This window comes from Paenibacillus zeisoli, from assembly GCF_003994465.1.
Taxonomy (GTDB): domain Bacteria; phylum Bacillota; class Bacilli; order Paenibacillales; family Paenibacillaceae; genus Fontibacillus; species Fontibacillus zeisoli.
Map to the genome: position 1 here is coordinate 634,385 of NZ_RZNX01000001.1, position 57,671 is coordinate 692,055.

At 48.0% G+C, this 57,671-nt stretch carries 49 protein-coding genes and 1 tRNA gene (2 of these 50 running past the window's edge); 10 read left to right on the top strand and 40 right to left on the bottom strand.

Features of this window, described 5'->3' with window-relative positions; genetic code table 11:
- The 10 genes from EJP77_RS02970 to EJP77_RS03015 all read right to left on the bottom strand — a co-directional run.
- A protein-coding gene (locus tag EJP77_RS02970) for a class I SAM-dependent methyltransferase (protein WP_127197673.1) crosses the window boundary here: on the bottom strand, positions 1-272 show its 5' portion. The gene continues 511 nt to the left of window position 1, outside the view; the window shows 272 of its 783 coding nt (coding positions 1-272); the start codon lies at positions 270-272; the stop codon falls past the left edge of the window.
- Between the two features lie 14 nt (positions 273-286).
- Positions 287-2,407 carry a DNA mismatch repair endonuclease MutL gene (mutL, locus tag EJP77_RS02975; protein ID WP_127197674.1) on the bottom strand — a complete coding sequence of 707 codons (2,121 nt, stop codon included), beginning with the start codon at positions 2,405-2,407 and terminating at the stop codon, positions 287-289.
- 28 nt (positions 2,408-2,435) lie between these two features.
- Positions 2,436-5,225 (bottom strand): DNA mismatch repair protein MutS, encoded by a 2,790-nt coding sequence (mutS, locus tag EJP77_RS02980; RefSeq protein WP_127197675.1) that lies wholly within the window; start codon positions 5,223-5,225, stop codon positions 2,436-2,438.
- Between the two features lie 59 nt (positions 5,226-5,284).
- Complete coding sequence (locus EJP77_RS02985) at positions 5,285-6,661, bottom strand: putative amidoligase domain-containing protein (protein ID WP_127197676.1); 1,377 nt, start codon at positions 6,659-6,661, stop codon at positions 5,285-5,287.
- Between the two features lie 107 nt (positions 6,662-6,768).
- Positions 6,769-7,317 carry an outer spore coat protein CotE gene (gene cotE, locus EJP77_RS02990; protein WP_127197677.1) on the bottom strand — a complete coding sequence of 183 codons (549 nt, stop codon included), beginning with the start codon at positions 7,315-7,317 and terminating at the stop codon, positions 6,769-6,771.
- Between the two features lie 134 nt (positions 7,318-7,451).
- Positions 7,452-8,423 carry an aromatic acid exporter family protein gene (locus EJP77_RS02995; protein ID WP_127197678.1) on the bottom strand — a complete coding sequence of 324 codons (972 nt, stop codon included), beginning with the start codon at positions 8,421-8,423 and terminating at the stop codon, positions 7,452-7,454.
- Positions 8,424-8,555: 132 nt separating this feature from the next.
- Complete coding sequence (locus EJP77_RS03000; RefSeq protein ID WP_127197679.1) at positions 8,556-9,410, bottom strand: ABC transporter permease; 855 nt, start codon at positions 9,408-9,410, stop codon at positions 8,556-8,558.
- Complete coding sequence (locus EJP77_RS03005; RefSeq protein ID WP_127197680.1) at positions 9,411-10,193, bottom strand: ABC transporter ATP-binding protein; 783 nt, start codon at positions 10,191-10,193, stop codon at positions 9,411-9,413. It lies immediately after the preceding gene.
- Positions 10,194-10,212: 19 nt separating this feature from the next.
- Positions 10,213-11,217: an ABC transporter substrate-binding protein gene (locus tag EJP77_RS03010; RefSeq protein ID WP_127197681.1), complete on the bottom strand. Its 1,005-nt coding sequence runs from the start codon at positions 11,215-11,217 to the stop codon at positions 10,213-10,215.
- Between the two features lie 201 nt (positions 11,218-11,418).
- On the bottom strand, positions 11,419-12,936 hold the full coding sequence (locus EJP77_RS03015; protein ID WP_127197682.1) for a carboxypeptidase M32: 1,518 nt from the start codon (positions 12,934-12,936) through the stop codon (positions 11,419-11,421).
- A gap of 115 nt (positions 12,937-13,051) precedes the next feature.
- On the opposite strand from EJP77_RS03015, the gene EJP77_RS03020 reads away from it, so the two are divergent.
- A complete protein-coding gene (locus EJP77_RS03020) occupies positions 13,052-13,375 on the top strand; it encodes an iron-sulfur cluster biosynthesis family protein (protein ID WP_127197683.1) in 324 nt (107 codons plus the stop codon).
- Between the two features lie 30 nt (positions 13,376-13,405).
- The gene (locus tag EJP77_RS03025; RefSeq protein WP_127197684.1) at positions 13,406-13,972 is read left to right on the top strand and encodes a beta-class carbonic anhydrase; all 567 of its coding nucleotides are present in this window, start codon (positions 13,406-13,408) and stop codon (positions 13,970-13,972) included.
- Positions 13,973-14,177: 205 nt separating this feature from the next.
- Here EJP77_RS03025 and EJP77_RS03030 read toward each other — a convergent pair whose 3' ends face one another.
- From EJP77_RS03030 to EJP77_RS03060, 7 genes are all read right to left on the bottom strand, one after another.
- Complete coding sequence (locus EJP77_RS03030) at positions 14,178-16,259, bottom strand: thioredoxin domain-containing protein (protein WP_127197685.1); 2,082 nt, start codon at positions 16,257-16,259, stop codon at positions 14,178-14,180.
- Positions 16,260-16,406: 147 nt separating this feature from the next.
- Positions 16,407-16,709 (bottom strand): DUF4190 domain-containing protein, encoded by a 303-nt coding sequence (locus EJP77_RS03035; RefSeq protein ID WP_127197686.1) that lies wholly within the window; start codon positions 16,707-16,709, stop codon positions 16,407-16,409.
- A gap of 170 nt (positions 16,710-16,879) precedes the next feature.
- Positions 16,880-17,935: a CotH kinase family protein gene (locus EJP77_RS03040; protein ID WP_127197687.1), complete on the bottom strand. Its 1,056-nt coding sequence runs from the start codon at positions 17,933-17,935 to the stop codon at positions 16,880-16,882.
- 352 nt (positions 17,936-18,287) lie between these two features.
- Positions 18,288-18,986: an ABC transporter ATP-binding protein gene (locus EJP77_RS03045; RefSeq protein ID WP_127197688.1), complete on the bottom strand. Its 699-nt coding sequence runs from the start codon at positions 18,984-18,986 to the stop codon at positions 18,288-18,290.
- Entirely contained in the window at positions 18,983-20,101 is a 1,119-nt protein-coding gene (locus EJP77_RS03050) for an ABC transporter permease (RefSeq protein WP_127197689.1), read from the bottom strand. Before EJP77_RS03050 ends, EJP77_RS03045 begins: the two co-directional genes overlap by 4 nt.
- A gap of 64 nt (positions 20,102-20,165) precedes the next feature.
- Positions 20,166-21,542 carry a sensor histidine kinase gene (locus EJP77_RS03055; RefSeq protein WP_127197690.1) on the bottom strand — a complete coding sequence of 459 codons (1,377 nt, stop codon included), beginning with the start codon at positions 21,540-21,542 and terminating at the stop codon, positions 20,166-20,168.
- Positions 21,539-22,264 (bottom strand): response regulator transcription factor, encoded by a 726-nt coding sequence (locus tag EJP77_RS03060; protein WP_425464220.1) that lies wholly within the window; start codon positions 22,262-22,264, stop codon positions 21,539-21,541. Before EJP77_RS03060 ends, EJP77_RS03055 begins: the two co-directional genes overlap by 4 nt.
- Before the next feature lie 155 nt (positions 22,265-22,419).
- On the opposite strand from EJP77_RS03060, the gene EJP77_RS03065 reads away from it, so the two are divergent.
- Together EJP77_RS03065 and EJP77_RS03070 are read left to right on the top strand one after the other, a co-directional pair.
- Positions 22,420-22,734 (top strand): DUF485 domain-containing protein, encoded by a 315-nt coding sequence (locus EJP77_RS03065; protein WP_127197691.1) that lies wholly within the window; start codon positions 22,420-22,422, stop codon positions 22,732-22,734.
- Complete coding sequence (locus tag EJP77_RS03070) at positions 22,731-24,251, top strand: solute symporter family protein (RefSeq protein ID WP_127197692.1); 1,521 nt, start codon at positions 22,731-22,733, stop codon at positions 24,249-24,251. Before EJP77_RS03065 ends, EJP77_RS03070 begins: the two co-directional genes overlap by 4 nt.
- Positions 24,252-24,359: 108 nt before the next feature.
- Here the strand turns inward: EJP77_RS03070 and EJP77_RS03075 are convergent, their stop codons facing one another.
- Entirely contained in the window at positions 24,360-25,805 is a 1,446-nt protein-coding gene (locus EJP77_RS03075; RefSeq protein ID WP_127198288.1) for an MFS transporter, read from the bottom strand.
- 371 nt (positions 25,806-26,176) lie between these two features.
- Here EJP77_RS03075 and EJP77_RS03080 point away from each other — a divergent pair, with 371 nt between their 5' ends.
- Positions 26,177-26,500 carry a hypothetical protein gene (locus EJP77_RS03080; protein ID WP_127197693.1) on the top strand — a complete coding sequence of 108 codons (324 nt, stop codon included), beginning with the start codon at positions 26,177-26,179 and terminating at the stop codon, positions 26,498-26,500.
- A gap of 155 nt (positions 26,501-26,655) precedes the next feature.
- On the opposite strand, the gene EJP77_RS03085 is transcribed toward EJP77_RS03080, so the two are convergent.
- The 4 genes from EJP77_RS03085 to EJP77_RS03100 all read right to left on the bottom strand — a co-directional run bounded on the left by EJP77_RS03085 (position 26,656) and on the right by EJP77_RS03100 (position 30,670).
- A complete protein-coding gene (locus EJP77_RS03085) occupies positions 26,656-28,092 on the bottom strand; it encodes a M14 family zinc carboxypeptidase (RefSeq protein WP_127197694.1) in 1,437 nt (478 codons plus the stop codon).
- Between the two features lie 169 nt (positions 28,093-28,261).
- Entirely contained in the window at positions 28,262-28,750 is a 489-nt protein-coding gene (locus EJP77_RS03090; RefSeq protein WP_127197695.1) for a hypothetical protein, read from the bottom strand.
- Positions 28,751-28,947: 197 nt separating this feature from the next.
- Positions 28,948-29,784, bottom strand: coding sequence for a prohibitin family protein (locus EJP77_RS03095; RefSeq protein ID WP_127197696.1), 837 nt, complete (start codon positions 29,782-29,784; stop codon positions 28,948-28,950).
- A gap of 106 nt (positions 29,785-29,890) precedes the next feature.
- Positions 29,891-30,670 (bottom strand): ABC transporter ATP-binding protein, encoded by a 780-nt coding sequence (locus EJP77_RS03100; protein WP_127197697.1) that lies wholly within the window; start codon positions 30,668-30,670, stop codon positions 29,891-29,893.
- A 171-nt stretch (positions 30,671-30,841) separates the two neighbouring features.
- Here EJP77_RS03100 and EJP77_RS03105 point away from each other — a divergent pair, with 171 nt between their 5' ends.
- The 3 genes from EJP77_RS03105 to EJP77_RS03115 all read left to right on the top strand — a co-directional run bounded on the left by EJP77_RS03105 (position 30,842) and on the right by EJP77_RS03115 (position 33,362).
- A complete protein-coding gene (locus tag EJP77_RS03105; protein WP_127197698.1) occupies positions 30,842-31,696 on the top strand; it encodes a GNAT family N-acetyltransferase in 855 nt (284 codons plus the stop codon).
- 70 nt (positions 31,697-31,766) lie between these two features.
- Positions 31,767-32,630, top strand: a complete 864-nt coding sequence (locus tag EJP77_RS03110; RefSeq protein WP_127197699.1) for a class I SAM-dependent methyltransferase — start codon at positions 31,767-31,769, stop codon at positions 32,628-32,630.
- Between the two features lie 6 nt (positions 32,631-32,636).
- Positions 32,637-33,362 carry an RluA family pseudouridine synthase gene (locus EJP77_RS03115; RefSeq protein ID WP_127197700.1) on the top strand — a complete coding sequence of 242 codons (726 nt, stop codon included), beginning with the start codon at positions 32,637-32,639 and terminating at the stop codon, positions 33,360-33,362.
- 53 nt (positions 33,363-33,415) lie between these two features.
- Here EJP77_RS03115 and EJP77_RS03120 read toward each other — a convergent pair whose 3' ends face one another.
- The 6 genes from EJP77_RS03120 to EJP77_RS03145 form a co-directional block, all read right to left on the bottom strand.
- Complete coding sequence (locus EJP77_RS03120) at positions 33,416-33,853, bottom strand: MarR family winged helix-turn-helix transcriptional regulator (protein WP_127197701.1); 438 nt, start codon at positions 33,851-33,853, stop codon at positions 33,416-33,418.
- A 254-nt stretch (positions 33,854-34,107) separates the two neighbouring features.
- Positions 34,108-36,543, bottom strand: a complete 2,436-nt coding sequence (gyrA, locus tag EJP77_RS03125) for a DNA gyrase subunit A (protein WP_127197702.1) — start codon at positions 36,541-36,543, stop codon at positions 34,108-34,110.
- An 11-nt stretch (positions 36,544-36,554) separates the two neighbouring features.
- A complete protein-coding gene (gene parE / locus EJP77_RS03130; protein ID WP_127197703.1) occupies positions 36,555-38,534 on the bottom strand; it encodes a DNA topoisomerase IV subunit B in 1,980 nt (659 codons plus the stop codon).
- Between the two features lie 169 nt (positions 38,535-38,703).
- Positions 38,704-39,693 carry an ABC transporter permease gene (locus EJP77_RS03135; RefSeq protein ID WP_127197704.1) on the bottom strand — a complete coding sequence of 330 codons (990 nt, stop codon included), beginning with the start codon at positions 39,691-39,693 and terminating at the stop codon, positions 38,704-38,706.
- Positions 39,686-40,669 carry an ABC transporter ATP-binding protein gene (locus EJP77_RS03140; protein ID WP_185897129.1) on the bottom strand — a complete coding sequence of 328 codons (984 nt, stop codon included), beginning with the start codon at positions 40,667-40,669 and terminating at the stop codon, positions 39,686-39,688. Before EJP77_RS03140 ends, EJP77_RS03135 begins: the two co-directional genes overlap by 8 nt.
- A gap of 25 nt (positions 40,670-40,694) precedes the next feature.
- The gene (locus EJP77_RS03145) at positions 40,695-41,507 is read right to left on the bottom strand and encodes a GDSL-type esterase/lipase family protein (RefSeq protein ID WP_127197705.1); all 813 of its coding nucleotides are present in this window, start codon (positions 41,505-41,507) and stop codon (positions 40,695-40,697) included.
- Positions 41,508-41,674: 167 nt separating this feature from the next.
- Between EJP77_RS03145 and EJP77_RS03150 the strand changes: the two genes are divergently transcribed.
- A tRNA-Lys gene (locus EJP77_RS03150) sits at positions 41,675-41,747 on the top strand.
- 119 nt (positions 41,748-41,866) lie between these two features.
- On the opposite strand, the gene EJP77_RS03155 is transcribed toward EJP77_RS03150, so the two are convergent.
- The 8 genes from EJP77_RS03155 to EJP77_RS03190 form a co-directional block, all read right to left on the bottom strand.
- Positions 41,867-42,412: a CAP domain-containing protein gene (locus EJP77_RS03155; RefSeq protein WP_127197706.1), complete on the bottom strand. Its 546-nt coding sequence runs from the start codon at positions 42,410-42,412 to the stop codon at positions 41,867-41,869.
- A 174-nt stretch (positions 42,413-42,586) separates the two neighbouring features.
- Positions 42,587-43,597, bottom strand: coding sequence for a galactose/methyl galactoside ABC transporter permease MglC (mglC, locus tag EJP77_RS03160; protein WP_127197707.1), 1,011 nt, complete (start codon positions 43,595-43,597; stop codon positions 42,587-42,589).
- 26 nt (positions 43,598-43,623) lie between these two features.
- Entirely contained in the window at positions 43,624-45,135 is a 1,512-nt protein-coding gene (locus EJP77_RS03165) for a sugar ABC transporter ATP-binding protein (RefSeq protein ID WP_127197708.1), read from the bottom strand.
- A gap of 138 nt (positions 45,136-45,273) precedes the next feature.
- Entirely contained in the window at positions 45,274-46,296 is a 1,023-nt protein-coding gene (locus EJP77_RS03170) for a galactose ABC transporter substrate-binding protein (RefSeq protein ID WP_127197709.1), read from the bottom strand.
- 231 nt (positions 46,297-46,527) lie between these two features.
- Positions 46,528-47,349: an MBL fold metallo-hydrolase gene (locus EJP77_RS03175; RefSeq protein WP_127197710.1), complete on the bottom strand. Its 822-nt coding sequence runs from the start codon at positions 47,347-47,349 to the stop codon at positions 46,528-46,530.
- Positions 47,350-47,439: 90 nt separating this feature from the next.
- Positions 47,440-48,420, bottom strand: coding sequence for a substrate-binding domain-containing protein (locus EJP77_RS03180; protein ID WP_127197711.1), 981 nt, complete (start codon positions 48,418-48,420; stop codon positions 47,440-47,442).
- Positions 48,417-50,204, bottom strand: coding sequence for a cache domain-containing sensor histidine kinase (locus tag EJP77_RS03185; protein ID WP_127197712.1), 1,788 nt, complete (start codon positions 50,202-50,204; stop codon positions 48,417-48,419). Before EJP77_RS03185 ends, EJP77_RS03180 begins: the two co-directional genes overlap by 4 nt.
- Positions 50,201-51,859 carry a response regulator gene (locus EJP77_RS03190; protein ID WP_127197713.1) on the bottom strand — a complete coding sequence of 553 codons (1,659 nt, stop codon included), beginning with the start codon at positions 51,857-51,859 and terminating at the stop codon, positions 50,201-50,203. The genes EJP77_RS03185 and EJP77_RS03190 overlap by 4 nt, the downstream gene beginning before the upstream one ends.
- Positions 51,860-52,154: 295 nt before the next feature.
- On the opposite strand from EJP77_RS03190, the gene EJP77_RS20565 reads away from it, so the two are divergent.
- A complete protein-coding gene (locus tag EJP77_RS20565) occupies positions 52,155-52,853 on the top strand; it encodes an LpqN/LpqT family lipoprotein (protein WP_185897131.1) in 699 nt (232 codons plus the stop codon).
- A gap of 132 nt (positions 52,854-52,985) precedes the next feature.
- On the opposite strand, the gene EJP77_RS03200 is transcribed toward EJP77_RS20565, so the two are convergent.
- The 4 genes from EJP77_RS03200 to EJP77_RS03215 form a co-directional block, all read right to left on the bottom strand.
- The gene (locus EJP77_RS03200; protein ID WP_127197714.1) at positions 52,986-53,441 is read right to left on the bottom strand and encodes a GNAT family N-acetyltransferase; all 456 of its coding nucleotides are present in this window, start codon (positions 53,439-53,441) and stop codon (positions 52,986-52,988) included.
- Positions 53,438-54,619 carry a formate-dependent phosphoribosylglycinamide formyltransferase gene (gene purT / locus EJP77_RS03205; protein WP_127197715.1) on the bottom strand — a complete coding sequence of 394 codons (1,182 nt, stop codon included), beginning with the start codon at positions 54,617-54,619 and terminating at the stop codon, positions 53,438-53,440. Before purT ends, EJP77_RS03200 begins: the two co-directional genes overlap by 4 nt.
- A 161-nt stretch (positions 54,620-54,780) precedes the next feature.
- Positions 54,781-56,625, bottom strand: coding sequence for an ABC transporter ATP-binding protein (locus EJP77_RS03210; RefSeq protein ID WP_127197716.1), 1,845 nt, complete (start codon positions 56,623-56,625; stop codon positions 54,781-54,783).
- Positions 56,622-57,671: the 3' portion of an ABC transporter ATP-binding protein gene (locus EJP77_RS03215; protein ID WP_127197717.1), read on the bottom strand. 723 nt of this gene lie beyond the right edge of the window; 1,050 of the gene's 1,773 nt are visible here — the last part of the coding sequence; its start codon lies beyond the right edge, outside the window — the gene reads right to left on this strand; the stop codon is at positions 56,622-56,624. Before EJP77_RS03215 ends, EJP77_RS03210 begins: the two co-directional genes overlap by 4 nt.

Below are 57,671 nucleotides of genomic sequence, written 5' to 3' on the forward strand. Positions count from 1 at the left end.
ATTTCAAGCATATAATCTGGCTCTCCTTTCAAGAGCCTCTTGGCTCTAACGAAAGACATGCTCGGATGAAATTCCATAGGCTCTCCAGCAGCACTCACAATCCGGATTCCACTTTCCAGGATGACCAGCACGGCATCGGCCCGGTGGCGGGTTAGTAGTTTGGATAATGACGTGCGGCTGCGCCGTACATAAGGGACTCCGAGCTCGAGAGATAGCTCTTCTGCCTGACTTACCGTCCCCGGAGCTTCATTGTCTCCTGTTGTAATAATCAATCTGCTTCCTCCGTTCACATCACTCGTTTGAACATTTTCTCCAGATCATAGGTCGAAAAGGAGACCACAATGGGCCGGCCATGCGGACATGTATACGGCTGTTTGCAAGCAGCAAGCCTGTCCAGAAGGGTCTTTGCCTCTTCCGCCGTAATCTTCTGATTAGCCTTAATAGATGCCTTACAAGAACAAAGTATGGATGAGCGCTCGCGCAGCTTAGCCAGGTCAATAGCTCTCTCACTTAACACCCAATCAGCCATTTCTTCGATAATTGACGTCTCTTCCCCTTGTGGAAACCAGTATGGATGAGATATGACCCGAAAGGTTCCACCGCCGAAATGCTCCAGGATGACCCCGGCATTCTCGAACCACTGCAGACGGCTCTTCAGCTTCTCACTGTCTGCTGAAGTGAATTCCAAGGTAATCGGAATAAGAAGCTCTTGGGAAGCGTCAGCCGGATTACCAAATTTCTCGTAGTAATATTCGTAATTCACACGCTCATGGGCTGCATGCTGGTCAATCAGATATAAGCCATTCTCATTCTGGGCGATCAGATAGGTACCGTGGTGCTGCCCAATTAGGGTAAGCTCAGGAAAGGCTGGCATTTCCGGCCTGTCATCTCTAGAACCGTACAGCTTCTCAGTTGGCAGAGAATTCGTCGAAGTTCCTGAATAATTGCCGTCATTTCCGCCTGCTCTCCCAACACGTCCTGTGGCGGTCTGAGAAGGATAGCCTACCGAACTTTCTCTGTAGGGTGTATTACTCTTCGCGATGCTGTCAGGCATCGGACGTAATGGGTCTATACCCGTCCACGCCTCGTTCGATTGAGTGTACTGCCCAGGAGAAGAGTATTGCCCCGAACTGGTCTCCTTGACATTCCCACCTGTCGCAGACGAAGCAGCAGGATAGGCAGCGTCTTGCGGCCCCTTCACTAACGGCAAACTTACTGTGCCGTCCGTGGCTCTATTAACACGGGTAGACAAATCCGCGTCTTGCGGCCCCTTAGCTGGTGCAGAACCGTGTTCATTTATATTTGCCGGGCGACTATCCATGTCCGCCTTACCTGAGGAATGGAAATTGAATTGCTCCTGAATAATGGACTGGCTGTCTCCACGGGTAACCGTCTGCTTCACCACATGAGGGATAAGCACCTGTTGGGACAACACAGCCCGGATGCTTTCTTCCAGAAACGCATATAGCTCCTGCTCCTTGCTGAATCGCACCTCCAGCTTGGACGGATGAACGTTAACATCTACCAGGGAAGGGTGCATATGAAGCTGCAGTACAGCAATCGGATATCTGTTGATTGGCAGCAGAGTATGATAGGCTCTCATCATGGCAGCCTGAAGGCCCGGATTCCGGATATAACGCCCGTTCACCATTGTAGAAATCGCACCGCGATTCGATCGGGTCAAGTCTGGACGACCTACGAAACCTTCGACCTTGTAGTCTGCATTCTCAGCCTCGATCCCCAGCATGCCTTTGGCTGCCTGGGTACCATAAATAGAAGCAATCACCTGGAGCAAATCCCCGTTGCCAGGGCTTTGGAGCAGCTGGTTGCCATTATGCCGCAAAGTGAACGCAATTTCTGGATGGGCCAGGGCCTGTCTGTACATGACGTCCGAGATATGTCCTAGCTCAGTCTGGATTGTCTTCATATATTTCAGCCTTGCCGGAGTATTATAGAATAATTCCTTCACCGAAATATCCGTCCCCAGTGGAGTTGGAGTATCTTCGTTCTCTTTAAGTGAGCCGCCTTCGATGATAATGCGTCGTCCAAGCCCATGGTCCCCATTCGAAGAGACCAGTTCGACTTTGGATACAGCAGCTATACTTGGCAGTGCTTCTCCCCGAAAGCCCAGTGTCCGGATTTGGAACAAATCTCGGCCGAGAGAGAGCTTGCTGGTGGCATGCCGGTAAAAGGCGGTTTCACAGTCCTCAGGTTCTATGCCTGAGCCGTTATCCGTTATTCGAATAAGCGATAAACCGCCTTCTTCAACCGTGACATCGATTCGCCTCGCACCGGCATCAATGGCATTCTCGACCAGCTCCTTCACAACCGATGAAGGTCTTTCCACCACTTCACCTGCTGCAATCTGGTTCGCGATATGCTCGTCCAGGATTTGAATTTGTCCCATTTGGCCTCCCCCACTCTCTTCAAGGAATTTACATGTCTTTCACTTTCATCTTCAAATCATTTAACAGCTGCATGGCCTGAATTGGCGTCATATTCATCAGGTCGGCATTCTTGACCAGCTTAATAATCTGCTTGGCACCAGCATCCTCCTTAGGGGATTCTGGCTTGTCCGAAGTCCATTCATCCCCAAAAATAGAAAGCTGCTGCACCTGTCCAGTGCCTTTTGACTGGCCAGTAACTTCTTGACTTGTACTCTGTTCTGTATCGATCGGCTTGTTCGTCTCTAGCTTCAGAGATGCTTTAGACTCTTCTGTCAAGACTGCGGCTGCCGCCGGAGAGGATGTCATTACCGCGCTAGCTTCCCGGAGAGTCATCTGAGCGCTCTCCCTGGCTCCAGAATCCGAGGCTTTTGCGGCCGTAACCAATGGGGCTGCCTCTTCCAAGCCTTGCAGCAGACCATAGGCCCGTTCGATTATGCTGCCTGGGAGACCTGCAAGCCGGGCACAATAGATACCGTAGCTTGTGCTTGCTGCGCCGGGAATCAACTTGCGGAGGAAGTGAACCTTCTCCCCGCTCTCCTGAACAGCCATGGAGTAATTTTTCAGAGACTTCAAGCTAGTCTCCAGATAGGCCAGCTCATGGAAATGTGTAGACACAAGCGCTTTACAGCCGATATGATCATGCACATATTCAATGACAGCTTGGGCGATCGACATCCCTTCTGTCGTCGAGGTCCCCCGGCCCAACTCATCAATGATGATCAGGCTTCGCTTGGTAGCTTTCTCTGTCATTAGCTGAATATCAGCCATCTCTACCATAAAGGTACTCTGACCCCCGATCAGGTCATCTGCGGCACCGATACGGGTAAATATCCGGTCGATCATCGGAATTTCTGCTGTGACAGCAGGCACAAAACAACCAATCTGAGCCATAATGACGATCAGAGCCACTTGGCGCATGTAAGTACTTTTGCCAGCCATATTAGGTCCAGTAATCAATAGAATCCCGGCTTCATCCTTGCGCAGGTAGGTGCCGTTCGCAATGAAGCCAGTGCCGTCCATCACGCTCTCGACAACCGGATGGCGCCCCTGCTCAATAACGAGGTCATATCCGTCCGTAAGGACCGGCTTAACAAAGTTACCTTCACTGCTGATCTCAGCCATGGACCGGTACACATCGATCTCCGCCACCTTCTCAGCCAAGCGCTGAAGACGCGGTATCTCCTGGCTCAAGCGCTCACGCAGCTCGCTGAACAGGGCGAACTCCAGGTCGACCATCTTCTCTTCCGCTTCCAGGATTAATGCTTCCTTCTCCTTCAATTCGGGAGTGACATATCTTTCGGCATTGGCAAGCGTCTGCTTCCGTTCATAACGGCCTTCTGGCAGTGACGCCAGATTCGATTTGGTAATTTCGATATAATAGCCAAACACCTTGTTGTAACCGATCTTCAAGGACTTGATGCCCGTTGCTTGGCGTTCCGCACTTTCCAGCTCCGCGATCCATCGCTTGCCGTTCATTCCGGCTTCGCGCAGGGAGTCCAGATGCTCGTGATAGCCTGCCTTAATGAGTCCTCCATCTCTTACAGAGACAGGAGGCTCATCCGCGATGGCCGCATCGATCGCATCTGACAGATCTTCGCAGCGGTCCAGCTCCTCTGCGATCCGCTGCAGCGTGGCAGAAGAGGAACCCGAACACAGCTCTTTGAGCGCAGGAATTTGCCTAAGAGATTTCTTGAGCGCAATCATATCCCGGCCGTTGGCACTCGAGAAAGCAATTCGCCCAACCAATCGTTCCAGATCATATATTTCACTTAGCCGCTCGCGCAAATCTTCTCGCAGAATATACCCGGCGTGAAGATGCTCCACCGCTTCAAGCCGGTCTTCAATCCGGCTGCGCTGCAGCAGCGGCTTGTCGATCCATCTGCGCAGAAGTCTTGCTCCCATGGAGGTCTCGGTCCGATCAAGTAGCCAGAGTAAGGAACCCTTCTTCGATCTTTCCCGTACCGTCTCTACGAGCTCCAGATTTCTACGTGTGAATGGGTCCAGAATCATATAATGATTCGGTTCATAGGCTGTAATCCGGGTGAGTTGACCTAGAGAACGCTTCTGCGTCTCTGACAAATACGCAACAAGCAGGCCGACATTATGTCTGCGCTGCTCTTCCAGCCGGATCCAGACCGCCTCAGTGAACTGCTTGCGTGCCAGATCTTCCTTAGACTTATCCCATGGTGTGTACACAACCGGTCTTCCCACCGGATTAGCCGTAGATTGAACCCATTCCAGCAGGGAAGAATCGCCGATAATCTCGGCTGGGGTATACAGACCTATCTCATCTCTGAGCCATTCATAGCTTGAAGGGGCAGAGGTGACGTACAACTCCCCTGTTGACAAGTCACACGCCGAGACCCCCATAACCCCACTTAGCTCAGTGACGCAGAGCAGATAGTTATTGGCCTTATCCCCAATGGTCTTGCCTTCCATCACGGTGCCCGGAGTAATTACCCTGACAATTTCACGTCTGACAATGCCCTTGGCTTCAGCCGGATCTTCAACCTGCTCACAGATGGCCACCTTATAACCTTTCTCAATCAATCGATGTATATAGCTCTCAGCAGAATGATAGGGAACCCCGCACATCGGAATTTTGTCTTCTACTCCGCCATCACGCGCAGTTAACGTTATTTCAAGTTCCCGGGATGCTTGGATCGCATCTTCGAAGAACATCTCATAGAAATCACCTAGACGAAAAAATAGAAAAGCGTCTTTAGCGCCTTCCTTCACCTTCAAATATTGTTCAATCATCGGCGTATATTTAGCCATGATGTACCTCCAGCCCCTTCTTTCTACTGACTTCTATTATAGCAGAAAAGAAGGCGGGCTTACGAGGGGCGCTCTATTTTCCAGACAGTTCTAATATCCCTGCTCTCGTCCCATTTACGTCCCAGGCGAAGCGCCTCAAGGAAGGGATGTATATATTTCTCATAACGGTGATACCCCTCCATGCTCCGGATTTCGTTCTCAAGGGGCTCAAATGCTTTTCTCAGAATTGACTTGTCACCCAGATAGAATGCTTGATGGACATCCTCTCGCAGCAAGGGTCTGGATGGAAGCCGAGTATAGTCATCAGCAATTAGGGCCGCAAGGGCAACAATCCCTTTGGTCAGAAGGGAAGAGACAAGGAAGCTGGGCAGTGTACGGTATTCAAACCCTCCATAATCCTGAACTCTATGATCACCTAAATAACCGTATCTCGGCCTGCGAACCTTCGCTCTCTCATCTTCCAACACCGCAACGGGCAGAGCCAAATAGTTATCCAGGGTTCGGAGCAATTCAGCGGTTAGCGGCAGACCACTGAAATGAAGATGACCGCCCAGCGGAAGCCCTGGAATCGGCATTCCACCTGCAAGCCATAAGAGTGAAGAATCATGAATATGACTTGAAGCATACTGCAGCGCACCCATCAGGTTGCGGAGCAATTCGGCAGGCTCTGAACCCGGAGAGGGGCGCAGTTCAGCAATCGGATATAGGGTGCGATCTCCTGAGCGGACAGCATCACAACCTGCAATCCCTACCCGATCCAGGAACCTGGAGGCCGGGATGACCTTGTGTCCTATCCGGTCGTAGAGCAGAAATTCGGGATCCATACCAAGTCTCAACGATTCATGGTTCTGCAGCCCAAGCCGTGCTGACTCTTCTAAGATCGCCTCGGCGAACCTTAAAGATGAGGTCTCATCCTCCAAATCGGGAACGGCCCGAACAAGCTGAATGACCATGGACCCGCCCTCGCCAGCACTAATCTCTACTTCTCCGAAGTCAAGGCCAAGCGTATAGAGCGCTCTAACTGCTATTCTTTCCAGCCTCCGCTCAAGAGTAGTTAGCCCCGATTGCTGCTCTTGACTCCTCTGTGCCTTAGCAAGGTTAAACGCACGCTCGGCCCAGCCGCACGGAACAATCTCCACCACTCTCAGGTGAAAGATACGAACAAGAAATCGACGTAAATACGAAGCTGAACGCCCGTTTATATCAGACCCCAAATCAGTCCTCATCCCAGCTTGACGAAGCCGTCTCTCTAAGTCCAGTGAAGCTGCAGCCTGAAATGCCCTGACTCCCTTATTCATAACCAGAATGGATTGATCCAAAGTCTGTGTGAAGTCTTGCGGATCTTGAAGCACTAGGTTAGCATGGCCCAGCCGCTTCAGCACCGCTTGAAGTCTCCCGGAAGAACGGTCATTTCCCAGCATGATCTTGAATTCCATTCTCCCGCCTCCTCAATGGTCACCAGCCCCAAATCACGAAAAAACAAAAAAAAGAGGGCTCCCGCCCTCGTCGCTGCTCAGGCAGCTGCATACACTAGAGTATTCAGTTACAGATCATCATCCAGGAGATCCGGATCTAGATCCTCATAATCTCCGCCATCTCCGCTGAAGTCAAAATCTTTGTCTTCAAAGTCGCTGCCGCCCGGTACGACCAGGACATTGATCTTAGTCTCAGCTACAAGCTCGACGGCGAACTCGCGCTCCACGCGAATAAGCACACTGCCGTCTCCAGACACACTGGCTTCGACGGTGCTTGGTTCCTGCGTCGCATCCGCGGAAACCTCCACCGACGAAGAGCGGTGTCTTGAATCAAGATAGGAAAGTGGAACAAGCTCTACATAGGACACTTTTTCTTTCGCTACCGCAGTCTGTGAGTTCCTGTCGTACGAGTACCAAATGTTGATATCGTAAGTCCCAATAACTTCAATTCCGTCACCGGCAGCAACCGCTTCGTACTGGTGGTTGATAATCCAAGCCCCCAGGATACTTGTCGGATTTTGAGGCGGAGTCACGGTATGTGTTACGGTAGAGAACTTACGACCTTTTCCGCAGATCGCTTTCGTAATAATCTCTCTACTTTGATATTTCGATGACATGGTTTGAACCTCCTCCATACAAATCAATCATTCACTATCAAGTGTATGCACGACCTAGGCGAATGTTGATTAATTGGAGGCATCGAAATTAATTATATTTATACAACCCGTATTAAATACGAGGTTGCTCCCCGTTAATATGACCGCAGCTGCTCAGTCTTTCCGGTAGGATACTTGCTTTTCTTGGAGACATCGAGATATAAGCCCAGCTCTCTGCACAGCTGGAGAATTGCCGATCGAATCTCGAATTCTTCCCTGCTAGTCGGGAGCTCCATCGCTTTGAACTCCGTCTCCAGCTCTCTCAGCATATGTTCGGTTATTCCTGTATACGTCTCGCTCATCACATCTACTGACATCTGATCGAAGAGTACGGCGGCGCTCTCCCCTTGAGGCATTCTTTGGTAGACCTGTGAAATCAACTGCAGCATACTCTCAATCCGGTCCAGCTGCTGCTTGCGCATATAGAAATAGATCGTCCAGGCTTCATTCGGAGAAATGACTTGATTATCTAAGGCCCGCTTGGCAGTGGACAACCCCAGCTCCACCTCCTGGCTTGCATCAATTAACTCCTGTCCATCCCAGACATAGTCTGGGAACCGCAGCTGGTAGGCGATTCGTTCGAAGATCTTGCTGAACAGGGTATCCACTTTCGAGCGGATGATCCCAAGCTTGTCCTCCTCATTCGGCATGTAGATCATATTGACAACCATCGCACTTCCGAGTCCGATAATCAGCAGCAAGATCTGAGTGAACAAGGCATGAAAGCTGACGTCTTCCGCTCCAAACACCCGAAATACCACTACAGAGCTTGTGACAATTCCTTCTTTGAGGTTAGCTTTCGAGATCAGCGGAAAACCAATCAAGATATATACGGCAAGCACCCAAATATGAAACCCGAATATGTAGAATAAGGCAGAAGACATCACAAGGCCCACTATGGAAGCAAAAAAACGGGAAGAAACGGTGTGAATGCTTCTCTTGCGCGTTACATCCACGCCGAGTATGGCCAGCAGACCTGCGGACAGGGGATTCAGAATCCCAAGCAGATGAGCAATTATGATCGCTAGCACAGTGGCAATGGTAGTCTTAATCACTCTGAAGCCCATAGTACACCCCCACTAAATAAGTATGGTCTCTCTATAATGTCTATCCTATAGGATTTACTAACTGTTCACAATAAAGCTGGCGCTAGCCTCCCACTCCCTCGCTTTTGTTCATCCATAACAAAAACGGGAGCCCTACCGCTCCCGGATTAGCCTGCGTTCAATATAGACAACCAGCTGATACATTCCTGTCGCTGCTACAGCGATAATCACCAGGCTGGATAGGACCAGGGTGAAGTTGAAGACTTGAAAGCCGTAGATAATCAAATAACCGAGCCCTTCTTTTGCAACGAGAAACTCGCCTACAATGACTCCTACCCAGGCCATGCCGACATTGACTTTCAGTGTAGATACAATAGCCGGGAAGGATGCGGGGAGGATGACTTTGCGAAAAACATCTCTGCGGCTGCCTCCGAAGGTTCTGACCACTTTAACCAGGTTCGGGTCCACCTCATTAAAGCTGCTGTTCACTACTAGCGTGGTGATAATGACCGTGATCGACAAGGTAGTCATTACAATAGCCGTAAATCCTCCGCCAAACAGGACGATGAAGATCGGGCCTAAAGCCACTTTGGGCATGCTGTTGAAGACCACCATATACGGATCAAGCACCTTGGACAGGAAAGGAGACCACCAGATCAGTACGGCAAGCAGTGTTCCTACCAGGGTTCCTAGCAGAAACCCCGCAGCCGTCTCCAGCACGGTCGTTCCTAGATGCGGCCATAGGTCACCGCTAAGGACATCCTTCCAGATCTGGGCAAATACTTTGCTGGGATAGCTGAAGATTAGGACATCAATCCATTTTAGGCGTCCAGCAATTTCCCAGAGGAGAATCAGACTGAGCAGAATCGAAAGCTGAGTGAAAAGAACCACCCGCCTGCTGCGCCGCTTGCGGTGTTGATAGTCCCGGTACAAGCTCTGCAGCCATTCCCTAGAGTCCGTCCGCCTTGGATTATCCGGATTATCATGGGAGCTCACCCGCACACTCATCTAAGTCCCCTCCTTTCTCTCGGTTGCCTCTAGTTCTTTCCAGATTTGATGGAATAACTCGTTGAAGCCTTCCTGCTCGCGGGCGTAGAAAGGCTGAGTCAATCTGATATTCTCAGGTACTTCGAACGTCTTCCGGATTCGGCCGGGACCTGCGGCAAGTACAATCACCCGGTCGCTTACCGCGATTGCTTCGGCCAGATCATGTGTAACCAGAATCGCCGTCTTGTGTCTGGCCTGAAGCGTCTCTGCGATCAGATCCTCCAGCTGTAATTTGGTCTGATAGTCCAGAGCCGAGAAAGGCTCATCAAGCAGCAGCAGATCCGGCTCGGCAGCTAAGGTTCTAACCAGAGCTACCCGCTGACGCATGCCCCCTGACAGCTGGGAAGGATATAAATTCTCCGTACCTCCGAGGCCCATGCCTTCAAGGAGCTGAACGACGGATTCCTTCCGTTCCGGGGTCAGCTGCCCTCTAAGCTCAAGACCAATTAAGGCATTGTCCAGAATACGGCGCCAAGGGAACAAGTAGTCCTGCTGCAGCATATAACCCACTTCAGGATCAGGCCCGGTGACGGGCCTTCCATGAAGAAGCACCCGCCCCCGGGAAGGAGTGAGAAGTCCGGCCATGATAGACAGAAGCGTAGTTTTGCCGCAGCCGCTGGGACCCACCAGGCTGATGAACTCTCCAGGTTGAACAGTTAAATTCATCCCTTCAAGCGCAAGAACAGCCTCACGGTCCGTGACATAGACATGTTCAACACCTTGCAGTTCAATAACTGGATCCATTTCCCGCGCTCCTTCCCACCTAGTTCCCAGATCCTGCGGCTTGCCGTGCAAAGGAAGGCTCCACCAGCTTAGATACAGGTACACGCTCCTTAAGTTCACCGGCTGCATCCATTACATCCAACAGATTGTTCCATGCCTTCTCATCAATCTCGGGTGTCTGGGCATAGGTTCCCTGCTCTTTATAACGCTTGATTGCTCTGGCGAGAATCGCTTGGTCCGTATCCTTGAAATATGGAGCGATCACCTTGGCGGTCTCTTCGGGAGAATGCTCATTCACCCATTGCTGAGCCTTGGATATCGCGTTCGTGAAGCTCTGCACCTGCTCTTTATGGCCGTCAATATAACTCTTCTTGCTCATATAGACCGTATAAGGCAGCTTGCCGCTCTCCGTACCAAATGAAGCGATCACATGGCCCTTGCCCTCCTTCTCGATAATCGAGGCTTGAGGCTCGAACAGCTGCACATAGTCCCCGGTCCCCGATATGAAAGCAGCCGCGATGTTAGCAAAATCCACGTTCTGGATCAAGTTCAGATCCTGATGGGGATCAATTCCGTGCTTCTTGAGCGTGAATTCACCGGCCATCTGGGGCATTCCACCTTTACGCTGTCCGAGGAATACCGATTGCTTCAGAGAGTCCCAGTTGAAATTCTGTACGTCTTGGCGAGACACCAGAAAGGTTCCATCGGTCTGGGTCAGCCCCGCGAAATTGAGAACAGGATCATCCGAGCCTTGCTGATATACGTAAATGGAGGTTTCTGCTCCAACGAGTGCTATATCGATGGAACCTGACAAGAGGGCGGTCATGGTCTTATCGCCTCCGGAAGTCGTCTTAAGTTCCACATCCAGCCCGTTATCCTTGAAGAAACCTTTCTCAAGTGCAACATACTGCGGTGCATAGAATACCGAACGCGTGACTTCACCGAGCTCAATCTTTGCTGCCTGGCCTCCGGTTCCGCAGCCTCCAAGCACGATACTGCACAGCAGCATAACGGCAACCCACACCGCCGCGCGCGATTTTCTCATTTGCTTCCCTCCTTCTTCTAACTTGCCCGGCTGCTATTAGCTAAGCCTATGTATCAATGTATGCAAGGGCCTACCAAAAGGTTAAGAGCCTACCTACTAAGAAGACTAAGACTAACAAGACCAAGACGAATAAGACCCAAAAATCTAAAAAAGACCGAACTTACGGGAAGAACTCCCGCAGCTCGGTCTTATTTGAGACCATTACAAATTGTAGATCGCCTTGTATTTCTGTTCCAGATAATCGGCAAGATAGTTCGGGTTAAGCTCTTCCCCTGTAATTTCCAGGATCAGTTCGGCTGGCTTGCGGCTCTTCCCGTATTTGTAGATTTTATCAATCAGCCATTCCTTGATTGGGGCAAAGTTACCTTCAGCAATCAATTCATCGAAATTGGATATTTCCTTGCGGATGGTATTCGCAATCTGAGCGGCGTACATATTCCCGAGTGAGTAGGAAGGGAAATAACCAAAGCTTCCGCCAGACCAATGGACATCCTGCAGAACACCCACCCCGTCATTCGGCGGGATGATCCCCAAATACTTCTCGTACTTCTCATTCCATGCTTTAGGAAGATCCTTTACACTCAGGCCATCATTGAACAGCTGTTTCTCTAATTCATAGCGGATAATGATGTGTAGATTATAGGTCAGCTCATCCGATTCGGTACGAATCAGTGAATTCTCGACGCGGTTCACAGCCCGGTGGAAGTCTTCCGCTGTAACCGAAGCCAGCTGTTCCGGGAAATGCTGCTGCAAGTCAGCGAAGTAACGCTCCCAGAAAGAACGGCTGCGTCCAATCATATTCTCCCAGAAGCGGGATTGGGATTCATGAATTCCCATCGAGGTCCCTTCGGCAAGCGGTGTGCCTGTAAGTTCCGTGCTTAAATTCTGCTCATAGAGCGCATGTCCGCCTTCATGAAGGGAGCTGAACAAGGCACTCGTTACATCATCCTGAAGATAATGAGTTGTAATACGTACGTCACCTGGATTCAGTCCTGTCGCGAAGGGATGCACACTTTCATCAATACGTCCTGCATCAAAGTCATAACCCATCTGCTCAAGGAGGAACTTGCTGAATTTCTCCTGCTGATCTTTATCAAATAATTGATTCAGAAACTCGGCCTCCGGCTTGTTCGGCGATGCTTGGATCGCTTCAACAAGGGGAACAAGCCGGTCACGAAGTTGACCGAACACTTCATCCAATTTCACCGTAGTGAGTTCGGGTTCATATAGATTCAGCAGCGTGTCATAACGCGTGTCCTTTGGCCCCCAGTAATCAATGAATTCTTGTAGCTTGGCCACAATCTGGGTAAGATAAGGTTCAAAGCTCGCAAAATCTGAGTTTTCTTTGAAGTCCTCCCAAAGTGTCTCCGAGTGTGAAGTCAGCGTAACATATTCCTGATATTTTTCCGCAGGGATTTTGATACTGCGGTCGTATTCTTCCTGAACGTTCTCCACCGTCCGGCGGTTCACATCGTCTAATTGCTCCAATATTTCCGGACGGTTCAGAAAGCTGAGCAGCTCGCCCATTTCTGGGGATGTCTGAAGCTTGAACGACTCTGTAGACAGAATGCCCAGAGTCTCCGCACGGGTCTCTGCCCCTTTTCTCGGCGCCCCCGTTCTGAGATCCCATGCCATTAAGGCTACGGCTTCATAATAACCTCTTATTTTCTTGTTCAGTTCCCTAAATTGTTCCAGTTTGTGTTCAATAACCTGTTCCATGTTCAGGCTCACCTCAATTCTAAATTTTGGTGTTCCTCTTGATGATACTTATTACAATCTATATAATCAACTTTTAAAAGGTGTATAAACTCTTACTAGAAGGAGAGGGGCAGACATGAGAATTACTTTGGACCAACAGGCGAAGGATATCATCACCAAGAAGATCGGCGACCATCCGGGCCAAGTTCGGCTGTTGTATGATACGGAAGGATGCGGATGCTACGGTATCACTTCTTTTCAAATTATTAACCAGCCAGATCCCACAGACGTTCCGATTGAGAATGAGTCATTCCCCTTCTGGGTAGATCCTCAGCGTGCTGTGTTCTATGAAGAGCAGCTAAGGCTCAAAGGTGATCCACTGGACGGATCATTCCGACTTGAAGGGGACTCGCAATTATATGGTCAAAATGTAAAACTCAATGACATTCGAGGTAACTAAAAAAACAACACATATTGGAGGAATAAGTCAATGAGCAACCTTAACGAAATTCTTAATTACAACAAACAGTTTGTCGAGGATAAAGAATACGAAAGTTATATTTCTGACAAATTCCCATCCAAAAAGCTGGCAATTGTGACTTGTATGGATACCCGACTGGTCGAGCTGCTGCCAAGAGCCATGAATCTGCGCAACGGAGACGCCAAGATTATCAAGACTGCGGGTGCCATTATTTCCCATCCTTTCGGTAGTGTTATGCGTAGTGTGCTGGTAGCCATTTATGAGCTGGGTGCCGAAGAGGTGATCGTCGTAGGTCACACCGGCTGCGGTATGGCTTCTATCAACTCGGAGCGGATCCTTAACTCTGTACATGAAAGAGGCATTTCCCCTGAAATATTTGACACACTTGAGAATTCCGGAATCGAATTAAAAAGATGGCTGACTGGGTTTAGCTCGGAAAAAGAGGGGGTAATCCATACTGTGGACATAATTAAGAAACATCCTTTACTTCCACCCCATTTCCCTGTACACGGTATGGTTATCGATTCGACAACCGGAGAGTTGGAACTTGTCGTTGACGATCGTGAACAGGACTAGACATCTCTCAATGCTTTGGGCACGGACGCTGCGTCCGTGCTATTTTTTTGGTTATGAACTCCCAACGAACACCGGATTATTGTGAAGAACCTCTCACACCGCAGTATTTACACGTTCCTCTGCGTTCAAGTTGCTCACCAATGCGAATTCATAAGTAGCACTAAAAAGCCCGCCAGCAGATTGCTGACGGGCTTGCTTGCTTTGCTCATGAACTCCTTAATTCTTCCTTGAGCGCTTCCAGTGTAGTTATCGGTGCCTGGCAGGCAAAATTCTCGCAGAGATAGGCTGCTGCCTGACCGTTGACCGCCGCCTTGTCTCCAAGGTGGGGCAGAATTTGGCGAAGCGCATCCCCTTCGGGTCCCAGATAGTTCACGATTAGGACAGAACCCGGACTGTAAGATCGCTGAACAGCGGCAATCATTTCGTGGAGAACCGGGTCATCCGGCTTACCACTAAGCACAATCTCCCGACCTCCTCGTACCTGCTGCAGGGCAGCCTGCAGGTACATGGCGAACCCGGTCGGATAACTCCGTACCGTTCCGCCAAATGCTTGAAGCTGACGAACCGTCAGGCTTTGAAGCTCAGCGTCCTGGGTTAAAGCGGCCAGCTTGTAAAGCTGAAGGGCAGCGACGGAGTTGCCTGATGGAAGGGCACCATCATATATTTCCTTCGAGCTGGTGAGCAGCTTTTCCCCGTCACGTCCGCTGAAATAGAAGCCGCCCTCCTCATCTTCCCAGAACAAACTGAACATATCGTCTTTGAGCGAGATGGCACGCTGAAGGAAATGCGGCTTGCCCGTTGCTTCAAACAGCTCAAGCGTGCCCCAAAGCAAATAAGCATAGTCAACCAGATAGGCTTCGTATGCGGCTTCACCGTCTCTGTACCGGGCCAGCAGGCGGCCATCCTCACGGCGGAGAGCTGTCCATATGAACTCAGCTGCACGCTCTGCTGCCTCGGCATAAATCGGCTTTTGAAGAACTTTTGCTCCTCTGGCCAAGGCAGCGATCATCAGACCATTCCAGGCTGTAAGAATCTTATCATCCTTAGATGGGTGTACCCGCTGCTCCCGATACTTGAACAGCCGTTCTCTGCACTCCTCCATCCGGCTCTCCAGCGCCAGAAGACGCATGTTCTGTTCTTTGGCTATTTGATCCAGGGATTGATGAATCAAGTTGGGAATGTTCGCTCCTTCAAAATTCCCCTCTGGAGTTATGTCATAGATATGACAGTAAGAATGCATATCCTCCAAACCAAGAGCTTCTTCAATTTCGTCCCTGGTGAATACGTAGAATTTCCCTTCAATCCCTTCGGAATCTGCATCTTCAGCAGAATAGAACGCCCCCTCGGGTGACGTCATATCTCTTAGCACATACTCAAATACCGATTCAGCAATTTCGGCGTATTTCGCTTCACCTGTTGCCTGATAGGCTTCAAGATAAGCAATAGCCAATAGCGCATTGTCATACAACATCTTCTCAAAGTGCGGGACCAGCCACTTCTCATCGGTTGAGTACCGGGCGAATCCAAATCCAATATGATCGTAAAGTCCCCCGCGGTACATGGCGTCCAAAGTACGTACCACCATCTCCTGCGCTTTGGGCTGCTTATAAGCTTTGGCATAAGCCAGCAGGTAGGACAGATTGTGCGGGGTGGGGAACTTTGGAGCGGAGCCAAACCCGCCGTACACCGGATCGAACAGCTTCTCATAATGCTGGTAGGCATTATGCAGCAGCTGCTCATCCACCTGTCCAGGCTGGGAGCTTAACGTACGCTCCTGAACCTCGGCCATCAGCTCATCGCTTAACTCGGCCAGGCCGTCCCGGTCAGATGCCCAGCGATCCCTTATCTGCTCCAGCATATCAAGCAATCCTACCCGTCCAAGTATACTTCTTCTCGGGAAATAGGTGCCCGCATAGAACGGACGCTGATCAGGAGTTAACAGAACGGTTAGCGGCCACCCTCCATGCCCGGTCAGCGTCTGACACACGGCCATATATAAATTATCAATATCCGGACGCTCTTCACGGTCCACTTTAATGGAGACAAAGTGCTCGTTCAGCAGATCTGCAACTTCCTGATTCTCAAAAGACTCGCGTTCCATCACATGACACCAATGGCAGGTGGAATAACCGATGGATAGAAAGATCGGCTTATTGTCACGCTTGGCTATCTTAAAGGCCTCTTCTCCCCAAGCATACCAGTTCACTGGATTGTGGGCATGCTGGAGCAAATACGGGGATTTCTCAGTTATCAATTGATTCGGTTGCTGGACTTCTTTGTTCTCCATTTATGTAACCTCCTCAAAACCTATGTGTCCTGCTTGGTACTGCCCCATATATTACCCATTTATAGACAAAAAGACACGAACCAAGTCATAATCGTCTAGTTGATCCTTTAACTCTTAGCCTCCCCTCAGTAATTGGGAAGGGGCAGTTCAGACATGCCCAACCGCCAGAATAAAGAGTAGAATCTGAATCGCATAGAAGACGGTTCCTACAATTCCGCAGACCAAACCGGCAACAGATAATGTTCTACCCTTCTCTTCACCTCTTCGTATTTCTTTGAATGAAAGAATCGCACATATAATAGCCACTATGCCAAGCACAGACCCGAGGTAGGGTACGAGCAAAGAGCATATCCCTAATACAACGGATACTATCGATTTCGTATTTGTACGAACAGTCGAATGGGAATGATAGCGTTCATAAGTAGATGGCTCATCTGTCGGTTGATTCACGGCTGTATCCCTCCTATATTACAGGTAAGTTAAGGTTACCACGATTTACCTTTAATTAACATCTAATCCAATTAGTATATTAGATATCTACTCATCCATCCGATCATCACGGGCACAAAAAAGAAGCCGCATCCGGCTTCCGTCATCTCTCTGCTATCCATTTACTCTGCTTACAAATCATTCAGATGCTGAATCAAGTATTCTCTTCTCTTTTCCGTAAATTCCCGGATAACTCCCAATTCACTTTGAAATACGCCCATGTCCCACTGCTTGTTAGGATCTCTTCTAACGTCAGCAGCGATACGGCTGTGCATCTTTCTTGCAGCAGTCATAATGAGATCAGGCCTGAACTTGGACTTAAGATGGCTCCTCAGCAGTCTCTTGTACTCTGTACGCAGAGATCGGTAAGACAAAATCTTCTCAGTTAATTCATTATACCCTTGTATGGGTATCAGGTTGGATTCTGTTCGCGCTCCAAAAAAGTTCCTTCCCCAAGTCCCCTCGTAATCCCAGGGGATGATGCCGTATTTCCCCGTCATCCCGTGCTCATACCAGGTGTAGTTCTGACTTAACCCATCATCATTGCCAGTCATGACCGCTCCACTCAACCAACGCAGGTAATTGTTGATATTAATCCGGCTGTGCAGGAAACGAAGCAAATCTTTCCCTCTCTTGGCATTCAGCCTTTCTACAAACTGTTCAAACCTTTCGCGATCTTTCCTCATGCCTTTTATTAGACTGTAACCTGAGAACAAGGATGGCTTGGGATAACCCGTATCTTTATCGTACAAGGAGAAGTCGGCATTATCATTTATCGCATAGAATATGCTCCTTACCGGGATGCCTCTTTTGCGGAAGAAACGGGTCTTGACGGCCTCAAGCCGTAGATAAACCCCCAGCAGCTCACCGTTCAAATAGAGCACGCAATATTGGGCAGCCGGAGCTGGAACACCTATAGATTCTAGGAAACGAAAAGAAAGCGCATTTCGCAGCATGGATGGATCGTCATATTGGGCGTTGAAATGATAGGTCAGCCCCCTCGTTCTGATCTCGTATGATTTCTTCGGATGTTCACGGGTATGCTCCCCGCGGTATCTTATTCGAACTGGCTGGCTGATTCCCCTTATACTTAGTTCGCCGCGGACGAATGCCTTGGACCAGATATCCCGATTAAACTTCGTGTAATCAGCTTTGTTCATTCTGATCCGGTAAATCGGCAGATCCATGCTACCGCCTCTTTTCACAAGTTGCTGATACAGTTTATGCAGTCCCCTTTTCCCTAGATTGGGCTTAACCCCAGGACATAGCTGATTACAGAGCATCTTGAACATTGGCGGGATTCAACGAAAAAAGAGGAGGAATGCCCATGACTCGCATTCCTCCTCTTAAAGACAACTTATTATCCTCTATTCTTCTGATTGATCCCACTTCTTGGAATAAGCTTTCTTGGTGACCCAAAAAGTAGCCCATACAATAAATACCGCCACTACAACGATCATGAAATAAACGATCAGCACCCTTTATCCCCCCAGAACTCCCTTACCAACCTATTGTAAAGGAATTACCGGTATATGGCTACTAGCCATGGAGAGTAGAACTCGCTTCCTCAGTCAAGATTCCGCTTTCCAGTCGTAAGACCCGATCACATAATGATAGTACGCGCTCATCATGGGTTACCATAACAGCCGCCTTGCCCTCTGACTTCACTTCATGGGCCAGCATGCTGACTACATCATGGCCTCTGGCTGCATCCAGGCTTGCAGTGGGTTCATCGGCAAATATAATAGCCGGGTCGTTCATCAAGGCCCTTGCTATGGCTACGCGCTGCCTTTCTCCGCCAGAAAGCTGATGAGGGTAAGACTTCCGCCGGTGTTCTACTCCCAGACGGGTTAGAAGATCCTTCGCCCTGCCCATTGCCTTCCTCTTGTCCATCCCAGCAAGTCTGGCCATAATAAGCAGCTGCTCTTCGACTTTCAGATAAGGAATCAGATTGGCACTTTGAAAGATGAAGCCGATTTGATTCAATCTAAGCTGCTCCAGTTGATGGGCAGTATAGTCTGAAAGGCTCTCTCCCTCGATGATGACCTGTCCTTCCTTAGGAGTTAACAGAGCTCCTGCAATGGACAGAAAGGTGCTCTTTCCTGAGCCGGATGGTCCGATCACGGCAACAAGCTCTCCCTTTTGTACCTGCAGATTTACTTGGTTCAGCACCTTCAGCTGAGTATCCCCATCCCCATACGAATGGGAAATCCGGTCAAGTACCAATTTGTCAGTCATGCGGAAACCCTCCCTATAGCTTCAAGTGCATCCACCCTATTCACTTTCATGATGGATATGACTGAGCCAGCCATCGCCATGATCACGAATAGACATCCTGTAAGCCCTATTGTACTTCCGCTGAGTTGGAAGGGCATCGAGTCCGGCAGCAGCCGAGAGGCCACCTGGATAATTAGAATACTAATGAACAGACTGGCGACCGTAAGAAGCATTACCTGCCCCAGGACACTGGCTGCAAGATAGCCTGAGCCTGTTCCCATCGCCTTGAGTATGCCGAATTGGCTTGTCTTCTGAATCGTGATTACGTAGAAGAATACAGCAAGCACAAAGCCTGATATGAAATACAAGAACGCAATCATCATCAGGAGTGAGCCCTGCTCCTCCTTGTACCCTGGAATCGCGGATACAGCTGTTGACTTGGACATGATCTCCATCTCAGGCAGCTTCGACTTCAGTTGATCCGCCTGGCTGCTGCTCGCCTTAATGGCTAGGGTATTGTAGGCCGCATTGCCGGAAGCCTGCACTGATTTCGAGATTTTTTGTTTCCAGTTCTGCCACTCCTGCTCGTTCATGAAGATAACCGGAGTATGACTATAGGACTCATTGCGGGTGAACCCGGCAACCGTCCAGGCCATGCCTGAAGTTTGATCATGGATTACACTGCCAAGCTGTACTCCTGATTCCTTTAGCTTTTGATCCACCAGCACCTCACCGGAAGCATAGCTGCTAATTCCGCTTCCTTCTACCACGTCCGGCATGATCCAACTGTCAGACTCGGCAGCAAAAAATGTCACGTCGATCTTCTGACTTGCTCCATCATGGGTCACCGTTGCCATTTGCACACCTAACACGGCCGCATGGCTGTTTCCGACAACATTTCGGACTTCGTCAATGACGGATGTACCGACTTCTGAGCGGCTGAACCGCTGACTTGCATCACTTTGAACTACGAAGTAATCCGCAGGAATATTCTCAATAGATGAAGCATTGGCATAGGCCAGGCCCTTGGCGAGTCCTGTTACGAACATGACCAGGAAAGAGACCAGCAGCATGATGGTCATAATGAGCGCATATCTCGTTTTGGCAAATCTCATCTCTCTTAGAGCTAAATACATTTCATAACCTCCCTTGTGTAAGACAAGTGTAGGAAATGAAAATGAACGGCGTATGAACAACAAGTTACAACTTTGGGAGGGTTACCGTAAAAGTTGTTCCATCCTTGCTGCTTGACACTTCAATATTTCCTTCATGGAGGAGGATGATTTTTTTAACGATTGCCAAGCCCAGCCCGGTACTCCCAGAAGCACGCTCTCTTGCAGGGTCAACCCGGTAGAACCGATCGAAAAGCAGAGGCAGTTGATCCTCAGGGATTCCATCTCCTGTATCAGATACGGTAATAACAAGACCTTCCTGCCTCAGGCCGGCTCTCAGATCAATGGATCTGCCTTCAGGAATATGCTTGACCGCATTGGACAGCAGATTCATCCATACTTGATAGAGCAGCACCTCGTCCCCGTTAACCTGGATTTCTTCAGGCACCTCGAACCGAAGCGCAATTTCTCTATCTGCCATTTGCCACTGCATGACCTGAACAACCTGTCTTAATTGGGAACGTAGATTGAACGCCTTCTTCTGAAGTCCATCCGCAGTTTGATCCAGAGAGGAAAGGAGAAGCAGCTGCTTGCTGAGCAGGGACAAATGATGGCTCTCCTCGTTGATAATTTTCACGTAATGTTCATACTCCTCTTTGGGTAGAGCTTTGTTCGTCAAGGCTTTGGCGAAGCCCTGGATGGAAGTTAAAGGAGACTGTATTTCGTGTGAGACATTGGCTACAAACTCCTGACGCGCCAGATCAGCTCGTTCCAATTCCTTGCTCATGCTCATAAAATGGGCGGCCAGTTGACCAATTTCGTCCCGTCTACGCACAGGAATTTGAATATCGTATGTACCTTGTGCAATGCGCTTGGTCGCTTCCGTCAGTCGGGTAATCGGCTTTACCAGATAGGTCGTGCTGATTAACATGGCCAACACACTGAATGCAATCGTAAGGCCTCCGATCATGGCAAAGAAATTGCGGAGTTCACCGAACTGAAGGAGAACGTCCGGACGCATGAACAGGGCGTACTTCCCTCCGTTAAGCGTGAGCGGCATTCCGATGGTGTTGCTAAGGCGATTATCAAAGAATCCAGTGATGAACCAGGAGTTAGGGAAATTCGATACACCATGATAGACTTGTCCACCCAGCACAAGCTTTAGAGACTCCCTTGCCAGATCTTTCTCCCGAAAAGCACTTCCATACGAGCGCTCCTCTCCCCCTTCAGAGATCAGGAGCAATTCGTATCCGAGGGACGCCGCGTTCTCGAAGTACTCGCCAGATAGCTGGGGGTGACTCTCGGCAAAATTCTTCATATTAGATGCCATCGTCACAAGCTTCTGATCATTAAATGGCTTTAATTTCATATGATAATAAATATTGGAGACCAGGAATCCCATAAGACTGCTGATGATAACTGTGGCGATCGTGATCAGAAACACCCGATAATAAAGACTCCTCATTTCTCGGGCACCTCCAATCTGTAACCGATGCCGCGCACGGTATGAATGTTGAAGTCTTCCTGATAGTCCGCGAAGCGCTGTCTTAGCCGCTTAATATGTACATCTACCGTCCGCTCATCCCCCTTATAATCCGAGCCCCACACCAACCGAATTAGATCGTCCCTTGAGTACAATCTTCCGGGATATTGAGCGAGCTGTGCTAACAATTCGAACTCTTTAAGGGGGAGCAGAATCGTCGATTTTCCATCCGTTACTTCATAATTATGCCGATCGATGATCAGATGATTCAGACGAATCTTATCGCTGGATACGACGGAATAACGCCGGAACAGTGCTTTCATGCGGAACACCAGCTCTTCTGGCTCGAAGGGCTTGGTAACATAGTCATCCGTACCGCGCAGGTACCCCTGCTCCTTATCAGGCAGCTGATCTCTTGCCGTAAGTAAAATAATCGGAATGTCATACTCAGTCCTGACATACTCGCACAATTCGAGACCGTCCATTCGCGGCATCATGATATCGATGACCGCCAGATCAATTGCTTCCTCGTTCAGCTTTTCCTTGGCTTCCTGACCGTCCCGGGCTTCGATTACCCGGTATCCTTCCAGGGTCATTACATGCTTCAGCAAAGTAAGAATATGCCGATCATCATCAGCTATGAGTATCGTCTTCACATGCTCAACCTCGTTTCTCTGATTCCACATCACTTTCTCAGCTACCATTATACATAGTTCCTAATTCTTAAGCTTACTTCCTCAACATTTTGTCAAAATTTATACTTTAGCCCTATTCTAAGAAGCCTTGTTTATGAATATGCTTGTTAAAGCGCTTACATTTAGTCACACAATATTCACAATTTGAACCTGGAGGGAATGACATGGAACCGAAACCGGATTACAATCGAATTTCAACAAGTCCACACTTCAAACGATTGATGCACAAGAAAAAGCGTTTTCTGTTTCCGATGACCTTGTTCTTCCTGGTATTCTACTTCCTGCTTCCTGTGCTGACCTCGTATTCCAAAACGCTGAATGAGCCAGCCATTGGACCCATCAGCTGGGCTTGGGTGTTCGCTTTTGCCCAGTTCATCATGACCTGGACGTTATGTATCCTTTATTCCCGCAAATCCGTTCAGTTTGACCAAGAGATTGAGCAAATCAAGCAAGAAGCCGCTGGGAGGACAAAAGCATGAATACAACCGCCTTCTCACTCTTTCTCGGAATCGTCGCTATTACTTTGATCATTACTTATTTCGCTTCCAAACGAACCAAAAGCACCAGCGAATTCTATACCGGGGGCGGCGGATTAACCGGTTGGCAGAACGGTCTTGCCATCGCAGGCGATTACATGTCTGCCGCTTCATTCCTGGGTATTGCCGGGTCCATTGCGCTTGCAGGATTTGATGGATTCTTCTATAGCATTGGCTTTCTTGTCGCCTATCTTGTTGTTCTGTACCTCATTGCAGAGCCTTTAAGAAATCTTGGACGGTACACCATGGCCGACATGATTGCCGCCCGATTCGACGACAAGAAGATCCGCGGGGTTGCCGCCCTCAATACGATCACGATCTCCACCTTCTATATGATTGCTCAGCTGGTGGGAGCAGGGAGCTTGATTCGTCTACTTCTCGGGCTGGATGCCGTGACCTCCATTGTTATTGTCGGCGTGCTGATGACCGTCTATGTAGTCTTCGGCGGCATGACAGCAACCAGCTGGGTGCAGATTACCAAGGCTGTGCTGCTAATGGCAGGTACGTTCATTATCTCCATGATTGTATTTGCAAAGTTCAATTTCTCTCTTACCGAGATGTTCAATCACCTGAAGACTGCCACTCCACTAGGAGAAGCTTTCTTGAATCCAGGCAACAAATATAAGGTTCCGCTGGATACTTTAAGCCTTAATCTGGCACTTGTGCTTGGCACCGCGGGTCTGCCGCATATTCTGATTCGGTTCTTCACGGTAAAAGACGCTCCAACCGCACGCAGCTCCGTCGTCTATGCCACTTGGATCATCGGCATATTCTATATCATGACGGTGTTTCTAGGGTTCGGAGCCGCCGCTTTCGTAGGTGCGGATGCTATTACGGCCCAAGATAAAGGCGGCAATCTGGCAGCTCCGCTGCTCGCCAAAGCTCTGGGCGGCGACTTCCTTTTTGCCTTCATCTCAGCAGTTGCTTTCGCGACCATTTTGGCGGTTGTCACAGGCCTTGTTCTGTCCGCCGCATCGGCTTTTGCCCATGATTTCTACGGCCACATTATCAAGAAGGGCACCGCTTCCGAGAAGCAGCAGCTTAAGGCTGCCCGCTGGGCTTCAGTCGGCGTATCCGTGCTGTCCATCGTCCTTGCCCTGTTCGCGATGAAGCTGAACGTGGCTTTCCTGGTCTCGCTTGCCTTTGCGGTAGCCGCAAGTGCGAATCTGCCTGTCCTTGTCTTTACGATCTTCTGGAAAAGATTCAATACAGCCGGTGCGATCACCGGGATGCTGACCGGCCTGATCAGCGCACTTCTTCTTGTGGCTGTTAGCCCAAGTGTCTGGGATCCTGCAGGTAAGGCTATTTTCACGGGAGAAGCCCTCTTCCCGCTTGCTAATCCGGGGATTATCTCGATCCCGCTTGGATTTATCGGAGCCATAATTGGCACCTACTTATCCTCCAAGACCGATGTGAATAAATATACCGAAGTGATGGTAAAGGCTAACACCGGGATGTAAGGGTATATTGATCTGGAATCGTAACTAAACAGCGCACCCCCTAATTTTACAAGGAAGGCTATCCGGCTCTCCAAGTAACTTTAGGGGGTGCGTTTGCTTTCTATGTGATTAATACTTCTGCATTCTGGAAGCCCATAATCTCCATCCGGTGAGTATAGCAGCTACAAGACAAATACAAGCAGCCAGGATAAATACGGTATGCATACCTGTCAGGAAAATATCCGGCCGGCCCGGTACGAGTCCAATAACCCGGCGGCCTGCCTCACTGCTCATTACACTAAATAATGTCGTAGTCGCCACCGTGATCCCGACAACCATGCCAATGTTCCGGATTAGTGAATTGATACTTCCGGCTGTTCCCAGCTGAGTTCTAGGCACCTTGGACATGGCAAGTGAATTATTCGGGGATTGGAATAAGCCGTTGCCGACTCCAAGAAGTGCAATCCAAAGCCCCACCCAAACAAGCGAGCTCTCTTGATGAAGTGAAGCCATACCGAGCAGTGCGGCAACATTAACAAGCAGCCCCGCAAAGGTAAGCAGTTCAGAGCCAATCTTGTCAGATAACGCTCCGCTGAGCGGTGCCACGATCACCATAGTGACTGGAAAGAGCATTAATAGAATCCCCGCATGGGAAGGAGACAATTGCAGCACACCTTGAGTATAGAACGGAGCTATAATATTGTAGCAGAACACAGAGACGAACACGAGAAACCCACAAAGGATGCTGAGTGAGAACCAGGAGTTTCGGAACAAAGACAGCTGCAGCAGCGGAGCGGAACTCCGTTTCTCCACCCAAAGAAAAAGCAGGAATGCAGCAACCGACAGAATTAAACTGGCTATAATCCAACCGTTGTTATAGCCTGTCTGCTGGCCAAGCAGAAGACCTGCGAACAAGAGCAGGATGAAGAAGGCAAACAGTAGGGTTCCGGGCAGATCCACCTTGGTTCGGGATTTAACAAGATCAACCGGAAGCACCTTCCAGCCAAGAATAATAGCTACAAGCCCAATCGGTATGTTCACCCAGAAAATATATTCCCAACCTAATGAAGAGACTAAGACTCCGCCAATACTAGGACCTGCAATACTTCCAAGCGATACAAAAGTGCCTATCAATCCAATGGCCTTGCCTCTCTCGTTCGAAGGAAAGATATCAGTTATAATCCCCATATTATTCGCCATGGTCATGGAAGCTCCTAAAGCTTGAATAAATCTTGAAATAATCAAGAAGGTCAAGCTTGTACTGAAGCCGCATAACAACGAGCCAATCAAGAATACTACGGTGCCGGCCTTAAACACCCGTATTTTGCCGATATTATCACCTAGCTTCCCAAAGAAAAGCACCGCGGCACATATCGCCATCAAGTAGCTGGTAGCTACCCACTCGGTCTCTGCTACAGCGAGCGAGAGTTTGGATGATATTTCAGGCAGCGCAATGTTGACGATGCTTCCATCCAAGGTTGCCATGAAAGTGAATAGATTAACAGCGATCAGGATGAACCAGCGCCTGCGCTGGACAGCTTCATTCTCCTGATAGGTTTGGGGAATGGCATTCATGTTCACACCTCTATCTCCTTAAAATATATATTTAGTTGCAGACGCAACAATATTCGGTACAGAGATTATATCCCATGTTAGTTGCATGCGCAACAATTGTGCGATAAAATTTTGGATAACAACCATGTGAGCAAAGTGACCAATGCAGGGGGTAACTGAATGCAGAAAGAACCTATTGGGAAGCTGATTTCCCTGATCCATAGACAGTCAGAAGACACTGAATAACCGGCTTGCTGCTTAGAACATTAGCTTATTGCACTGCTGAACAAAGTAAACCTGGAGACAGAGCAATAATTGTACGATTCCTGCCTTTGGATTGGCAGAGCAATCATGTTATTATATAAGGCAATGAACTAAGGAGGAATCACTTGTTGAACAACATATCGGATAACCAGCTGCAAGAATCCAGGGAGGGTATGGGAAGCGTCGTTGTCTCCATTCTGCTCATGATTATCGCTTTTATCCTTACCCTATTTACACTGTTGATCTTCTTCCGGAATCACACTTCTCCGAACACGATAGGAATTTGGATTCCGATTGGCATTACCTCGGCAGCCAGCCTTGCAGGTCTGTTCTTCGGGCGCAACGCACTAAGAACCGGAGCGGCTCGCGGACTATCCCTGCTGAGCATGACTGTCTGCGTTGTACTGCTCCTGCTTGAAGCCGGGCTCGCGGTGTATATGCTTATGAAGTAGCGAGTTCCAAATTCGCTGCATTTAAAAAGATCTGAACGACGGAATAACCTTCTGAATTCCGTGCTCAGATCTTTTTGTATTGGTGAGGAGATGTGGATTCCTGTATGCAGCATATCTTCTATATGCCTAACCTCCAAAATAGATGCGGAAGCACGTTACTTGGAAGGGCTTTGGTAGATCCACAGATCGCCAATCGGGGTATTAATCTTGTACCAGCTGCCCCACTGCTGAATCGCATGCACTTCAGTTAGCGTAATCGTTGCTTTTGCTTCTTTCGCAGCCGGTTCAGAATACACCTCGGTCTCTACTCCAAGTGTTAATGTTAGATCCACATCGACAGGGTCTCCCGTTGGCATAGTAGTCTCAGCTGGCTCGCGTACAACCGCGTTCTTGTCATAGAGCCACTTCTCTCCCTGATCGGTCTTCACCTTATACCAATTGCCCGACTTGGCTGTCGCGGTTAGCGTCTGCGGGCGGATCGTACCGACAGTTCCAGATATAAAGTTATTGGAGTTAAACAGCTGCTTGAGTTCCGATATCGTGATGTCTTTGTGGAATTCCTGTACAGCCTGCTTGGCTTGATTCTTCTTCAGCCACAGCCTGTAGCCTTCATCTGCAATCCATAATCCAATCTTCTTGTTAAGCTTCCATTCTGAATCAAATACGGACACGGAGAGATTCGTCTCTCCTTCCTTGATGCCGATCTCCGGCGTAAAAGCTGGCCGGCCGAATGTAGTAATGAACCAGTCGGTATATCCTCCCCCAGACGGGTTCGGGGCTGGCTTTACCTGGGAATAACCAGTAATTGCGGAGAACGTATTCGCTAGCTTCTTGTCACGAGCCAAATTGCTCGGCTTTGTATTGAAATTCCAGTAAAGAATATGGCCTGCGGTATGGTAGGACACCGCGATTTCAGGATTAATGGCATAAGTGAATTTGACCATGCTCTGGTTCTCCCTGGTTTGCAGCGGCTTCGTGCCTTTATAGTTCATCCAGCGAGGGGCTTTGGCAGGAAATTTAATACCCGACCATAGAGCGGGATATTGGCGATTCAGGTCAATCCCCTGCGCATTCGCCTTCCAACGCTTGAAGTTTCGGCTTCCCTCATTCATTTTGATCAAATTAGACCATACCAGCTTTGGAAATGCGGACAACCCGTACTGCTGAAGAGTCACTCCATCCGGGTTCACCATCGGTACGAACCAAATCGTCGACTCGGACAATACCGTTCGAACGTCATAACCTTCAAATTTACTGCCACTCTCATATGCTTTGGCATACTGCTCAATCATATACATGTTAAGCGTGCTGGTCAGCCACTCCCGCGCATGATGCGAGCCATTGAAGAAGACGGTTGATTCCCCATTTCCAAGACTGACGGCCCATTGCTCACGCCCGTAAGGGGTCTTCCCGATTGACTTATAATGAATGATCTCCGGATATTCACTGGCAAGCTCTTTGATATCTTTGGTCATTCTATCATAAGTATAAGTTTCCTTTGGATTTACTATATTTGAAGCTGCAGATACCCCTGCTGTATGTATAAAAGCAATGCTAAGACATGCAGCACCTGCGATGAGCCACTTTTTCATTTTAACTTTATTCCCCCATGATGTAGATTATCTCTCCTTTACTAAAATATCTCATTCTATTAACTATTGTCTAGTAAAAAAGACCCCCTATCAGTCGATAGGAGGACATAAAACTCTACATTTTTCTATATGGAAGTTTAGAAGACATCAGGTTATGATTATATTTTTATCATTTAAGCATAGTAGTTGAATTCGTTGTAAAACCTCTCCATGAGGCATCCACTGGTTTCGTTCCATTGCCAACACCACTCATAAGCACTGTATACTTCCCAGATCGCACACCATGAGGATAATCACCCGTACTATACCAAGTGTATGAGCCTTTTCCCGGAATGGTTTTTGCGATATACGTTTTGTTAGTCTTAACGTGTGTAACCACTACTTTTACTGGTGAGCTAGATTTATTCTTGAAGTATAACTTCACATATCCATATCCACCAAGTACTGGAAACCCTGAATTTCTATTACCAAATGGTTCGATCACTGGGCCCCCAAAAAACCCAGGTATAAGACCATAATTGGGTGTAGCTGTTTTTGAGTTAGCATTAAAGGTTGTCTTGCTCGATTCATCATGTTCTAGTACGAATGGTGTAGCGATTAATGCGAGTACCACCACAGCTAATAACAGAGTGGACAACATTAACACTCTTGCTTTCACAATTATGCCTCCCACTAACTGTATAATTATTACAATTTAACCATAACAATAATTAGTGTTTTTTTAAAGCATATTAGTAATTAAATATAAATTTTCTATTACTGACGACTATCTGCTATTAATAGTGAACATAACTATATATAAAAAAAAAGGACGAAGCCAGCGCTTCGTCCCATGAATAATTTCTATTAACTCTTCTACTTGCCACTCAGCGAGTTAACATCAATAAATGGAGTTGCCCCGCCGGTAACCTGCGGCATTTGACCATTCCACTTCTCAATCGCCTTTTCCTGAATTTCAATCTGCTTCAGCTGCACGAGTTCAGGTGTAACTTCCTGCTTCTTCAGCTTCAGAGACTGCGCTTCCGCTTGGGCCTGAGCAATCTTCTGCTTGGCTTCAATTTCAATACGCTTAAGGTCATTCTCAGCTTTCAGTGCCTGTTGCTGGGCAACCTGCTTAGCTTCAATCGACTGATTAAATGCTTCGGAGAACTTGAAGTTAACGATATTAATATCGTTCACAACCAGGTCATATTTCGAGAGACGCTTGGTCAGGTGCTCACTAATTTCCCCTGCTACAACATCCCGCTTGGCGATCAAGTCCTCAGCCGGGTATCTTGCAGTAACTTCCTTCACAATCTCCTGAATTGCCGGATTAATAATGACCTGATCGAAATTGCCTCCGATATTATTCATCAGGTTATACACCGAATCCTTGTTCACGGAATAGTTCACGGCAACATGGGTGGATACCGGCTGTAAGTCCTTGGATGACGCGGTCGTGTCGGTCTCCGCCTTGCTTACTTGAACATTAACCTGAATAATCGTCTGAACGAACGGAATCTTTAGATGAATACCCGGCGTTAAAACATTGTCATTCAGCTTCCCAAAAGTCTTGTACAGTCCAACATGTCCATAGGTAACGGTAGCATAAGAATTAACTCCCACAATAATTGCCGCTACTGCAATGACAATGGCAGCGATCCCTACTCTTAGATTGCCTGTTCTCTTCTTCGGTTCTGTTTCTGGATTCACAGATATCCCTCCACTGGTCTATAGGTCTATTCCGCTTTATCAAAAGCGTACTTACCCAATAGTACGCAGTCGTCCAGAGAAAGTGGCAAATTAGGGAAATAATTCTTTATTTTTTTGACAGCCAGGCACGATCTTGATTCCATAACACATGTACAGGCATTTCGAAGAATTCAGATAAGCTCTCATTCTCCAGCACTTCCTTGGTATACCCCGAGGCGAACACTTCGCCTCTGCGGATCAGCAGCGTCTTGCTGAAGATCGGCAGAATCTCTTCCGTGTGATGGGTGACATATAAGAGATGAGGCGCATCCGGCTGCTTCGACAGCTCTTCGATACTATCCAGCAAGCCTTCTTTGGAGATAAAATCAAGTCCGTTCGCGGCTTCATCCAGAATGAGTAGCTTGGGAGAACCCATCAGGGCACGCGCGATGAGCAGCTTCTGCTTCTCCCCTTGAGAACAAGTCTGGTAGGAGCGGCCTGCTAGATGGGAACATCTCAGTTGTTCCATTAGCTGCTTAGCTCGGTTATAGTCCTCTGCAGAAGGCTTCTCATACAGTCCTATGGAGGCAAATTTGCCGCTTACCACCAAATCCTCGGCCTTCTCATTTCCATACAGCTTCTCTTGAAGGGAGGAGCTGACCCATCCGATGGATCTCCGCAGATGCCGGATATCCACCTCTCCAAACTTTTCACCCAGCACCGAAATCTCACCTTGGGTTGGCCAAATATAACCGTTCAGCATATTTAACAAGGTCGTTTTGCCGGAACCGTTAAGACCTAGAAGAGCCCAATTCTCGCCCTTAGAGACCGTCCAGTTCACACCTTTGAGTACAGTTTTACCTTCTCTAAACCATGAGACATTCTTCATCTCAATAATATGTTCCATTTACCGCATCCTCCTGCTCCCTGTCATCGTTATTTCCAAACTACCCCTGGAGCGGGATACTTGTCAACTCACATGCTGGAGCACTTCTCCATATTTTGTCTGTGCCCACCCGGTTCATTCCGTTAAAATCAAGGTGTTACCACGCAATCCTTTACTCCAGGAGGAAACTGTATGCTCACGAACACTCAGTGGGACCAAATTGCTGAATTGGAACAAATCTGCAACCATCATGACGGGATTCATCTGAAACTCAACTGGGACATGTTAAAAGCCCGGAGACCTGACCAAAAGGATGATTATTTCGTTATTCGCGACGAACATATTGTCGGTTTTCTTGGCTTGTATTGCTTTGGCAAAAAAATCGAGGTATGCGGCATGGTTCATCCGGATTATCGGCGTCAGGGCCTCTTCTCTTCCATGTTAGAACAAGCACTCCCTAGAGAGAGACGCGAAGGCCTAGAGGAAATATTATTAAATGCACCAGCAAATTCAATCTCTGCAAAAGGGCTGCTCCAGTCGCTGGATGTCCAGTTTGCCTTCTCAGAATATCAAATGACTTATTTGGGCGATAACGAGAAACCGCCGAAATATGTTCCCGGCTCACCATCAGCTCACCTGCGTCCCGCTATCCGCTCGGACCGGGCAGATTTAATCCGGCTGGACGAGGTCTGTTTTGATTATTCCAAGTATGCCGCTGAACAATATTATGAGGCGACTCTGGATGCACCGGATTCCGTTACCTACATCATTGAAGCTGGCGATCGGACCGCAGGAAAAGTTAGATTGGTGTATGAAGATGAGATCAGCTGGATCTACGGACTGGCCATATATCCGGAATACCGCAGACAAGGTATCGCAAGACAGGTTCTTCAGCAGTTGCTCGAGCAAGAAACCTTATCAGGGCATGGTATTCGTCTGGAGGTAGCCCTGAATAATCCTGCAGCAATGAAATTGTATCAATCTGTCGGCTTTCAAGTAACAGAGGTCCAGGATTATTACCGATACGGCTCCTTTCTCCCTCGATAATATGGCATCAGATACGCAAAATAAGGTACAATAAAGTCTAAATGAATTTTACCGAAGGATGGAGCATGTTATGTATATCGCAAATGATTGGAAAGACTACGAAGTCATCGATACCGGGAACGGAGAAAAGCTGGAGCGTTGGGGAGATGTAATCCTCCGCCGTCCGGATCCTCAGATCATCTGGCCGATCCAGCAGGAGAATCAAGAGTGGAGAGATGTTCATGGCCATTATCACCGCAGCTCTTCAGGCGGCGGCGAGTGGGAAATGAAGAAGAAACTCCCTGAACGCTGGACGATTTCTTATGACAAATTGAAATTTCATATTAAGCCTACGAACTTTAAGCATACCGGATTATTCCCTGAACAAGCGGCCAACTGGAGCTGGATGATGGACAAGATCTCGAATGCTGGACGGCCGATTAACGTACTGAATCTATTTGCCTACACCGGTGGAGCTACGGTCGCTGCGGCATCCGCAGGAGCATCCGTAGTCCATGTAGATGCCGCTAAAGGCATGGTGCAGTGGGCTAAAGAGAATCTCCAATTATCTGGACTCGGCGACCGTCCGGTGCGCTTCATCACCGATGATGTATTTAAGTTCGTTCAGCGCGAGCAGCGACGCGGCAGCCGTTATGATGCGATAATCATGGACCCTCCTTCTTATGGACGCGGCCCTGGTGGTGAGATGTGGAAGCTCGAAACGAGTCTGTACCCTTTTGTGGAGTCCTGCCTCTCCATTCTGTCGGATCAACCGTTATTTATGCTGATCAACTCTTATACGACCGGAATCTCGCCAACTGTACTCACCAATATTCTAAACATGACGGTGAAGAAAAGATTCGGCGGACGGATCTCATCAGGGGAGCTAGGCCTGCCGATTACCCGTTCAGGACTCAATCTGCCATGCGGAATATTGGGACGATGGGAGGAGTAGCTCCCCATGTGTGCTAGTGAGCAATCGCCCATACCCATCCTATATGAAGATAATCACCTTCTAGGAATTGTAAAGCCAGTCAATGTGCTATCCCAGGAGGATGCCTCGGGGGATCCCGATCTTCTTACCCTGCTCAAACAGGACCTTAAGGAACGGTATCAGAAGCCTGGCAATGTCTATCTAGGACTTGTACACCGGCTGGACCGGCCCGTGGGGGGAGCGATGATCTTTGCCAAGACTTCCAAGGCAGCTTCCAGACTGTCCGAGGCTGTGCGAAGCCGGTCATTTAGCAAGACCTATCTAGCGGTAGTTCATGGCTCACCTGCGGCGTCCGCTGGCCGCTTGGAAGATACGCTTCTAAAGGATGAACGAACAAATACAGTCCGTGTTGTACCCAAGGGAACCCCTGGCGGCAAGCACGCCATCCTGGATTACAGGGTACTTGGTCAACTCACGAATGGCTTGAGCCTTATTCAGGTGGAACTATTGACTGGAAGATCCCATCAGATCCGTGTGCAGCTTAGCCATCTCGGATGTCCACTGTATGGCGATCAAAAGTATGGAGCCAAGTTGAACAAGCCTGGACAACAGCTGGCTCTTTGGTCCGCGTATGTCGGCTTCCCACACCCAATTACTAAAGAACCGGTCGCACTTGTCTCCATACCTCCGGATGAATTCCCTTGGAATCACTGGCCCAGATCACGGTATGATCAAGCAGGCCGGTCTTTCTAGAAGAACCGTATTAGCGGCTTTTATATTTGAAGAAAGAGCCTAAGCCAACTGGCTTAAGCTCTTTCTTTATTTAATACAGTCTCATTGGACGAGGTAATCTTACCCAGAAGGAAGATCAGCAGCTGTTGATTATGGGATGAGATCTGATCCAGAACATTTCCTAAGAAGTCATTACGAATCTGGAGTCCCCGGTTCGTCTCTTCTCTCCCCTTCTCCGTGATGGAGATCCATACAATTCTTCGGTCCTCCAGATCTCTCTCTCTTGTGATCAAACCCGCCTTCTCCATTCGATCCAGAAGCATAGTTACCGCTGCTGGAGTCGTAGCCAGATAAGGAATTAAGTCGGAAGGCTTCATCTTCTTGTTCTCCTCAAGGAGTTCTAATACAGAGAGCTGGGCTCCAGTAAGTGATGGTGAAAGCTCCGACTCCATGTGCATCTGGTAGTTCTTGGTTAGCTTGGCCCACAAGCGGGCGAAATCCTGCGTGTACATTAAATCCCCCCGTTATCAACAGATCACAAGTCGCTCATGTGTTACTTCATCAGATAAACCTTTCGCCACCGAGCATCAATTTCCTTCTGCTATGATCCAATTTTCTCCAAATACTTCCGTTCTCCCTCTAAATGAGCAACTTTGTACTCGCATTTTCAGCAAGCATGGCACAAGTCAATTTGAAATACAGCCTGAACATGTCCGCACATAAAAAGCCCTCCCAGCCGTAATACGGCAGGAAGGGCTTGTCTAATCTATGATTTGCTAACTAGCAGATCAACGATTTCATCGTTCTTATCCATTGGGCTCATGGCTTTACCAATCGATTTGCGGTCCATGATCGGAGCCTGTTCAGAGTTAAATGTAAAGGTACGGCCTTCTTTGATCACTGCAGTAATCTGCAGTGGTTCTCTGCAGAAATAGGCACCGGCAATCCGGCTGCCATTTGGCTTCACACGCTTGCCTTCCTTGAACTCAAAGGACTGAATCCCCTTACCACCACGTGTTTGGGTAGGGTAATCCAGCAGCAGAGATCTTTTCGCAAAACCAAGGTCTGATATTACGAGGACTTCCCCTTCTTCCCCTTCAACCCACAAGGCAGCAGCAACTTCATCATCTTCACGAAGCTGTATACCCCGAACTCCTCCGGAGACTCTGCCCATGGAACTAACCTCTTGCTCTTTGAATCGGATTGCCATACCCAGCTTACTAATCAGGAAAACATCCTGCATATTGCGGCTCAGCGTAACCGAGATGACTGTGTCTTCAGCACCCAGCTTCGCAGCGGCAATAGCTCCAGAGCGCTTGGATTGGTATTCTTTTAACTCTGTTCGTTTCACCTGTCCCCGCTTGGTTACGAAGACAAGGCTAGCATCATCCTCAAAGTTCTTGATTGGAATCACACTCACAATCCGATCTTCCTTCGTAAGTGGAATCACGTTGACGATCGCTGTGCCGTTATCTTTCCATTTGAACTCTGGTACCTGATGAACGGGCAGCAGGAAGTATTGTCCCCGCTGAGTGAAAATCAGCAGGTTCTCCAAAGTATTCACATCAAGAATATGCTTGATGTAATCCCCTTCCTTCACACCGGAAGCTTCCCGCTCACCACCGGAACGCGTGAAGGAGAGCATGCTGGTCCGTTTGATGTACCCTTCACCTGACAAGGTAACAAGCACATCCTCCTGGGTAACCAGAACTTCCAGATTAACTTTAAGCTCCTCTACCTCGCCCTGAATTTCGGAGCGGCGGTCAATTCCGTATTTCTCACGGATTTCAAGAAGTTCCTTCTTGATCACGTTCGTCAGCTTCTTATCGCTCTCCAGGATCGCTCTCAAAGAGTTAATCTTCTTCTGAAGATCATCTAGATCCTTCTGCAGGGAGGTAATCTCGAGGTTCGTCAGACGATACAGCTGCAGGGTCAGAATCGCATCAGCCTGGCGCTCCGTAAATCCGAACATCCACTGAAGGTTGTTCTGCGCATCCTGCCGATTCTTGGAAGCCTTGATCGCGGCGATTACTTCATCCAGAATGTTAAGAGCCTTAACCAGACCTTCCAACACGTGTGCACGGTCTTCAGCTTTCTCAAGCTCGTATTTCGTACGGAAAGTCACCACTTCACGCTGATGCGCGATATAGGCTTCCAGCATAGCTTTGATTCCAAGCTGCTTCGGTGTTTTGTTCACAATAGCAACCATATTAAAGTTATAAGTCACTTGAAGATCGGTCTTCTTGAACAAATAAGCCAATATCCCTTGGGCGTCCGCTTCCTTCTTCAATTCAACAACAATACGGAGCCCGCCGCGGCCGCTCTCATCACGAACCTCGGCAATGCCTTCAACCTTCTTCTCAAGCCGGATATTCTCCATGGAAGTAACCAGACGAGATTTGACAATCTGGTAAGGAATCTCGGTGATCACAATCTGCTGCTTGCCGCCACGAAGGGACTCAATCTCCGTTTTGGCCCGGATATAGATCTTGCCTTTTCCTGTCTCATAAGCATCCCGGATGCCGTTCTCGCCCATAATGATGCCCCCGGTAGGGAAATCAGGGCCTTTAACATAAGACATAATCTCGTCCAGCTCAATCTGCGGCTTCTCCATGAGTGCAACACAGGCGTCAATAATTTCGCGCAGGTTATGAGTAGGAATCTCTGTAGCGAAGCCGGACGAAATGCCGCTCACTCCATTAACCAGCAGGTTTGGATAACGTGAGGGCAGAACCACCGGCTCCTTGGTCGTGTTATCAAAATTATCTTTGAACAGAACCGTACGCTTCTCTATATCTCGCAGCAGCTCCATTGCAATCGGAGACAGCCTTGCTTCTGTATAACGCATAGCTGCAGCCGGGTCGTCATCCTGAGAGCCCCAGTTCCCGTGACCATCGACCAGGACATGGCCCATCTTCCAAGGCTGAGCCATGCGGACCATTCCTTCATAGATTGAAGAGTCTCCATGCGGGTGGTAGTTACCCATAACGTCACCGACGGTCTTCGCCGACTTACGATATGGCTTATCCGGAGTGTTAACGGAATCATACATCGCATAAAGGATACGCCGCTGTACCGGCTTTAGACCGTCCCGGACATCGGGGATCGCGCGGTCTTGTATAATATATTTGGAATACCGCCCGAAGCGGTCTCCAACAACCTCTTCCAAATAAGCGGGCAAAAAATTCTCAAGCGAGCTCATTCATTCACCTTCTATTCCTCAAACTCTGTGAAATCCACATTCTCCACAATCCAGCGCTTGCGAGGATCGACTTTATCGCCCATCAGCGTGGACACACGCCGTTCCGCCTTGGCAGTATCCTCAATTTGGACCTGCAGCAGATTGCGGGTCTCCGGATTCATCGTTGTCTCCCATAACTGCTCGGGATTCATTTCGCCCAGACCTTTATAACGCTGAAGCTCAAAATTCTTGCCGAACTCCTTCAGATAATTCTGAAGCTGTTCATCCGTCCAGGCATATCTAGCTGTCTCAAGCTTCCCTGATCGGCGCGTGATCTTATAGAGCGGAGGCTGGGCTATATAGACCCTACCAGCATCAATTAACGGCTTCATATAACGGTAAAAGAACGTTAGCAGAAGCACCTGGATATGTGCTCCATCCGTATCGGCATCCGTCATAATGATAATTTTGGAATAATTGCTGTCTTCCACTGCGAATTCAGTTCCGATTCCTGCCCCAATAGCAGAAATGATATAACGATATTCATCATTCTTCAGGATATCTGCAATCTTTGCTTTCTCCGGATTCATCGGCTTGCCTTTCAGCGGCAGAATAGCCTGAATCTTGGAATCACGCCCCTGCTTGGCTGAGCCTCCGGCGGAGTCACCTTCTACAATGAACAGCTCTGTGCGAGTCACGTCCTTGGACTGCGCGGGGGTCAGCTTGCCACCAAGATTGGAGCTTTCACTTCTCTTCTTTCCCGTACGCATTTCATCACGTGCCTTACGAGCCGCTTCCCGTGCCCTGGAAGCCTGTACCGCCTTCTTAATCAGCACCTGTGCCACTTGAGGATTCTCCTCCAAATACACCTGCATCCTTTCGGATACAATGGAATCCACCGTACTTCGTGCAGAGGCACTGCCCAGCTGATCCTTCGTCTGGCCCACAAATTCAACATCGGACATCTTCACACTGATGACAGCCATCATGCCCTCGCGAAGGTCCGTACCTTCAAGATTCTTATCCTTCTCCTTGAGCATTCCGTTCTTGCGCGCATAATCGTTCATAACCCGCGTGTAAGCAGTCTTGAACCCGGTCTCATGCGTACCTCCGCCACGTGTGGGAATCGAGTTTACGAAGGAGGCCAGGGTCTCGGTGTACCCTGCATTGTACTGCAGCGCAACTTCAACCTCGACATCCTCTTTCTCGCCCAGAAAATGAATAACATCATGAAGGACATCCTTGCCTTCATTCAGGAACTGTACGAATTGTCTTGCTCCGCCCTCATAAAAAAACTCGTCGGAACGGTCAGACCGCTCATCCTTCAGAACCACTTTCAGGCCCGAATTCAGAAAAGCAATCTCCTGCAAACGTTCCGCGAGTGTATCATAATTCAGTCCAATGCCACCTTGAAAAACTCGGATATCCGGTTTGAATGTAATCTTCGATCCGGTTCGGTTCGTATTACCCAAGACTTCAAGACCAGTAACAGGTTCACCTACGTGTTCTATTCCCTTCGCGTCCACCCAATATTCAAAGCGCTGCTTGTGAATTTTTCCTTCCCGGAAAATTTCGACCTCCAGCCACTCGGACAAAGCATTAGTTACTGATGCACCCACACCATGTAGTCCACCGGACTTCTTGTAGCCGGCTCCGCCGAATTTCCCTCCGGCATGGAGAATAGTGAAGACGACCTGAGGGGTAGGAATTCCTGTCTTATGCATCCCTGTCGGGATACCTCGGCCGTTATCAAATACGGTAATAGAACCGTCCTTGTGCAAAGTAATATCAATTCGCGAACAGAATTTGGCGAGATGCTCGTCCACTGCATTATCCACGATTTCCCATACGAGATGGTGTAGGCCCGACGAGCTTGTACTCCCAATATACATACCTGGCCGCTTGCGAACTGCGACTAGCCCTTCGAGCACTTGAATGTCGTCTGCTCCGTAACCCTCTGAGCCATTTCCGCCCATAGGTCCCTCAGCAAACAAATCGATCTGGTCGACCATTCATGCTCCTCCTTTATTTACACTTTATGTATACAATGAACCGAAGCTGCTATACCCCCGGAAAATGCTATCATCCGATAACCTTCCCCAAGGGAGAGTCTTCAACAGTTACACTGTATTAACAAAACCCGTCAAAATGCAAACAGATGTTTTGTTATCCTTGTCCATTTTAATTCAATATATCCTGTTTCGTAAAGACAGTGAATGAAATGAGGAGCGAAACAGCCGCCCAAATGGCCAGAACAGCCAAAGAAAATCCTAATGTCATTCCTTCTATGGGTGCCGGAGTACCGGCCAAATAATTGGTTAAATCCAAATTCACCATGAACAGGTATTTGGCACTTGTCCAGGCAGACGCCATGTTGGTCAGGATCGTTCCGGCGATCAGTGCGGCCATCATGATCACGATGCTTGCTGCCGTGCTGCGGACTAGAACGGATACCATGAATGCAAGCATGGCTACGGTAATGCTCATGAACCAGATCAGCCCGCACTGCATCAGAATATATGCCCACTGCGGAACGGCATGCACGCCCGACAGGTCAACGTCCGAGCCATTCAGCTTAAAGCCTGTGAATACAGGAATATTAAATCCTTTATATCCAAATACAAGCCCGGATATTAAATAACTTATAACAAATGCAGAGACCACAATCAACGAGACGAACATAAGCAGGGCAATCAGCTTACTCAGCAGCACCTTCCATCGCCGCACAGGCCTCGTAAGCAGCATCTTGATCGTACCCGAAGAACGTTCGGATGATACGATATCCGACGCAATGGCCATAATAAGCAGCGGAATAAACAGCGTAGCCGCGTTATCCATGAACTGCCGAGTAAATCCAACGCCTCCCGGCTCCTGAGGATTCACATCGTGTTCCAGATAATATTTCATCTGCTGGATATAAATAATTCTGTATTTCTTCCATTCCTCGGGTACCCGTGCGCTTTGAAGGGAATTCTGATTGTCGGTTATAGCCTGACGAACAGCCAGACGCCAATCCGAGTTGAACTTCTCCCGATTAGTCTCGGCAATCTTCATCTGGGCATATACAAAGATCGGTACAAGCACAATCAGAACCAGGATGACAACATAGAACCTTTTCTTCTTCATCATCTTAATCGTCTCGTTCTTAATTAACGGCAGTATGCTATTCAATCGATTCACCTTCTGTCATCTCTAGGAACAATTGCTCCAGAGTAGGATTTATCTTATGAACATCCCTTACCTCAACCCCGGCATTGACCAGAATTGGAACAATATTGGATATGGAGTCACCAATGAACTGTGTAACCACCGAATTCTCATTAAGACCTGCAGCAATGGAATCATCCAGCACGGTATGGGGATCATCTACGATCTTGGCCCCATGTGCTACCAGAATTTCGGTACCGCGCGGCCTTGGGCTCAGCTGCCAAATCACATAGTTGGCGTTTCCGGAGACCAGCTCATTCACACCGCCAACAGCCAGTACTCTGCCCCGGCTTATAATCGCTACACGATCGCAGAGCAGCTGAATTTCACTCAAGAGATGACTCGATACGAACACCGCCATGCCCTCTTCAGCCAGCCGCCTGATGAAGGCTCGGAGCTCCTTGATTCCCTTGGGATCAAGTCCGTTCGTCGGCTCGTCCAGAATAAGCAGCTTAGGTCGTCCCAGCAAAGCTTGGGCAATGCCCAGGCGCTGACGCATCCCCAGCGAGTAGGTCTTCACCTTATCGTGAATTCGCTGGTCCAGTCTTACTATGTCCACTACCTCCTGAATCCGCTGTTCATCAATCCCTGACTGCATACGGGCAAAATGCTGAAGATTCTCCCAACCTGTAAGGTAGGGATAGACCTCCGGATTCTCCACGATTGAGCCTACAAAAGCCAGTGCACGTTCCGGATCCCGATTCACGTCATACCCACAGATCTGAACCTTGCCCTCGGTTGGCTTAATCAGGTCCACCAGCATGCGGATCGTGGTCGTCTTGCCGGCTCCATTGGGTCCAAGAAATCCAAAGATCTCTCCACTTTTTACGTCAAAAGTGACATCGTCGATAATCCACTTCTTGCCGATCTTCTTCCGCAAATGCTCTACGGATAGTACGGTTGCTAGGTTACTGCGTTCTTCTCCACTTGGATGGATCAATTCTTCTCACTCCTAACCTGATCTATTAACGCAGCCCCTGTACGATGCGTTCCGCGATATATTGATATCCCTCATCATTGGGATGGAAATGGTCATCCGCCAAGTATTTCTTCGTATTTCCCGTAAAAATATCAAAGGTCGAGACAACCCTGCCATTCTCATATGTATTCAGAATTTCAGAAGCCCTCAGATTCCACTCCGCAACCGCTTGGTTCCCAGGTATCCTCATTTCCTTCAAGTCGTTAAAAGGATTGTAGAGACCCACATACACCAGCTGGGCTGCAGGATTGATCTCATGTATTTTATCGACAATTTGTTTTAATCTTAGTGAAGCCTTCTCTACTTCTGAGGATAATTCCTTGTAAGTTGGAAGTGCTTTACCGGTTTGAACATTCTGGGCCCCCTGGAAAAGGTCATTTCCTCCAATCGACAGAAGAATCACGTTGGCGTTCCTGAGAACATACTGCACACCCTCTTCATTCAGCGTAGGCAGAAGTCCTTTCGTGGTCATCCCGTTCACTCCCAGATTGTTCACCAGCTTAACCGGAAGCTTCTGAACCTTCTGGAGCTCGGTAACCGCTCTGCGCACAAATCCCTGACCTGTATCATCTCCGGTTCCCTTTGCCAAAGAGTCTCCGAGCGATACAATGTTATATTCTTTGGCACTCGTTGTGGGTGCTGCGTTCGACAAGCTTCCGTCAGGTGTGCTTACCCACGGATTCCCGCTCGCCGGAGCGATTACATCTTTAACCGCATACAAAAATCCGGCAAGCAGCAGCAGCGTTGCCAGAACTGAGGAAATACCTATAGTTCGCCATAACCAGGACGAAGAATTCATAATGACCCTCCCGCTGAGTAAATTCGATGTTTCGTAGCCACTTTTATCTTTGTTTAGACTTATGTAATTAACATAAATCACCTTTTTACAATTTGCAAATTCATGGAAGAGCATTCTGGACATTTTTGTAAACTAGGAGTATAATTACTTTTACCTAGTACATTTATGGGTTATTAGCTTAGCTGGTAGAGCAGCCGACTCTTAATCGGCAGGTCGCAGGTTCGACCCCTGCATAACCCATATGATTTGGAAGCAAGAAGCAGCGGACATGTTCCGCTGCTTCTTCTGTTGTTACTGTTAATTCATTCTAATAAAAAGCACTGCTTATTTGGAATGGATAAGCAGTGCTAAGCCTGATTTTATTTACCGATAAACTCTTGGACCCAAAGTCCATTAAAGTAACCGACACCGATCATCTTATAATGCGGGTTCAGAATATTTGCGCGGTGACCTGGACTGTTCATCCAGTCCTTAACCACTTCTTCGGGAGTACGCTGCCCTTTGGCAATGTTCTCGCCTGCATAGCGGAACGTAATGTTATAAGCGTCCATCATATCAAATGGAGAACCATAAGTAGGTGAAGTATGGCTGAAGTAGTTGTGCTTATACAGGTCAATCGCCTTATCCTTTGCCAGGCCTCTCAACTTGTCATGAACAACAAGACTAGCTAGCCCCGCGTTTGTCCGCTCCTTGTTGACGAGTTCAACCACCTTGGCTGCCCGATCGGCCTGAATCTTGGCGTACATCGCTGCTAGTTGTACCTGCTTGGAGATCACTCCAGCCTTCGACAAAGGGGCAGCAGCAGCTTCGGCATTCATACCCAAATAGAATGTACCAACCAGCAGGGCGGCCAGAGTTGTACAGATCATACGTGATGCCCATGGTCTAACGCGTAGCTTGTCCATATCACTCTCCCCTTTCTAAGCGGAACATGAGGATAATTACCCCCTATTTACTAAATTAACCTGTCAGAGTAACTCCTATGTTACATTTTAACATGGATAGAATGACCTTGCATTACCAAAAAGTGGTATAACCGCGACATTTCTGCCGCGGCTGGTTTCTTGCTATTCATTTAGTTATTTTTTGTTGGCATATTTACGCATATCGAAAGCTACGGCAGCAATGATGATCATACCTTTAATGATGAGCTGCCAGTTCGGGCTGACCCCGATGAACGTAAGACCATAGTTGATAACTGTGAAGATAAGCACCCCGGTCAATACACCCGGCACGGTACCAATACCACCCGTTGTTGACACACCGCCGACCACACAGGCTGCGATGGCATCAAGCTCGTACATGTTACCGTAGTTATTAGTTGCTCCGCCAGTTCTTGCTGCTTCCATTACACCAGCGAGACCATATAGAGCGCCAGCGATGGAATAGATCCAGATCAGGTTACGGGATACATTAATACCCGATACTTTAGCAGCTTGTTCGTTACCGCCAATGGCATACATATTTTTACCAAGACGCGTCTTGTTAAAGATAACCCATACGATAATAGCTACAATGATTGCAATGATTACGATATAAGGAATGGAATACTGGCCCGAACCGATACTTCCGGAACCCCACCACTTGGTGAAGTCAGGTCTTAATCCACCAATAGGCTGTGAGTGGTTCGGATCCATATCGAAGTACAGCGAGTTCACACCGTAAATGATAACCATCGTACCCAAAGTTGCGATAAATGGCGGAACCCTTAACTTAGCAACAATCAGACCATTGATCATACCGAACAGGAATCCAACTGCAATGGCAAGCAGAACTGGAACGATAACCGGCAGATCTGCAAGACCCGGGAAGAATCTTCTCGGATAATCCTGTATCTGCAGCATGGAAGCTGAGATAACGGCGGTTAAGCCCACCATACGTCCTGCTGAAAGATCCGTTCCTCCTGTAATCAGGATGAAGGCAACACCCAACGCAATAATAGTCCGTGTAGCTGACTGATTCAATACATCACGCAGTGCGTTAATCCCGATAAAGGATGGGTCATAAATCGCGATCCCGATAATCAATACCACCAATACGATATAAATGGCATTATGAGTAATCATCTCTTGTATTCTTCTAGTACTCATGTTTCTGTTTCCTCCCTCTCCCGCCTCTAATGCTGGGCAGCCAGACGCATAATTGTCTCTTCACTGGCCGTTTCTCCATCTAATATTCCTGTCATTTTCCCTTCAGACATAACCATGATGCGATCCGACATCCCCAGCAGCTCAGGCATCTCTGAGGAGATCATAATGATGCTCTTTCCTTGACGTGCCAAGTCGGCAATGATGGAGTAAATCTCGAATTTGGCTCCGACGTCAATCCCCCGGGTTGGCTCATCCAGCAGGAGAATCTCAGGCTCGGTTAACAGCCATCTTGCAAGCAGAACCTTCTGCTGGTTCCCCCCGGATAAATTCATAATGAGTGCTTTCGTATTTGGTGTTTTGGTACGCAGCTTCTCAATCATTTTATTGGTCTCTGTCTGCTTCTTCTTCTCGTTGAGCAGCAGATATGGCGTCATATACCGGTCCAGATTGGCAATAGCCCCGTTCTCATGCACGGACAATACGGGGAATATCCCGGTAGTCCGGCGCTCTTCGGTCAATAGAGCCAGACCATATTTCATCGCATCTTTCGGCGATTTAATTTTGACTTTCTTCCCGTGAATCGAGATACTTCCCGCTGACAGCTCCCGCAGGCCGAATAAAGCTTCGATCAGCTCGGTCCGCTGAGCACCAACCAGACCACCAATACCGAGAATCTCTCCTTTTCTAAGCTCGAAAGAGACATTTTTGAACGATTTGTCTACAGGTGAAGTTAAATCATGCGCTTGCAAAATTACATCGCCCGGCACATTGTCGCGTTCAGGGAAACGATGAGTCAGATCGCGTCCGACCATCTTCGAAATGATCAGGTCAGTTGTCATCTCAGCCGCAGGCCAAGTGCCAATCTTTTTCCCGTCACGCATGATGGTAACGTCGTCCGAGATGCGAAGAATTTCTTCCATTTTGTGAGATATATAAATGATGGCGACGCCTTTGGCTTTCAGATCACGGATAATACGGAATAAATGTTCAACTTCCACACCAGTGAGCGACGAGGTTGGTTCATCCATCACGATAATTCGAGAGTTAAAAGATACCGCTTTCGCAATTTCGATGGACTGGATCTTTGACACAGACAATTTACCCACCAAGGTATCCGGCTTCAAATCAATATCCAGCTGTTTGAATAAATCTTCTGTATCACGATACATCTTGCTGTGATCCACGAATTTGAATGGCCCTATTCCCTTCATCGGGAATCGTCCAAGCCAAATATTCTCCATAACATCCCGGAATGGGATTGGATGCAGCTCCTGATGGATCATTGATATCCCGTTGGCTAAAGCATCACTTGAACTCAGAATTTCGGTTTTTTTGCCATTCAGATAAATTTCTCCACCGTCCGGCTTATAAATACCGAACAGACATTTCATCAGGGTAGATTTCCCTGCCCCGTTCTCACCCATAAGCGCATGCACCGTTCCGGGCCTAACCTGAAGGGTTACTTGATCTAGAGCTTTAACGCCGGGGAATTCTTTGGAGATGCTTCTCATCTCCAGGTAATAATCTTGTTCAGCCATTTGCATTTCGCCTCCTTACTACCGCATTTCCTATCCGTTTTATTTATACTTTGCGATTAATAAAATTCGGAAGGCTCCCTGCAATTCTGCAGAAAGCCTCCCTTTACTTATGCCTGATGCCGAGAAGCTTTAATTCACTTATTGAGCGTCTTTCATGTTGTCTTTAGTGATTTTCTTGTAAGGAATCCATACATATTGCTTGTCGGTTACATCAAAGCCAACGCTTTCCTTCGTAATTTCTTTGCCTTGGCCAAGCAGGGACGCCAGTGTTACTGCCGCTTTACCTTGGTTATTCGCATCATTTAGAACGGTACCCAGCATAGTTCCGTCTGAAAGAGCTTGAAGCGCTGGTGCAGTGGCGTCAACGCCTACAACAGGGATGTATTTGCCGCCTGTGAAGTATCCTCCAGCTTTCAAAGCTTCGATAGCTCCAAGTGCCATATCATCGTTGTTCGCAAATACCGCTTCGATCTTGTCGCCATGTGAAGCCAGGAATGCAGCCATTTTCTCTTGACCTTTTACGCGATCCCAGTTCGCATTGTCTTCAGCCAATTTCTCAACCTTGATGCCTGCTTCTTCTACAGCCTGAATCGAGTACTTCGTACGAAGCTCTGCATCCTGGTGACCTTGTTCACCTTTCAGCATGACATATTGAAGCACGCCGTCTTTATTCTTATCCGCTTCCGGATGAGCTTTCCAGTAATCTACAACCAATCCGCCCTCTAGGGTTCCGGATTCTTCTGCTTTGGCTCCGACGTAATACACTTTATCCCATTTCTTCATATCCTCAGGAAGTGGTTCACGGTTCAAGAAGACAACTGGAGTGTCTTTCGCTTTGGCTTTATCAATGATGACACCAGCTGCAGTACGGTCAACCGGATTGATGACAAGAGCTTTGGTGTTCTTGGTCAAGAACAAGTCAACCTTATCATTCTGTGTCGGTTGGGAGTTCTGGCTGTCTACGATCTCTACTTTCGCAATCCCTTTACCATTCTTCTCGATGGAGTTACGAACCCCAGTCATGAACGTATCGTCGAACTTGTAGATCGCTACGCCTACGCTCGGCTCAGTGGAAGAACCGCCGCTTCCTGAACTTGAGCAACCCGCCAATGCCGCTCCCAAAACCGATGTTGCCAGTACTACCATGCTTAATTTCTTCATATTTCTGTTGACCTCCCATAGTCTAAAATGATTTACCTCTTCTTTATTTAGGTCTTTCGTGTGGGTCTTGTGTACCACTTGGTTACGTTTTCATTATGCCTGATTCTTGAACCTCTGCGAATCTAAAATTCTGATGTGTTTATATAAAAATTCTCACTAATCTGCTTAAATGAGCATAATAAAGCGCCTCTTCTTTTATAGAAGAGACGCTTTATCTTCATTCGTGTCTTATCACGAGTTGTGTTCCTGTACATACCTGCCATGCTTAGGCAGTGCAAGCTTATCAAAATTCTCTGCTAAATGATTAAGCCCTATAGTCAGTTCCTCTCCTGACACCGGTCGTCCATGTCCGGTAATGGCCCTTTGAGGTTTCAGCGCGGCCAGCTTCTGCACAGACTCTTTCGCCTGTTCCCAATTCGTAGTGAAATACGCGGGAGGACCATGAAGCTCCATCTCTTGGGAAATGACCGATAAGGCAGATTCTTGTTTCACCGTAATAAAAGCATCCCCCGCAATCAAAGTTCCGTCTGAGTCCCTGTACAGAGAAATATGCCCCGGGCTATGTCCTGGTGTATGAATCCAGCGCCATTCCGGAAGATTAGGAACACTTCCATCACCGGGAAGCGAATGCACCCTATGCTCAAGATTAATGGCCTTATGTGGATATATCGGTGAAATCCCTGCCATCAATCCGCCACCAACACTTGGATCAGCCGGCGGGTAATCCTGGTTTCCTGTCAGGAAAGGCAGCTCGAGCGGGTGTGCGTAGACAGGCACCTGCCAACGCTCCGATAAAGTAATCACCCCTCCAACATGATCAAAGTGCCCATGCGTAAGAATGATAGCTTGGGGCGGACACCCATACCGTTCCTCCGCTTCCTTCTCCAGAGCATTTACCGTCGGTTCCAGGCCAGTGTCTATCAGCACCCAATCTCTCTGAGAGGGCCTGCCTACAAAGCATACATTCGCGATAAGCGTCCTTACACATGTTAGGTCCCCGGTTACGTCTTCTTTATCGATCGTACCTGTCTTCAACAGACTTTTTCCATCCATTTCGAATCACTCCAAGTCTTAGTAAATCTCGTAGGTTATACGTAATTTACCCATAGACAGGCTGATTATTACACTATGCATGCAGATCGACTATTTGATAAAAGGAAACAAAAGCTTCTGATTATCCGGCCAGAGCATATTATCCAGATCGATGAGCTTCGTTCCTGTATCGAAGCGCTCCGGAATACTATTACCTTCAGCCAATTGTACTGCAGAGGACACAGCCAGATACCCATTGCTATATGGATTCTGCACAACCATGGCCTGAACCGTTCCTTCTTGCAGCTTTTCCATCATTTCAGGTGGATTGTCAAAAGTAATAAGCTTGGTCTTGCCACCGTATCCCAGCTCGTCAATCGCCTTCCCTGCACCAATCGAGGCTTCCGCATTTAGAGCTACAATCCCCTTAATGTTGGGGAATTCGTGAATCATGGTCCTCGTCAGTGTATCCGCCAAACGCTCATCAGACCCGCAATACTCAATATCTGCGATCTTTAAATCCGGGAAACGGGCAATATAATCCATAAAGCCTTCTTCCCTTTGATCCGCATTACGAGCTCCTTTTACGAAATTGATGATGCCGATTTCGCCTTCGGTACCGGTAAGTTCAACAAGACGCTCCGCCGCCTTCTGACCGGCCTCGTAATTGTTGGCCCCGATATAGGACTTCACTTTCGCTGAGGCAACTTCTGCATCCATGGACAACACCGGTATACCATAATAGGAAGCTTGATCCGTCACTTGTGCCAATGCCATATAGTCACTGGCAGACAAAATTATCGCATCTGTTCCATTATGGATGGACTGCTCCATCAGAGCGATCTGTCCTTTATAGTCATTTTCGTTAGCTGGCGCCATGAAATCCAACTTTACGTTATATTCCTTGGCAGCCACTTCGGCTCCCATCTTAATTGTCTTCCAGTAGTCACCGTGATCCATTTTGACAATCATACTCACCAGGGTCACCGACTCCTCCTCCGCTCTAAGGTCTATCGACGAGGAACAAAACCCGGCAGAGATGAATAGGATTATCATTACGCTAAGCCGAAGAATGAGCTTCTTGATCTTCATGGCTGTCCTCCATTACCGTGGATTTCCGGTTTTGAGATTATAGGAAGCCGGACAGTCACCGTTGTTCCCTCTTCCAGCTCACTTTCAAAAGTCAGCCCGTACGGCGTTCCATAGTAAAGCGAGATGCGTTCATGCACATTTCTTACTCCAACCCCGGATCCGCTCTCTTGTCTGGACCGTCCTGTTAGTACTCCTCTAAGCACTTCTTCGGACATACCGACACCATTGTCGGTCACCCGAATGAATAGACACTCATCCTCGATCCAGGAGTAAATCCCGATAAAACCTTCATCCACCATCATTTCAATACCATGATGAATCGCGTTCTCGACTAATGGTTGGAGAATAAGCTTTAGCGTCATACAATTCAGGGCTTCGTCCTGGGCCTCAATCTCATACTGGAACTTATTCTTGAAACGAATCTTCTGGATAATCAGGTAATTACGCACATGCTCCAGTTCATCCTGTACCGAGATAATATTGTTCCCTTTGCTAAGACTGATCCGGAAGAACTTGGATAACGAAGTAATCGTCGTAACTACCTCTTCCTTCCGTCCCATTTCGGCCATTCGCGTGACGGAATTTAATGTGTTGTATAGAAAATGAGGGTTAATCTGGGCCTGAAGAACCTCCAGCTCTCCTTTACGCTTCGCTTCCTGCTCCAAGATTATCTGATCCATAAGTTCCCGTATTCTGCGGATCATGAGATTGAACCTCTTGGAGAGCTGCTCCACCTCATAAGCGCCGCTTACATCAATTATGGTGGCGAAGTCACCATCTTCCACCTTTTTCACTGATCTCTCCAGATTCCGGAGAGGCTTGGCAATACGATAAGACACAAATACAGAGACGATCAGAACAATCCCCAGCATCACGAGCAAAAACCAGAGCATAAAGGCATTAATGTCCTTCTTGGTGGTCATGATTTCATCCGCATAGGTCACACCTACAACTTTCCAGCCTGTGGGCTGTACCGTCTTTATCGTAATAATCCGTTCTTCGCCAGTGGAGTCATCCATATAGCTGCCGAAAGAATAATTCAGCACAGGCTCCAGATTCTCGTACTTAAGTCCGGCATAGATAAGCTGCTGCTGCGGATGGTAGACAATGTTTCCAAGGCCATCAATGATGTATACATATCCCTTCTTGCCGAGACTTACCCGCTTACTCAGTTCATCAATAGTCCGAAAATTAATATCAACCGCAAGGATACCCTTCTTCTTGATCCGGTGATCTAGGTAGCTAATCTCTTTACTCATACTGACAACCCAGCGATAAGGGGATTTGAATACATTCTGAATATGCGGTGCGGAGAATTGAAGAAGGCCTGGGTGCTCCTGGGCTGCTTCGAACCATCCCTGTCTGGGCAATCTTGAATTGGGACGCATGCCGATACTGGGAGTGTTGAGTACCAGCTCGCCGCTCTTCGTGAACAAAGCTATGGAGACCAAATCTTCACGAGTATTAAGTATGGTATTTAATCGGCTCTCCAGCTGATTCCCAGTCAACTGTGAAGAGTTACCGATACTCTCCTCTACCACTTCAAAGATATCCTTCATCCCCGAGACGTAAAATTCCAAATTCAAGTTCACCTGATCAATGATCTGCCCCATGTTCAGGAAGGTGTTCTCTTCCGATGATTTGGAGAATTTATTATACAGCATCACGCTCACAAGGAGCACCGTAATAATGGTGATGAACATGAACGATAAGGTAATCATGACCTGAATCTTCTTATAATGAAACCGGCCGAGCGGCTGAAATAATGTTCGCCAAAATCTCATTGTGCCTTGGCTCCGCTCCGGTATTCTTTGGGTGAGATGCCAAACTTCTTGCGAAAACAGAAGCTGAAGTAATTGGGATCAGCAAAGCCTACTTGTTCCGCAATCTCAAATGCTTTTAATTCCGTATTCCGAAGCAGTTCCTGGGCGGCCTCCATTCTAATCCCAAGAAGATAGTTCACAAAAGTCATCTTGACTTCTTTCTTGAAGATGGCGCTAAAGTAACCGGTACTGATATGCAGGTGCTCACACACCTTGTTGATCGAAATCTCGCTTTCCCGGTAGTGCTGGCGGATGTATTCCTTAGCATCTTCTACAAGTCGGTTATAGCTGGATTCCCGGTCCGAGGCAATCGAATTCCGAAGCTTCAAGCATAAATCCTTGAACCAGACCTTGGCCTCCATGGCATGCGAGAACTTTGTTATTTCTCCAAGACCCGTTGCCCCGTTCCCGAACAGACGGTCCAGATCGACATGAATTTCCTTAGCTACTTTTACAGCAGCCGTAAGCATTTCCAGCAAATAGATTTGAAATCCCTGATTAGATAGTCCCGTATCTGTGATCCGGTTGAACAGCTGGTCCATCAGTATGTTAATTTCTTCTTCTGTGCCAACCTTCAGGCACCTGACAAGCTCCTGCTCGTTAAAATCGCTGAAGGTGAATGGCTCCGAGGATCGGCTCTCCATATCCTCAATCCAGATCACCTTATTCCCTCCATACAGTAACCGGTAATCAAATGCCTGCACCGCATCTTTATAGGACATATGCAGATTTTGAAGACTGTTCTGAACGCTTCCGGCGCCAATCGTAACAGTCTGCTTCAAATATCGCTCTATACTGTAGCGTATTTCTTCCAGCATTCTTAGTGACTGCTGGCTTACGGATTCCGCTTCACTTTCTGTGCTAATACTTAGAACGACAACTTCATCATGGTGGATAAAAGTATGACCGCTATCATACTTCCCGGCGATTTCCGACGTTATATTCAGCACGGCGAACAGCTCAAGATCATGGTCAAAGGTCTCTTTAAGTGAAAGAGTACCCTCCTTCTCCAAAGTTAAGGCCGGCATCTTCCCTTCCTTTACCTTTGGATCCAGCCTAATGATCGACACCATATAGCGGCTTCCCTCCAAATTAAGCGAATAAGACTGTACTTTATCATGAATCTCATTCTGGGGAAGTCTGCGGGTGACGAGTGACGATAGGAAAATACTCTGCAGCACCGGAAGGTTCCGCCGGTAATGCTCCGTCAAGAGATGTACGTTCTCCTTCTGGGCAACTTCTTCATCAATGTTACGTTTAACCTTAAGGAGAATTTCAATTAACTCCTGGGAGGAGAACGGCTTCAGGACATATTCATCGATCTGTAGACGGATCGCTTTCTGGGCATACTCAAATTCCTCGTACCCGGTTAAAATAATAATTTTAGTGGCAGGATAATTCTCCCTGATCCACTCGGATAGTTGAAGGCCGTTCATAAATGGCATCTGAATGTCCGTTACTACGATATCCGGCTGATGCCTTTCAATCATCTCGGCAGCTTCGCGGCCATTCTCGGCCGTATCTGCTACATGGAAACCTAAAGCTTCCCAATCGATTTCGGTCAGTAAGCCTTCCCTTACATCTGATTCGTCATCGACTAAAACTAACTTGTACATGATAACCATCCTTCTATATGGTGTGAACCTCTGCACTAAACCTATCAACATCCCGCCAGTTTAACAGAGAGATGCACAACCATTGTAACCGTTTACCCTCAATCCCTCAACGAATTTATCATTTGAAAATGAAGGTTTTGGGTTAAGAAACCATGGAATTATTCTGTCGAAATGTTTGACAATAGACCAACTTTGGTTAAATATGGATAGTGGACGCATGGGTCTATTTAGCTGAATTTACGCTTATTGCTTCCCAAATAATTAACTCATTGTTAAGAGGACAAAGGAGAACACCATGTTGAAGAAATGGATGACGGCAGTAATTCTAATGGGCTTATTATCAGCCTGCGGTAACAACAGTTCGACGGAGAAGAAGGACGACACGGCAAAGACACCAGCTACGTCTGCAACAACGACAACACCTGCTCCTGCTGAGCCGGCTGACAATTCAAAGGATTCAGCTGCAAAATCTACAGACGATTCCCAAGCCTCAGCTGACAAGAAAGAAATTCCCGCAGATTTCAAAACTTACGAGAATGAGCAGTTCAATGTCTCCTATCCAAAAAGCTGGAGTACATATGATTCGAAGCAGTTAAATAATCCTATGGTTAAAGTGGCCTTCTATGATCCTAAACCTACCGGGAATTTTGCAACAAATATCAATGTAACGATGAATGCAGACACTACCTATTCTGCTAAGGACATAGCGGATAGCTCAACCAAGATGCTGGAAGAGAAGGGCGAAGAAAATGGAATGGCCAATTACAAGCAAATTGATTATAAAGACATGGATCACTCCGGCTTCAAAGCAGGGATCTCCACTTCCAGCTACACAAGCACTCAAACAAAGGCTGATATTATCCTGTCTCAGCTGATCATACCTGCCAAGAAGAATACTTACGTGGTCAGCTTCTCGGCCACCAAAGAAGATTATGAGAAGTCAAAGGATACGGTGCTCAAGGATATTATAGATTCATTCACAATTAAAGAATAATTGGATTCAGTACCGTCTGCTTCTCAATGAAGCAGGCGGTTTTTTTGTTAAGTCATGGCATAAGAATCTCAGACAAAATCGCCTAAATGGGCAAAAAAAATCATCCCTTAGGGATGAGTATGATAAAGGTGTCTATTCCAATGTTTTATAAAGACGGTATCCTGAGCATTCAAAGCCCATTCGTTCATAGAACGGCTTGGCATCAATACGCTCTTCATCCCCTGTGGACAGGAACAGCTCCTGGCTGCCCTTACGCTTCCCCCAGGATTCAACCTCATGAATCAGTCTCTTGCCAATGCCCTTGCCTCTGTGATTCTCATCTACTACAAGTGCGGTAATACGAGTAACCGGCTGCTCCATATCATGAGTCTGCAGCTGTCTAAGGCTTACGGTACCCACTACTTCACCATCAAGTTCTGCTACAAAGTTACGAAAATGCGGATGATTCTCGCAAGCTGCAAGTCTTTCTTCCATTACACTTACCGTTGTGGGATAACGAAGCTGTCTCATTAGAGCCGTAATCTCCTTCGCATCTTCACGTGAACATTTACGGATTAAGAGTGCCGGAGCACATACCTGATTACTCATTCAGCCCATTCCACCTTTAATAGACTTGCCGCTTTTTTGGCATGGATGCGTGCGGTCTCTACATCTTCTTCTGCACTGAGCGCTACAGCCATCCGACGCCCCGGCTTACTGAGCGGCTTACCGAAAATTCTGATCTGTGTACGAGGAATTTCAAGTGCTTCATGAACTCCGCCAATGGTAAAAGATTGTCCCTCTCGGTCGGCCTTCAGTGTTGCTGAAGCTCCCGGAGTCAGCACATGTACCGAAGGTACCGGAAAGCCGAGAATAGCTCTAACATGCAGAGCAAATTCGGAAAGGTCCTGGGTAACCATAGTTACCATCCCGGTATCATGCGGGCGGGGAGATACCTCACTGAACAGAATGCCCTGCTCCGTGACGAACAGCTCCACCCCGAACAAGCCATATCCGCCAAGCGCATCCGTAATAGTACGGGCAATGTTCTGGGCTTCCTGAAGTGCCTGCTCACTTATGAAATGAGGCTGCCAGGACTCAATATAATCGCCATCCTTTTGAATATGTCCAATCGGAGGGCAGAAGATCGTCCCCGAGACACTACGAACCGTAAGCAGCGTAATTTCACTGTCAAACCGAACAAAAGATTCGACAATAACCGCCGCGCCCTTCGCACGAGCCCCTTCAAGAGCAGCATTCCAGCTGGCTTCAGCATCTTCCAGGGTCCGGCATACCGTCTGTCCTTTACCGGAAGAGCTCATCAGAGGTTTAACCACACAAGGTGTGCCTAATTCCTTGACGGCTTCTTTCAGGCTGTCCAGACTATCCGCAAAGCGGTAATCCGCTGTGGGAATGCCGAGTTCCTCGGCTGCAAGCCGCCGAATTCCTTCACGATCCATCGTAAGACGAGCCGCGCGAGCGGTTGGAACCACGTGGTATCCTTCCTCTTCAAGCTCAAGCAGTGCCGAGGTAGCAATGGCTTCAATCTCAGGCACAATGATGTCTGGCTTCAACTGATGAATCAGGCTCTTTAGTGCTTCAGCATCAAGCATGTCGATAACATGAGACTCATGAGCGACCTGCATCGCCGGTGCATGTTCATATCGGTCCACTGCAATGGTCCTTACACCTAATCTCTGAGCTTCAATAATGACTTCTTTCCCTAGCTCTCCACTGCCAAGCAGCAGCATAGTTCTGGCATGATCAGAAAAAGGAGCACCCCACATTCGTCTGAAATCCCCCTAGTTTATATGGATAAGTTAAGCCAGTGTAAAAATAGCCTAAATTCATCCATTAAGATAAGTAGTTTCTTCTTATCTATTTTCCGGGTTTCTCGTCCATAATGCAAGAGTGCTCCGCTAAAAATCCAATCTTTTCCGACATTTAGTTACAAAAATCTGAATTGTGCTTCTATTAAGCCACTGTAAATTCCCTGATGCTTCATAAGCTGGTCATGGTTCCCTTCTTCCTTGATCTCACCATGGTCAAGAACCACAATATGATCTGCGTGTCTGATCGTTGACAACCGGTGGGCGACAATGAAAGAGGAGCGTCCTTGAAGTAGGACTTTCAAAGCTTCCTGAATTTTCAGCTCCGTCTCTGTATCAATACTTGCCGTGGCTTCATCCAGAATGAGAATACGCGGGTTGGCGAGCAGCGCTCTCGCAAAAGAAAGCAGCTGACGCTGTCCCATAGAAAGAGCGCTTCCCCGTTCCTCAACTTCAGTCTCATAACCTCCGGGCATCTGGGTAATAAAATCATGGGCGTCTACAGCCTTAGCCGCAGCTTCAACCTCTTCATCTGTGGCATCAAGACGACCAAAACGGATATTGTCCCGAATTGTACCGGAGAAAATAAACGTATCTTGAAGCACGATCCCGATCTGGCTTCGAAGACTCTGAAGCGTGACATCGCGGATATCAACACCATCTATGGTTATCCGGCCCTGCGTAATATCATAAAATCGGCTAACCAGGTTAATAATGGTACTCTTCCCTGATCCGGTATGTCCTACAAGCGCTACGGACTGCCCGGCCTGAACCTGCAGATTGATACCTTTCAGAGCGGCACGGCCTTTCTCATACTCAAAAACGACATGATCGAACTGAATATTTCCGTTAATGGTCGGGATCGGCTTGGCACCCGGCTTATCTGTAACCGAAGGCTGTTCATCAATAAATTCAAAGATTCTCTCTGATGAAGCCATCGCTACCAGCAGCTGGTTATACATCTGACCGAGCCGGTTAATCGGGTCCCAGAAGTTCCCTACATAGTTACTGAAAGCTACAAGCAGACCAATGGTGATCTCACCTGATTGAATAAGGTAAGCGCCCAGCCAAAAGAGAATGAAGCTTCCGATCCCGCCCGTAATTTCAATAAGCGGACCAAACATCTGGTTCATTGCTGAAGCTTTATCCCAAGACTTCTTGCTATCCTTGTTCATGACGTCGAAATAATTCATGTTCTCCTGCTCCTGGGTGTAGGCCTGAGTCACGCGTATTCCTTGGATGGACTCATTCAGGTGAGAGTTGATCCGGGAGTTCTTGGTCCGCACCACCTGCCAGGCAATTCGGATCGTCTGACGCAGCTTGGTAGAGATGAAGAACATAATCGGTACCGTGATCATAACGGCAAGGCCAAGCTTCCAGTTCACCATTAACAGAATAATCACGATCCCCACTAGCTGCACACAATCAATCATCAAATTCACGACCCCATTGGTGAACAGGTCCTGCAGGGAATTGACGTCATTGGTGACCCGGACAAGTACCGACCCGGCCGGGCGTTTGTCATAGAAGTTGAAGGACAGCTTCTGAATATGACGAAACAGGTCTGATCTAAGATCATAAATGACCTTTTGACCAATAATATTTGTGAATTTAATCCGGTAAGCACTGGCAGCCCATTGAATCAGATACAGTAGAATTACGGATGCTGTAATGAGATACAGGAGCTTCAGACTGCCTTCCTTCACAATCGCTTTGTCGATGGCCAAGCTCGTTAGATAAGGCACTGTCAGCTTCGTAATTGTCCCAAGAATCATCATAAGAATAATTAACGGGAGCAGCTGCTTGGCATATGGTCGCATATAAGAGAACAACCTGCGGAACTGCCTCCAGTCAAACGCCTTGTCAATCGCATCATCGTCCTTATATACGAATCTGTCACTCAGCCCCTGCTTCTTCTTGAGCCCCGGCTCCTGCTTGCCTGCTAATTCGGTCTGTGTACTCATGCCCGGTTCACCTCATCTTCCTTATCCGATATTCTGGAAAGGTAATCCGCATACTGTATCCGGAACACATCCTGATAGGGGCCTGAGGTATGAATGAGCTCATTATGTCGTCCCTGCTGGACGACCCTTCCCTGATCCATAACAAGGATCAAGTCAGCATGTCTCAGAGAAGAGATCCGGTGAGCGATAATAAACGTCGTTCTTCCTCTCATGACCTCCTGGAATCCGGTCTGAATTTCGTGCTCAGTCTCCATATCCACAGCACTCGTGGCATCATCCAGAATAAGAATCTTGGGATTCTTCAGCAGCGCCCGGGCAATGGCGATCCGCTGCTTCTGTCCTCCCGACAATCCCATTCCACGTTCACCAACCACCGTATCATATCCTTCAGGCAGCTCCATAATGAAATCATGAGCTTTGGCGAGCTGGGCAGCGCGAATAATCTCGTCCATTGAGACATCCTGGATGCCGTAAGCGATATTATTCCGAATTGAGGAGGAGAACAAGAAGGTCTCTTGAAATACGGTTGAGATCTGTTCCCGCAGCTGCCTAACCTTGATCTTTCTGATATCAGTTCCATCCAGTGTGATACTACCCTCATCGATATCATAGGCACGCATCAAAAGCTGGATAATCGTTGATTTGCCAGAACCGGTTCCGCCAAGGAAACCAATGACAGCCCCCGGCTTAGCTTCGAAATTAATATCAGTCACTGCTGGCATTTTGTTACCGTAGGCAAAGGTTACATGATCAAATACAATATGTCCCTTCACCTGCTCACCCGGCAGCATGAGGGCATGCTCATCATCCTGCACATCAATTGGCTGGTTCAGAATTTCCAGTACGCGTTCTCCGGAAGCCTTGGACTGAGTATAGTTATTGATATGGAATCCGAGTCCCCAGAGCGGTCCGATAATGAACCAGATCAGGCCAAAGAAAGCAACCAATTCCCCTAGCGAAAGGGATTTATGTATAACCAGTGTACCCCCTACCCCAAGCAGAATGGCAACACTAACCGAAGCGAGTAGTTCCATCACAGGGAAATA

Bases quoted from the DNA above. Each gene is read 5' to 3' on its own strand.
- mutL (WP_127197674.1), bottom strand. From the start codon at position 2,407: ATGGGACAAATTCAAATCCTGGACGAGCATATCGCGAACCAGATTGCA.
- mutS (WP_127197675.1), bottom strand. From the start codon at position 5,225: ATGGCTAAATATACGCCGATGATTGAACAATATTTGAAGGTGAAGGAA.
- EJP77_RS02985 (WP_127197676.1), bottom strand. From the start codon at position 6,661: ATGGAATTCAAGATCATGCTGGGAAATGACCGTTCTTCCGGGAGACTT.
- cotE (WP_127197677.1), bottom strand. From the start codon at position 7,317: ATGTCATCGAAATATCAAAGTAGAGAGATTATTACGAAAGCGATCTGC.
- EJP77_RS02995 (WP_127197678.1), bottom strand. From the start codon at position 8,423: ATGGGCTTCAGAGTGATTAAGACTACCATTGCCACTGTGCTAGCGATC.
- EJP77_RS03000 (WP_127197679.1), bottom strand. From the start codon at position 9,410: ATGAGTGTGCGGGTGAGCTCCCATGATAATCCGGATAATCCAAGGCGG.
- EJP77_RS03005 (WP_127197680.1), bottom strand. From the start codon at position 10,193: ATGGATCCAGTTATTGAACTGCAAGGTGTTGAACATGTCTATGTCACG.
- EJP77_RS03010 (WP_127197681.1), bottom strand. From the start codon at position 11,217: ATGAGAAAATCGCGCGCGGCGGTGTGGGTTGCCGTTATGCTGCTGTGC.
- EJP77_RS03015 (WP_127197682.1), bottom strand. From the start codon at position 12,936: ATGGAACAGGTTATTGAACACAAACTGGAACAATTTAGGGAACTGAAC.
- EJP77_RS03020 (WP_127197683.1), top strand. From the start codon at position 13,052: ATGAGAATTACTTTGGACCAACAGGCGAAGGATATCATCACCAAGAAG.
- EJP77_RS03025 (WP_127197684.1), top strand. From the start codon at position 13,406: ATGAGCAACCTTAACGAAATTCTTAATTACAACAAACAGTTTGTCGAG.
- EJP77_RS03030 (WP_127197685.1), bottom strand. From the start codon at position 16,259: ATGGAGAACAAAGAAGTCCAGCAACCGAATCAATTGATAACTGAGAAA.
- EJP77_RS03040 (WP_127197687.1), bottom strand. From the start codon at position 17,935: ATGGATCTGCCGATTTACCGGATCAGAATGAACAAAGCTGATTACACG.
- EJP77_RS03045 (WP_127197688.1), bottom strand. From the start codon at position 18,986: ATGACTGACAAATTGGTACTTGACCGGATTTCCCATTCGTATGGGGAT.
- EJP77_RS03050 (WP_127197689.1), bottom strand. From the start codon at position 20,101: ATGTATTTAGCTCTAAGAGAGATGAGATTTGCCAAAACGAGATATGCG.
- EJP77_RS03055 (WP_127197690.1), bottom strand. From the start codon at position 21,542: ATGAGGAGTCTTTATTATCGGGTGTTTCTGATCACGATCGCCACAGTT.
- EJP77_RS03060 (WP_425464220.1), bottom strand. From the start codon at position 22,264: ATGGTAGCTGAGAAAGTGATGTGGAATCAGAGAAACGAGGTTGAGCAT.
- EJP77_RS03065 (WP_127197691.1), top strand. From the start codon at position 22,420: ATGGAACCGAAACCGGATTACAATCGAATTTCAACAAGTCCACACTTC.
- EJP77_RS03070 (WP_127197692.1), top strand. From the start codon at position 22,731: ATGAATACAACCGCCTTCTCACTCTTTCTCGGAATCGTCGCTATTACT.
- EJP77_RS03075 (WP_127198288.1), bottom strand. From the start codon at position 25,805: ATGAATGCCATTCCCCAAACCTATCAGGAGAATGAAGCTGTCCAGCGC.
- EJP77_RS03085 (WP_127197694.1), bottom strand. From the start codon at position 28,092: ATGAAAAAGTGGCTCATCGCAGGTGCTGCATGTCTTAGCATTGCTTTT.
- EJP77_RS03100 (WP_127197697.1), bottom strand. From the start codon at position 30,670: ATGGAACATATTATTGAGATGAAGAATGTCTCATGGTTTAGAGAAGGT.
- EJP77_RS03105 (WP_127197698.1), top strand. From the start codon at position 30,842: ATGCTCACGAACACTCAGTGGGACCAAATTGCTGAATTGGAACAAATC.
- EJP77_RS03110 (WP_127197699.1), top strand. From the start codon at position 31,767: ATGTATATCGCAAATGATTGGAAAGACTACGAAGTCATCGATACCGGG.
- EJP77_RS03115 (WP_127197700.1), top strand. From the start codon at position 32,637: ATGTGTGCTAGTGAGCAATCGCCCATACCCATCCTATATGAAGATAAT.
- EJP77_RS03120 (WP_127197701.1), bottom strand. From the start codon at position 33,853: ATGTACACGCAGGATTTCGCCCGCTTGTGGGCCAAGCTAACCAAGAAC.
- gyrA (WP_127197702.1), bottom strand. From the start codon at position 36,543: ATGAGCTCGCTTGAGAATTTTTTGCCCGCTTATTTGGAAGAGGTTGTT.
- parE (WP_127197703.1), bottom strand. From the start codon at position 38,534: ATGGTCGACCAGATCGATTTGTTTGCTGAGGGACCTATGGGCGGAAAT.
- EJP77_RS03145 (WP_127197705.1), bottom strand. From the start codon at position 41,507: ATGAATTCTTCGTCCTGGTTATGGCGAACTATAGGTATTTCCTCAGTT.
- EJP77_RS03155 (WP_127197706.1), bottom strand. From the start codon at position 42,412: ATGGACAAGCTACGCGTTAGACCATGGGCATCACGTATGATCTGTACA.
- mglC (WP_127197707.1), bottom strand. From the start codon at position 43,597: ATGAGTACTAGAAGAATACAAGAGATGATTACTCATAATGCCATTTAT.
- EJP77_RS03165 (WP_127197708.1), bottom strand. From the start codon at position 45,135: ATGGCTGAACAAGATTATTACCTGGAGATGAGAAGCATCTCCAAAGAA.
- EJP77_RS03170 (WP_127197709.1), bottom strand. From the start codon at position 46,296: ATGAAGAAATTAAGCATGGTAGTACTGGCAACATCGGTTTTGGGAGCG.
- EJP77_RS03175 (WP_127197710.1), bottom strand. From the start codon at position 47,349: ATGGATGGAAAAAGTCTGTTGAAGACAGGTACGATCGATAAAGAAGAC.
- EJP77_RS03180 (WP_127197711.1), bottom strand. From the start codon at position 48,420: ATGAAGATCAAGAAGCTCATTCTTCGGCTTAGCGTAATGATAATCCTA.
- EJP77_RS03185 (WP_127197712.1), bottom strand. From the start codon at position 50,204: ATGAGATTTTGGCGAACATTATTTCAGCCGCTCGGCCGGTTTCATTAT.
- EJP77_RS03190 (WP_127197713.1), bottom strand. From the start codon at position 51,859: ATGTACAAGTTAGTTTTAGTCGATGACGAATCAGATGTAAGGGAAGGC.
- EJP77_RS20565 (WP_185897131.1), top strand. From the start codon at position 52,155: ATGTTGAAGAAATGGATGACGGCAGTAATTCTAATGGGCTTATTATCA.
- EJP77_RS03200 (WP_127197714.1), bottom strand. From the start codon at position 53,441: ATGAGTAATCAGGTATGTGCTCCGGCACTCTTAATCCGTAAATGTTCA.
- purT (WP_127197715.1), bottom strand. From the start codon at position 54,619: ATGTGGGGTGCTCCTTTTTCTGATCATGCCAGAACTATGCTGCTGCTT.
- EJP77_RS03210 (WP_127197716.1), bottom strand. From the start codon at position 56,625: ATGAGTACACAGACCGAATTAGCAGGCAAGCAGGAGCCGGGGCTCAAG.